The 43,586-nt window shown below is 72.1% G+C and carries 38 protein-coding genes (1 of these 38 cut by a window edge); 18 read left to right on the plus strand and 20 right to left on the minus strand.

The features are described from left to right. The 4 genes in view from tdh to AB0J69_RS14680 are tightly spaced (at most 13 nt apart) and all read left to right on the plus strand, a layout consistent with a single transcriptional unit that may run on beyond the window. On the plus strand, positions 1–803 hold the 3' portion of the coding sequence (gene tdh, locus AB0J69_RS14665) for an L-threonine 3-dehydrogenase (RefSeq protein ID WP_364116971.1). Its footprint begins 298 nt before the window's first position; 803 of the gene's 1,101 nt are visible here — the last part of the coding sequence; the start codon falls outside the window, past its left edge; its stop codon occupies positions 801–803. Next, the gene (locus tag AB0J69_RS14670) at positions 803–1,972 is read left to right on the plus strand and encodes a glycine C-acetyltransferase (protein ID WP_364116973.1); all 1,170 of its coding nucleotides are present in this window, start codon (positions 803–805) and stop codon (positions 1,970–1,972) included. Before tdh ends, AB0J69_RS14670 begins: the two co-directional genes overlap by 1 nt. 13 nt (positions 1,973–1,985) lie before the next feature. Further along, complete coding sequence (locus tag AB0J69_RS14675; protein ID WP_364116975.1) at positions 1,986–2,903, plus strand: LysR family transcriptional regulator; 918 nt, start codon at positions 1,986–1,988, stop codon at positions 2,901–2,903. Between the two features lie 9 nt (positions 2,904–2,912). Next, complete coding sequence (locus AB0J69_RS14680) at positions 2,913–4,094, plus strand: MFS transporter (protein WP_364116977.1); 1,182 nt, start codon at positions 2,913–2,915, stop codon at positions 4,092–4,094. A gap of 18 nt (positions 4,095–4,112) precedes the next feature. On the opposite strand, the gene AB0J69_RS14685 is transcribed toward AB0J69_RS14680, so the two are convergent. The 6 genes from AB0J69_RS14685 to lhgO all read right to left on the minus strand — a co-directional run bounded on the left by AB0J69_RS14685 (position 4,113) and on the right by lhgO (position 11,990). Beyond that, on the minus strand, positions 4,113–6,071 hold the full coding sequence (locus tag AB0J69_RS14685; RefSeq protein WP_364116979.1) for a YfjP family GTPase: 1,959 nt from the start codon (positions 6,069–6,071) through the stop codon (positions 4,113–4,115). Further along, positions 6,068–7,945 (minus strand): ABC transporter, encoded by a 1,878-nt coding sequence (locus AB0J69_RS14690; protein WP_364116981.1) that lies wholly within the window; start codon positions 7,943–7,945, stop codon positions 6,068–6,070. The genes AB0J69_RS14685 and AB0J69_RS14690 overlap by 4 nt, the downstream gene beginning before the upstream one ends. A 10-nt stretch (positions 7,946–7,955) precedes the next feature. Beyond that, a complete protein-coding gene (locus AB0J69_RS14695) occupies positions 7,956–8,612 on the minus strand; it encodes a response regulator transcription factor (RefSeq protein WP_364117044.1) in 657 nt (218 codons plus the stop codon). Positions 8,613–8,677: 65 nt separating this feature from the next. After that, positions 8,678–10,090 carry a HAMP domain-containing sensor histidine kinase gene (locus tag AB0J69_RS14700; RefSeq protein WP_364116983.1) on the minus strand — a complete coding sequence of 471 codons (1,413 nt, stop codon included), beginning with the start codon at positions 10,088–10,090 and terminating at the stop codon, positions 8,678–8,680. Next, positions 10,090–10,782 (minus strand): response regulator transcription factor, encoded by a 693-nt coding sequence (locus tag AB0J69_RS14705; RefSeq protein WP_364116985.1) that lies wholly within the window; start codon positions 10,780–10,782, stop codon positions 10,090–10,092. The genes AB0J69_RS14700 and AB0J69_RS14705 overlap by 1 nt, the downstream gene beginning before the upstream one ends. Before the next feature lie 17 nt (positions 10,783–10,799). Further along, positions 10,800–11,990 carry an L-2-hydroxyglutarate oxidase gene (lhgO, locus tag AB0J69_RS14710; protein WP_364116987.1) on the minus strand — a complete coding sequence of 397 codons (1,191 nt, stop codon included), beginning with the start codon at positions 11,988–11,990 and terminating at the stop codon, positions 10,800–10,802. 70 nt (positions 11,991–12,060) lie between these two features. On the opposite strand from lhgO, the gene AB0J69_RS14715 reads away from it, so the two are divergent. Continuing rightward, positions 12,061–12,435, plus strand: a complete 375-nt coding sequence (locus AB0J69_RS14715; RefSeq protein ID WP_364116989.1) for a hypothetical protein — start codon at positions 12,061–12,063, stop codon at positions 12,433–12,435. On the opposite strand, the gene AB0J69_RS14720 is transcribed toward AB0J69_RS14715, so the two are convergent. Beyond that, positions 12,436–13,449 carry a hypothetical protein gene (locus AB0J69_RS14720; protein ID WP_364116990.1) on the minus strand — a complete coding sequence of 338 codons (1,014 nt, stop codon included), beginning with the start codon at positions 13,447–13,449 and terminating at the stop codon, positions 12,436–12,438. A 162-nt stretch (positions 13,450–13,611) separates the two neighbouring features. Between AB0J69_RS14720 and AB0J69_RS14725 the strand changes: the two genes are divergently transcribed. Then, positions 13,612–14,580: an aldo/keto reductase gene (locus tag AB0J69_RS14725; protein ID WP_364116992.1), complete on the plus strand. Its 969-nt coding sequence runs from the start codon at positions 13,612–13,614 to the stop codon at positions 14,578–14,580. A 177-nt stretch (positions 14,581–14,757) separates the two neighbouring features. Here the strand turns inward: AB0J69_RS14725 and thpR are convergent, their stop codons facing one another. The 4 genes from thpR to AB0J69_RS14745 form a co-directional block, all read right to left on the minus strand. Beyond that, on the minus strand, positions 14,758–15,315 hold the full coding sequence (thpR, locus tag AB0J69_RS14730; protein WP_364116994.1) for an RNA 2',3'-cyclic phosphodiesterase: 558 nt from the start codon (positions 15,313–15,315) through the stop codon (positions 14,758–14,760). Between the two features lie 64 nt (positions 15,316–15,379). After that, entirely contained in the window at positions 15,380–16,603 is a 1,224-nt protein-coding gene (locus AB0J69_RS14735; RefSeq protein ID WP_364116996.1) for an MFS transporter, read from the minus strand. A 23-nt stretch (positions 16,604–16,626) separates the two neighbouring features. Then, on the minus strand, positions 16,627–17,079 hold the full coding sequence (locus AB0J69_RS14740) for a MarR family transcriptional regulator (protein ID WP_364116998.1): 453 nt from the start codon (positions 17,077–17,079) through the stop codon (positions 16,627–16,629). Positions 17,080–17,210: 131 nt separating this feature from the next. After that, positions 17,211–18,650: an NCS2 family permease gene (locus tag AB0J69_RS14745; RefSeq protein ID WP_364116999.1), complete on the minus strand. Its 1,440-nt coding sequence runs from the start codon at positions 18,648–18,650 to the stop codon at positions 17,211–17,213. An 82-nt stretch (positions 18,651–18,732) separates the two neighbouring features. Here AB0J69_RS14745 and AB0J69_RS14750 point away from each other — a divergent pair, with 82 nt between their 5' ends. Continuing rightward, positions 18,733–18,945 (plus strand): DUF2530 domain-containing protein, encoded by a 213-nt coding sequence (locus tag AB0J69_RS14750; RefSeq protein ID WP_364117001.1) that lies wholly within the window; start codon positions 18,733–18,735, stop codon positions 18,943–18,945. A 116-nt stretch (positions 18,946–19,061) separates the two neighbouring features. Beyond that, positions 19,062–20,525 (plus strand): alpha/beta hydrolase, encoded by a 1,464-nt coding sequence (locus tag AB0J69_RS14755; protein ID WP_364117003.1) that lies wholly within the window; start codon positions 19,062–19,064, stop codon positions 20,523–20,525. A gap of 50 nt (positions 20,526–20,575) precedes the next feature. Here the strand turns inward: AB0J69_RS14755 and AB0J69_RS14760 are convergent, their stop codons facing one another. Further along, a complete protein-coding gene (locus tag AB0J69_RS14760; protein WP_364117005.1) occupies positions 20,576–21,097 on the minus strand; it encodes a CGNR zinc finger domain-containing protein in 522 nt (173 codons plus the stop codon). A 128-nt stretch (positions 21,098–21,225) separates the two neighbouring features. Between AB0J69_RS14760 and AB0J69_RS14765 the strand changes: the two genes are divergently transcribed. After that, entirely contained in the window at positions 21,226–22,647 is a 1,422-nt protein-coding gene (locus AB0J69_RS14765) for an MFS transporter (protein ID WP_364117007.1), read from the plus strand. A gap of 11 nt (positions 22,648–22,658) precedes the next feature. Here AB0J69_RS14765 and AB0J69_RS14770 read toward each other — a convergent pair whose 3' ends face one another. Both AB0J69_RS14770 and AB0J69_RS14775 read right to left on the minus strand, forming a co-directional pair. Beyond that, positions 22,659–25,694 (minus strand): hypothetical protein, encoded by a 3,036-nt coding sequence (locus AB0J69_RS14770; RefSeq protein ID WP_364117009.1) that lies wholly within the window; start codon positions 25,692–25,694, stop codon positions 22,659–22,661. Between the two features lie 65 nt (positions 25,695–25,759). After that, positions 25,760–26,560 (minus strand): DUF3027 domain-containing protein, encoded by an 801-nt coding sequence (locus tag AB0J69_RS14775; RefSeq protein WP_364117011.1) that lies wholly within the window; start codon positions 26,558–26,560, stop codon positions 25,760–25,762. A gap of 126 nt (positions 26,561–26,686) precedes the next feature. On the opposite strand from AB0J69_RS14775, the gene AB0J69_RS14780 reads away from it, so the two are divergent. Beyond that, positions 26,687–28,282: an MFS transporter gene (locus AB0J69_RS14780; RefSeq protein WP_364117013.1), complete on the plus strand. Its 1,596-nt coding sequence runs from the start codon at positions 26,687–26,689 to the stop codon at positions 28,280–28,282. An 8-nt stretch (positions 28,283–28,290) separates the two neighbouring features. Here the strand turns inward: AB0J69_RS14780 and AB0J69_RS14785 are convergent, their stop codons facing one another. Together AB0J69_RS14785 and AB0J69_RS14790 are read right to left on the minus strand one after the other, a co-directional pair. Then, positions 28,291–28,686, minus strand: a complete 396-nt coding sequence (locus tag AB0J69_RS14785; RefSeq protein WP_364117015.1) for a cold-shock protein — start codon at positions 28,684–28,686, stop codon at positions 28,291–28,293. A gap of 93 nt (positions 28,687–28,779) precedes the next feature. Beyond that, positions 28,780–29,400, minus strand: coding sequence for an HAD family hydrolase (locus AB0J69_RS14790; RefSeq protein ID WP_364117017.1), 621 nt, complete (start codon positions 29,398–29,400; stop codon positions 28,780–28,782). A 100-nt stretch (positions 29,401–29,500) separates the two neighbouring features. On the opposite strand from AB0J69_RS14790, the gene AB0J69_RS14795 reads away from it, so the two are divergent. Together AB0J69_RS14795 and AB0J69_RS14800 are read left to right on the plus strand one after the other, a co-directional pair. Continuing rightward, a complete protein-coding gene (locus AB0J69_RS14795) occupies positions 29,501–29,896 on the plus strand; it encodes a hypothetical protein (protein ID WP_364117019.1) in 396 nt (131 codons plus the stop codon). A gap of 34 nt (positions 29,897–29,930) precedes the next feature. Further along, positions 29,931–30,548 (plus strand): helix-turn-helix domain-containing protein, encoded by a 618-nt coding sequence (locus tag AB0J69_RS14800; RefSeq protein ID WP_364117021.1) that lies wholly within the window; start codon positions 29,931–29,933, stop codon positions 30,546–30,548. On the opposite strand, the gene AB0J69_RS14805 is transcribed toward AB0J69_RS14800, so the two are convergent. Further along, a complete protein-coding gene (locus AB0J69_RS14805; protein ID WP_364117023.1) occupies positions 30,541–31,422 on the minus strand; it encodes a hypothetical protein in 882 nt (293 codons plus the stop codon). The genes AB0J69_RS14800 and AB0J69_RS14805 overlap by 8 nt on opposite strands. A 45-nt stretch (positions 31,423–31,467) precedes the next feature. Here AB0J69_RS14805 and AB0J69_RS14810 point away from each other — a divergent pair, with 45 nt between their 5' ends. Further along, complete coding sequence (locus AB0J69_RS14810) at positions 31,468–33,858, plus strand: helicase C-terminal domain-containing protein (RefSeq protein ID WP_364117025.1); 2,391 nt, start codon at positions 31,468–31,470, stop codon at positions 33,856–33,858. On the opposite strand, the gene AB0J69_RS14815 is transcribed toward AB0J69_RS14810, so the two are convergent. Beyond that, entirely contained in the window at positions 33,836–35,200 is a 1,365-nt protein-coding gene (locus AB0J69_RS14815; protein ID WP_364117027.1) for a hypothetical protein, read from the minus strand. The genes AB0J69_RS14810 and AB0J69_RS14815 overlap by 23 nt on opposite strands. A 348-nt stretch (positions 35,201–35,548) precedes the next feature. Between AB0J69_RS14815 and AB0J69_RS14820 the strand changes: the two genes are divergently transcribed. From AB0J69_RS14820 to AB0J69_RS14830, 3 genes are all read left to right on the plus strand, one after another. Continuing rightward, a complete protein-coding gene (locus AB0J69_RS14820) occupies positions 35,549–37,027 on the plus strand; it encodes an AMP-binding protein (RefSeq protein WP_364117028.1) in 1,479 nt (492 codons plus the stop codon). A gap of 86 nt (positions 37,028–37,113) precedes the next feature. Then, positions 37,114–37,470: a DUF4190 domain-containing protein gene (locus AB0J69_RS14825; RefSeq protein ID WP_364117029.1), complete on the plus strand. Its 357-nt coding sequence runs from the start codon at positions 37,114–37,116 to the stop codon at positions 37,468–37,470. Positions 37,471–37,589: 119 nt separating this feature from the next. Further along, positions 37,590–39,242 carry a DNA repair helicase XPB gene (locus AB0J69_RS14830; protein WP_364117030.1) on the plus strand — a complete coding sequence of 551 codons (1,653 nt, stop codon included), beginning with the start codon at positions 37,590–37,592 and terminating at the stop codon, positions 39,240–39,242. A gap of 203 nt (positions 39,243–39,445) precedes the next feature. Here the strand turns inward: AB0J69_RS14830 and AB0J69_RS14835 are convergent, their stop codons facing one another. Next, positions 39,446–39,781, minus strand: a complete 336-nt coding sequence (locus tag AB0J69_RS14835; RefSeq protein WP_364117031.1) for a hypothetical protein — start codon at positions 39,779–39,781, stop codon at positions 39,446–39,448. Positions 39,782–39,890: 109 nt separating this feature from the next. Here AB0J69_RS14835 and AB0J69_RS14840 point away from each other — a divergent pair, with 109 nt between their 5' ends. Together AB0J69_RS14840 and AB0J69_RS14845 are read left to right on the plus strand one after the other, a co-directional pair. Continuing rightward, positions 39,891–41,903 carry an AAA family ATPase gene (locus AB0J69_RS14840; protein WP_364117032.1) on the plus strand — a complete coding sequence of 671 codons (2,013 nt, stop codon included), beginning with the start codon at positions 39,891–39,893 and terminating at the stop codon, positions 41,901–41,903. A gap of 64 nt (positions 41,904–41,967) precedes the next feature. Beyond that, positions 41,968–42,498, plus strand: coding sequence for a YbhB/YbcL family Raf kinase inhibitor-like protein (locus AB0J69_RS14845; RefSeq protein ID WP_364117033.1), 531 nt, complete (start codon positions 41,968–41,970; stop codon positions 42,496–42,498). Positions 42,499–43,113: 615 nt separating this feature from the next. On the opposite strand, the gene AB0J69_RS14850 is transcribed toward AB0J69_RS14845, so the two are convergent. Beyond that, the gene (locus tag AB0J69_RS14850) at positions 43,114–43,344 is read right to left on the minus strand and encodes a hypothetical protein (protein ID WP_364117034.1); all 231 of its coding nucleotides are present in this window, start codon (positions 43,342–43,344) and stop codon (positions 43,114–43,116) included. Positions 43,345–43,586 lie beyond the last annotated feature (242 nt).

The raw sequence follows: 43,586 nt of genomic DNA on the forward strand, positions 1-43,586 counted from the left end.
TGGCGGGCCGCCGGCACCTGTGCCGCAACACGGTCGGGCTCGGGGTGAACAGGGACGGCGCGTTCGCCGAGTACGTGACCCTGCCCGCCTCGAACGTCTGGGTGCACCGCGTGCCCGTCCACCCCGACGTGGCGGCCATCTTCGACCCGTTCGGCAACGCCGTGCACACCGCGCTGTCCTTCCCCCTCGTCGGCGAGGACGTGCTGATCACCGGCGCGGGCCCGATCGGCCTGATGGCGGCGGCCGTGGCCACGCACGTCGGCGCGCGCAACGTGATGATCACCGACGTCAGCGACGAGCGGCTCGACCTGGCCGGCAAGCTCGGCGTCTCCCTCGCCCTCAACGTCTCCCGCTCCTCCATCGCCGAGGGCATGCGCCAGCTCCACCTGCGTGAGGGCTTCGACGTCGGGCTGGAGATGTCCGGCAACCCGACGGCCATGCGCGACATGATCGCGAGCATGACCCACGGCGGGAAGATCGCCATGCTGGGGCTGCCCGCCGAGGAGTTCGCCGTCGACTGGTCCACCGTCGTGACGTCCATGATCACCATCAAGGGCGTTTACGGCCGGGAGATGTACGAGACCTGGTACAACATGTCCGTCCTGCTGGAAAAGGGCCTCGACCTGTCCCCCGTCATCACCGACCGGTTCTCGTACCAGGACTTCGACGCCGCCTTCGACACGGCCGCGAGCGGCCGGACGGGCAAGGTCATCTTGGACTGGAGCGGAGGAGCTCGGCCGGAGAGAGCGAGGGACGAGCCGAAAGAGGCCGAAGCGGCCGCGACCACAGACAGGAGCGCTTGATGTTCACGAACGTGCGCCAGCAACTGCGTACGACGCTCGACGAGATCACCGAGGCCGGGCTGCACAAGCCCGAACGCGTGATCTCCACCCCGCAGAGCTCCCAGGTCAGCGTGGCCGGTCGCGAGGTGCTGAACTTCTGCGCCAACAACTACCTGGGCCTGGCCGACGAGCCCGCGGTGGTCGAGGCGGCCAAGCAGGCGCTGGACCGGTGGGGGTTCGGCATGGCCTCCGTACGGTTCATCTGCGGCACCCAGGAGGTGCACAAGGAGCTCGAAGCCCGCCTGTCGGACTTCCTGGGCATGGAGGACACCGTCCTCTACAGCTCCTGCTTCGACGCCAACGGCGGCGTGTTCGAGACCCTGCTCGACGCCCAGGACGCGGTGATCTCCGACGCGCTCAACCACGCCAGCATCATCGACGGCATCCGGCTCTCCAAGGCCCAGCGCTTCCGCTACGCCAATCGCGACATGTCGGAGCTGGAGGCCAGGCTGAAGGAGGCATCGGAGGCCCGGCGCCGGCTGATCGTCACCGACGGTGTGTTCTCCATGGACGGATATCTCGCGCCGTTGCGGGAGATCTGCGACCTGGCCGAGCAGTACGACGCCATGGTCATGGTCGACGACTCCCACGCCGTCGGCTTCGTCGGCCCCACCGGCCGCGGCACGCCGGAGCTGCACGGCGTCACCGACCGGATCGACATCATCACCGGCACGCTGGGCAAGGCGCTCGGCGGGGCCAGCGGCGGCTACGTCTCGGCCCGCAAGGAGATCTGCGAGCTGCTGCGCCAGCGCTCGCGCCCCTACCTGTTCTCCAACTCCCTCGCCCCCGTCATCGCCTCGGCGTCGCTGCGCATCCTCGACCTGCTGGAGACCTCCAGCGAGGCCCGCGAGCGGCTGCGCGCCAACACCGCGCGCTTCCGGAGCGAGATGACCCGGGCCGGGTTCGACATCCTGCCGGGCGACCACCCGATCGTGCCCGTGATGATCGGCGACGCCGCCGAGGCCGGCGCCATGGCCGAGCGCCTGCTCGACCTGGGCATCTACGTGATCGGCTTCTCCTACCCGGTGGTGCCGCACGGCCAGGCCAGGATCCGGGTGCAGCTCTCCGCCGCCCACTCGCAGGACGACGTGGACCGCGCGGTGCGGGCGTTCATCGAGGCCAGGGGCTGAGTATCCTGCACGCGTGATAGACACGCGGCGGCTGCGTACGTTGCGCGCGGTGGCCGACCACGGCACGGTCACCGCCGCGGCGGCCGCGCTGCACCTCACGCCCTCCGCCGTGTCCCAGCAGCTCGTCGCGCTGGAGCACGAGGTGGGCCACCGCCTGTTCAACCGTGACGGGCGCGGCGTCCACCTCACCGCGGTCGGCAAGATCATGCTCGGCCACGCCAACGAGGTGCTCGCCCAGCTCGAACGGGCCGAGGCCGACGTGGCCGCGTACACCACGGGCGAGGCCGGCGAGGTCACCGTCGCCTGCTTCGCCACCGCGATCAGCGCCGTGCTCTCCCCCGCCATCGCCGCCCTCCGCACCACCGCCCCCGGCCTGCGCGTACGCGTGCGCGACGCCGAGGGCGACCACAGCCTGGCCATGCTGCTGGACGCGGAGGCGGACCTGGCCGTCACGGTCGAATACCGCGGCGCGCCCGACGCCGCCGACCGCCGGATCTCCCGCCGCCCGCTGTACGCCGAGCCGTTCGACCTCGTGCTCCCCCACGACCACCCGCTGGCCGGATCGGCCACGCTGGTGTCGCTGGCCTCCGAGACCTGGATCGGGCCGTATCCCGGCAACCCGGTGCACGACGTGATCGCGTTCGCGTGCCAGCAGGCGGGCTTCACGCCGAACCTCGTGCACTGCTCCGACGACTTCCGCGCCGTGGTGGCCCTGGTCGGGGCGGGCGCGGGGGTGGCCCTGGTGCCGCGGCTGGCGCTGCGGGACATGGTGCTGCCCGGGGTCGCCGTACGCCATACGCCGGGTCCGGAACGCCGGGTCTTCGCCGCCGTACGCCGGGGCTCCGACGCCCATCCCCTCCTGCGCCCGCTGCTGTCCGCCCTGCGCGCGGCGGCGGAGTCCCTCGGAACGAGCGCTGATCTCCAGGGGTAGCGTGCGGCCATGGGAGACAGCGGGCCGGGTGGCGTACCGTATCGCCGGTTGTTCGGCCTGCCGGGGGTCGCGGCGCAGGGGGTGCTCGGTTTCCTGGCGCAGCTGACGCAGCAGGTGGCGCCCGTCGGGATGGTGCTCGTGGTGCAGAAGGCGACCGGCTCGCTGGCCCTGGCGGGGGTGACGGCGGCGGCGTTCTCCGTCGGGGCGGGCATGGGCCGGCCGGTGCAGGGGCGCATCATGGACCGGCGCGGGCCCCGAGTGGTGCTGGCGGTCACGGCGCTGATCCACGTGGCGGCGCTGCTGGGCCTGATCGGATGCGCCCTGGCCGGGTGGCCGTGGTGGCCCATGCTGGTGCTGGCCTGGGTGTCGGGCGCCGGGCTGCCGCCGATCTCCGTCAGCATGCGGATCGAGTGGGGCCGCAGGATGGCCGGCGAGGGCCGTACCGCCGCCTACAGCCTGGTGTACCTGGTCCAGGAGCTGGCCATGCTCGTCGGGCCGCTGGTGTTCGGGCTGCTGATCGCGGTGGCCTCGACCTCGCTGGCGCTGGGCGTGGTCGCCGCGGCGGCCGGGGCCGGGACGCTGGCCTTCTCCCGGGCGCTGCGGGTAGGCTCCGCGCCGCCCGGGCGGGAGCCGGGGCGGGTCTTCGCCGATCGCCGCATGTTCGTGCTGCTGGCCGTGGTGCTGCTGCTCGGCGGCGTCATCGGGACGCTGGAGGTGGGCCTGCCCGCGCTGGCCGTCGCCCGCGACGTGCCCGCCGCCACCGGGCTGCTCGTGGCGGCGCTGTCGCTGGGCGGGATCGCGGGGGCCGCCGCCTACGGCGCCCGTTCCTGGGGATCGGCCGTCCAGGTGCGGCTCGTGGGGCTGATGCTGGCGCTCGGGGTCGCGCTGGCGCCGCTCGTCCTGATCGGCGCGCTGCCGCTGTTCTGGGCGGCGCTGTTCGCCGGGGGGCTGGTGCTCAATCCGGCGCTGACCACCGGGTCGCTGCTGGTGGACGAGTACGCGCCGGCCGCGCAGGGAGAGGCGTTCGGGTGGGTCTCCACGGCCATCGGGATGGGCGGGGCGGCGGGAGCGGCGGGAGCCGGGGTCGTCGCGGAACGCTTCGGCCCCTCGGCCCCCTTCCTGTCGGCCGCCGCGCTGGCCCTGCTGGGCGCGCTGCTGGCCACCTCGCTGCTCCGCCGCGCCCCGGCCTGACCCGGCCTTGCCCGCGGGTCAGGTGCGGGCGCGGGCCAGGTCGAGGGCTTCGGCGAACCGGGCGTACGTGTCCAGCTCCGCCTCCACGGGCTCCAACACCATCTCCTTGCCGACCTGGCCGATGGCCGTACGCAGGGCCCTGGCCGTACGCCGGGCCCGGCGCCGCCCGCCCGCCCAGGCCGCCAGCCTCGACAACAACGCGATCAGCACCCCGGCCAGCGCGCCCCCCGCCAGCAACGTCGTCGGCCACGGCACCACGCCGACGGTCGGGAGCGGCGGCTGGGGCAGCCGCAGATAGTCCATCGCGAACAGCACCCCGAGCCACAGGACGCCGGCCAGCATGGCCGCGAACACCAGCCACTGCAGGACGTTCACCACCCGCCACCACCTGGGCCGCCTCGTGGCGCCGGCGGACGTCGTGGCCACCGTCCGGTCCACCGCGTCCGCCAGCTCACGGGCGCGCGACCTGGCCGCCTGCCGCACCGCCGCCGCCCACGGCCCGGGCAGCCCGCTCGCGGCCACCTCGCCGACGTCCCTGATCGCGGTCTCGACCTGCGCCCGCTGCACGGCCGACGCCGCCGGCACGGAAGTACGACCGACGATCTCCCCGCCGGACCGCCGGGACGCGCTCCCGATCTCCCCGCCGGACCGCCGAGCCGTGCCGGCGACCTCCCTGCCGGATCGGCGGGACGCGCCGTCGATGCGCAGCCTGCGCAGGGGATCGGGCCGGAACCGCCGGACCCACCTGGTGACCGGCCAGCCGGTGGCGACCACGGCCCGGTGCCGGTGCCCCTTGGCCACGGCCTCCACGACCAGCGGCACCCCGGCCGCCCCACAGAGCGCCCCGGTGAGCGCCCGCCCGGCCCCGGCCATCCGCTTGGCCCCATCCCGCCCGGCCGCCGCACCGACGTCGGGCACCTCCCCGGCCGAAGGACCGGACACCTCACGCCCGGCCGCGTCTTCGCGGGCGGACGTCTCGCGCCCGGCCGCCAGGACGCCTACTCCCGTCCGATCCGCCTCCCGGCCACCCACCGGGAGGCCGGGCTCCTCCGGCGACCCGGCCGGAAGCGCCGGCGCGGGACGAGCATCCTCCGGCGATCCTGCGGGCGGCAACGACGCGGAATCGCCCTCCACCGTCCCCCGAAGAGCGCTCGCCTCCAGCGTCGTGGCGGGACCGGCCGTGGCCAGGTGGTCGGCGGCGGAGGTGAGGTCGGCGGCGAGGCGGGCGGACCAGGACCGGCGTTCCGAGACGCGCTCCCCGAGCAGCGAGCGGAGCTCCCCCAGCCCCTGCCCCGTACGGGCCGACACCGCGAGGACGGGCACCCCGGCCAGGCCGTCGTCGTCCAGCAGGCGGCGCAGGTCGCGCAGGCAGCGGTCCACGGCCTGGGCGGGCAGGCGGTCCACCTGGTTGAGCACCACCACCATCACGTCCCGGTGCCCGGCCAGCGGGCGCAGGTAGCGCTCGTGCAGCGCCGCGTCGGCGTACTTCTGCGGATCCACCACCCACACCAGCAGATCGACCTGTTCCACCAGGCGATCCACCTCCAGGCGGTGAGACAGCCGGATGGAGTCGTGGTCGGGCAGGTCGAGAAGGACGAGCCCGGCCAGCTCCGGGGTCGCGGGGGCGGAGTGGCGGCGGGGGATGTCCAGCCAGTCCAGCAGCGCGCCCGCGCCCTCGCCGTCCCACAGGGCCGCCTGGGCGGTCGAGGTCGTGGGCCTGGTGACGCCGACGGCCGCCAGGTCCTCGCCGGCGAGCGCGTTGTAGAGGGAGGACTTGCCGCTGCCCGTGGCGCCGGCCAGCGCGGCCACGGTGTGGTCGATGGACAGGTCGCGGCGGGTCCCGGCGCGTTCGGCGACCGTACGGGCGCCGGCGACCGCCCGCTCCGACAGCCGTCCCTCGCCCAGGGTGGCCGCCTCCAGCAGGGCGGCCAGCCGGGAGTCGAGGGACGGGCCCTCCTTGCGGCGCAGCAGCTTCACGGCCTCTCCTCCGCGGCGTCGTCGCCGGTCCCGGGTGGCGGCTCCGCCGTCCGCGGCTCCGTCCCGGGCACAGGCGGCTCCGCTGTCCCGGGCACAGGCAGTTCCGCCGTCCGCGCCTCCGTCCCGGGCACAGGCAGCTCGGCCGTCCTCGCGCCGGGCGGCCCATCCGCCGTCGCAGGGGGCAGTTCGGCGCGGTGGTCGCGGATCTGCCGGGCCGCCGCGCGCAGGGCGTCCGCCGTGCCCCTGGGCGGCTCCACCGTCTCCAGCCGGGCCGTGAACCGCCCGGACTCCTCCGCCAGCAGCCCGCGCACCCGCTCGCGCAGGTCCTCCCTGGCCCGTACGGTCAGCGACCGTACCGCCTGGTCCCCGAACACCGCCTCCAGCAACTTCTGCGACAACACGCTCGTCCCGCCCGCGATCCCCACCTCGATCCCCGTCAGCCCGCCGGTCGAGGCGAAGACGGCCAGCATGAGCAGCAGCCCGGCCCCGTTCACCCCGAACGAGGCCACCCTGGCCGTCGTACGCCGCTCGGCCCCTTCCTCCCGCACCAGGTCCAGCACGTACTCCTGCCACCCCCGCACCGCCGCCTCGGCCCGCTTGCCGAGGTCGGGCGAGGCCCGGCCGAGACGGGCGGACTCGACGGCGCCGAGCCGTTCGAGCAGCCCGGGACCCCCTGGCGCGGCCGACCAGCCCTCCAGGGCCCGCTCGGCCGCCCCGTCGGCGGCGCCCCTGATCAGCGCCTCCACGCCGCTCTCCAGGGCGTCCCTGAGCTGCACCTCCGGCACCCGCCCGGTGAAGAAGCCGACGACGCGGTCGCGCAACCACCCCACCCGGCTCTCCAGGGAGCGCATGAGGTCACCGGTGCCGATGAAGTCCTGCCAGCGGGCCAGCACCTCACCGCGAAGCAGCGACCCGTCACGCATGCCCTCGTCGAAGTCGGCCATGCCGCCCGCGTACGCGCCCGACACGATGGAGCGCAGCCCGTCGAAGGCGGCCTGCTGGCGCTCGATGGCCGCGGCGAGCGACGGCACCCGGGTGGCCAGGCTGTCGAGGGCCCCGGACAGCGTCTGGCGGACGACCCGCGACCTCTCGGTGGCGTCGGCGGCCAGCCCCGTGAGCCAGGCGGAGATGGGCGCGACGTAGGAGGCGGGCAGCCGGGCCTTCTCGTCGGGGAGCGCGGCCTCGGGGACGGTGAACAGCCGGGTGCCGTCAAGACCGTTCTCGGTGAGCAGGCGGGCGAGGTCGCGCGAGACGGGCTCGACGGCCTCGGCGGGCGCGCGGTCGAGCACGACGGCCAGCGCGGTGCTGCGTTCGCGGGCGGAGCGCAGGAAGCTCCACGGCACCTCGTCGGCGTAGCGGGCGGCGGTCGTGACGAACAGCCACAGGTCGGCGGCGGCCAGGAGCTGCGCGGCGAGCTCCCGGTTGGCGGTCACCACGGAGTCGATGTCAGGAGCGTCGAGCAGCGCCAGCCCCGCGCCCAGCGCCGGCGAGGTCACCACGCGCAGCGCGCCGGGACCGCCGCCGGTGGCGCGGGACAGGCCGGGCAGCACGTTCTGGCCCATGAACCAGGGCCGGTCGGCCGGGCTGACCACGAGCGTGGGCACCAGCGTGGTGGGCCGCAGCACGCCCGGCTCGGCCACGTCGGCCCCGACCAGCGAGTTGACCAGCGTGGACTTGCCCGCCCCGGTCGAGCCGCCCACGACGGCGAGCAGCGGCGCGTCGATGGCGCGCAACCTGGGCAGCAGGTAGTCGTCGAGCTGCCCGGTCAGCTCGCGCAGCGCGCGCCGGTCGGCCGCCGCCTCGCCGACGGCCAGGGGGAAGAGCTCCCGATCCAGCGGCCGCCGAAGCGACTCCAGCGCGCCCAGCAGGTCCATAAGACCCAAACTAACCGGCCGGTGGCTCCCTCAGCACGTAACCGACGCTGCGCAGCGTGTGAATGAGCCGCGGCTCGACGTCGTCCACCTTGCGCCGGAGGTACGACACGTACGACTCCACCACCCCCGCGTCGCCGCCGAAGTCGTAGTTCCACACGTGGTCGAGGATCTGCGCCTTCGACACCACGCGCCCGGCGTTGACCATGAAGTAGTGCAGCAGCTTGAACTCGGTCGGCGACAGGCGTACCTGACGGCCGCCGCGCCACACCTCGCGCGCGTCCTCGTCCAGCTCCAGGTCGGCCACCTTCAGCTTGCTGGCGGGCGCGCTCTCCCCCCGCGTACGCCGCAGCACCGCCCTGATCCTGGCCTGTACCTCCTCCAGGCTGAACGGCTTGGTCACGTAGTCGTCCCCCACCCGCAACCCGGCGATCTTGTCCTCGGTGGCGTCGCGGGCGGTCAGGAACAGCACGGGCGCGTCGATCCGCCTGGCCACCTCGAACCCGTCCAGGTCGGGCAGCATCACGTCGAGCACCACCAGGTCGGGCGAGGTGCGCACGGCCACCTCGACGGCCTCCTCGCCGTCTTGGGCGGTCAGCACCTCGAACCCGGAGAAGCGCAGGCTGGCGGACAGCAGATCCCTGATGCTGGGCTCGTCGTCCACCACCATGATCAGCGCCTCGGGTTTCGTCACCTACTTAGAGTGACTCAGCCACCTGAGGGTTAGCTGAACACTCACTCCAAGGCGAGTGGGAGTTCCACGCGGAAGGTCGAGCCGCTCGCCGGCGAGCTGTCCACGGTGACCGAGCCGCCGTGGGCGTGCACGAGCGCCTGCACGATGGCCAGGCCGAGCCCGCTGCCCCGGTCCTCGGCCGAGCGGCGGCGCGACCGGGCGGAGTCGGCCCGGTAGAAGCGCTCGAAGACATGCTCGACCTGCTCGGGCGTCAGGCCGGGCCCGGCGTCGACGACCTCGACGAACAGCCGGTCCTTGCCCGCCCCGGCCCGGACGATGATCGGGGAGCCGGGCTCGGTGTGCACGATGGCGTTGGTGACGAGGTTGCTGATGACCTGGCGCAGGCGCACCTCGTCGCCGGAGACGATCAGGGCCGCGCCGCCGACCACGTCCAGCTTGATCACCCGGTCGGGGGCGAGGATCCGGGCATCCTGTACGGCGTCCGCGGCCAGCGCCAGCATGTCCACCGGCCGCATCTGCAACGGCCGCTGCTGGTCCACCCGGGCGAGCAGCAGCAGGTCGTCCACGAGGAGGCTCATCCGGCCCGCGGCCTTCTCCACGCGCTGCATCAGCTCGGCGGGGTCGGCGCCCGGGTTCTGCCTGGCGTACTCGGCGAAACCGCGGATCGAGGTCAGCGGGGTGCGCAGCTCGTGCGAGGCGTCGCCGACGAACTGGCGCATGCGGTCCTCGGAGCGGCGGGCCGCCGCCTCGGACGCCGACCTGGCGGCGAACGCGGCCTCGATCTGGGCCAGCATCCCGTTCAGCGACCTGGCCAGGCCGCCCACCTCGGTGCGCGGGTCGCCGTCCGGCACCCGGCGGCCCAGCTCGCCGGCGGCGATGGCCTCGGCCGTACGCTCGATCTGGCCCAGCGGCCGCATGCTGCGCCGGACGATGGTGATGCCCACGACGGCCAGGATGAGCAGGATGCCGCCACCGCCCAGCACCTCGATGAGCACGAGCCGCCGGGTGATCGCGTCCACCTCCTCCAGGTCGACCGCGACGACGAGCGTGCGCCGCTGGTAGACGCTCTCCAGCACCCGCCACTCGCCGCCGCCGCTGAGGGCCGGCGCGGTGTAGGGATCGGTGCCCGGCGACGGCGACAGCACGGGCTTCGGCTTGATGTCCACGTCGCGGTCGCTCAGCATCGGCACGAACTCGCCGCCCGGCTCCCTGACCAGGGCGATCGCGTCGGACTCGATGAGGATCGGCCGGTCGTCGGTCTCCCTGTCCTTCTTCCAGTCGCTCCTGACCTTGTTGTGCATGCGCGCGTTGAGCAGGTGGAGCTGGCTGTCCACGCGGTCCAGGAGGTAGCCGTGCAGCACCGAGACGCTCACCAGGCCGATGAAGGTCATGCCGAAGCCGAGCAGCGCCAGCATCGACGCGATCAGCTTGACCCTCAGCGGCAGGCCGCGCATCAGGGACTCGGCGGCAGGCGCAGGACGTATCCGACACCGCGCAGGGTGTGGATGAGCCGCGGGCTCCGGTTGTCGATCTTCCGGCGGAGCACGGACACGTACGACTCGACGATGCCCACCTCGCCCCGGAAGTCGTAGTCCCACACGTGGTCGAGGATCTGCGGCTTGGACAGGACGCGGCCGGCGTTCGTCATGAAGTACCGCAGGAGCTTGAACTCGGTCGGCGACAGCGCCACCGCGTTGCCCCCGCGCCACACCTCGTGGCTCTCCTCGTCCAGCTCGATGTCGGCGAACGTCAGCCGGGGCGGCGCCGCCTGCGGCTCCCCGCTCGTACGGCGCAACACCGCGTGGATCCTGGCGACCACCTCCTCCAGGCTGAACGGCTTGGTCACGTAGTCGTCGCCGCCGATCGTCAGCCCGCGGATCTTGTCCTCGGTCTCGTCACGAGCGGTCAGGAACACCACCGGCGTGTGCAGCCCGCCGCCCCGCAACCGCTTGACGATCTCGAAACCGTCCAGGTCGGGCAGCATGACGTCGAGCACGACGAGGTCCGGGCGGTGTCGTTGGACGGCGGCCACGGCGTCGAGACCGCTCTTCGCCGTGGTCACGTCGAAACCCGCGAACCTCAGGCTCGCGGCGAGGAGTTCGAGGATGTTCGGATCGTCCTCGACTATCAGCAGGCGTGATTCCATCACATCCAAGGATGCCCTCATTGGACGGGTGCTGGGACAATTCCGGCAATGTGCCGCGCAATGGCCAGGCTTGAGGTGGCCGCGGGCGAGGGCGCGTTCCTTACGAGGACGACCTTCCCGTGCACGTCCACCACGAAGTCGTCCACCAGCCGGCCGTCCCGCGCGACGGCCTGGGCGCGCACGCCGCTGGGGGCTCTTTCCAGGTCAGCGATGGCGAGCTCGGGCACGTAGCGGCGGGCCCCCTTGAGGAAGGCACTCTTGACGAGGGACGCGTACGTCTCCCTGACCCCTGTGCGCCAGTGCGCCCGGGCCATGCGCAGGGTCCCCGGCCAGCCAAGAATTTGCCGAAAATTACGGAAATTTCGCCACCGGTAGCCTTCATAGGCCAGGGCGAGCACCGCGTTCGGCCCCACCAGCACCCCGCCCCCGATCTGCCGCGTCAGGTGCACGCCCAGGAACGGATAGCGCGGGTCCGGCACGGGATAGATGAGCCCGCGCACCAGGTCCCTGGCGGCGCCCCTGAGCGCGTAGAACTCGCCCCTGAACGGTACGATCCGCACGTCACCCGGCGCCCGGGCCATCCCGGCCACCGCGTCGGTGCCCAGTCCGCCGCACACCACCAGGCGGTCGAAGGCGAGCCTGCGCTGCCCGGCCACCACCTCCACCTTCCCGGCCCGTTCCCTGATCGCCCGGACCGGGTGCGCCAGGCGTACGGACCCGCCCAGCTCGGCCACGTCCAGCGCGAGCCGGCGCGCGACGGCGGGGAAGTCGCAGATCGCGGTGTGCGGCGAGTGGATGGCGCCGACGCCGATAGCGTGCGGCTCGATCTCGCGCAGCGCGAGCCCGTCCAGCTCGGCGATGCCCGGCACGCCGTTGGCGCGCGCCCGCTCGGCCAGCGCGCTCAGCAGCGGCCGCTCGGCGTGGGTGCTCGCCACGACCAGCTTGCCCACCTCGTCGTACGGCAGCCCGTGCGCGGCGCAGTACTCCTTCAGCAGCGCCACGCCCTCGCGGCAGAGCCTGGCCTTGAGCGAGCCCGGCGGGTAGTAGATCCCCGCGTGCACGACGCCGCTGTTGTGCCCCGTCTGGTGGGCGCCGACGCGCCCCTCCTTCTCGAGCACGGTCACTTCGGCACCCCTGGCGGTGGCCAGCTCGCGCGCCACCGCGAGCCCGACGATGCCGGCACCCACGACCCCGATCTTCTCCGTCACATGACGATTTTCCGACTTACCGACCGTCCCCGCCATATCCGGGCGAATCGAACATGAGTACGATGTCCCCATGTACGTCCCGCCAGAGTGGCCGGCGGAGGTCCGGCCGCCCAGCGTGCCCGACTGGGAGACCTCCGCAGTGGCCTGGCTGCTCGACGCGGTGCCGCCGGACTACCGGGCGTACGAGGTGCTCAGGCGGCATCCGGTGGCGCTGGCCGCGATGGCCCGCCACCACGTCACCTCCGCCGTCGAGGCCGCCCGCGCCGGCTACCGCGCGGCGGCGGTCGACCTCAAGGGTCACCTGCCCCCGCACGCCATCGAGGCGGTGCTCGACACCTACCGGGAGGAGGGGCCGCGGCTGGTGCGGCTGTCGCGCTCGATCGAGGTGGTCGAGCGCGCCCTCAGGGGCGACCTCTTCACCGCCACCATGCGCCGCGGCCGCTGATCAGCGCGTGCGCCGGGCCAGGAAGGTGATCACCCCGATGGCGGCCGCCGCGGCGGCCAGCCAGATGAGGACGTCGGTGACGGTAAGCCCGGCTCCGGAGGAGTCCGCCGGCGCGGCGGCGGACGAGGCGCTCTCCTCGCGCTCCTCGGCCCTGACCGGGCTGGGCGTGGCGGTGACCTGGGCGGTCTCGGGCAGCGGCACCCGGTAGACCGGGCTGTTCGGCCCCTCCGTGCCGGTGAGCAGCGCCTTCCCGTCGGGCGTGTACGCGATCGACTCCGCCTGCTTCAGCTCCGGCATCTCCACCTTGGCGATCGTCTCGCCCGAGGGCTTGTAGAGGGTGGCGGAGAAGTAGGTGCGGACGACGTAGGACGAGCCGTCGGGAGCGTACGCGGCGTCCGTGGCCATGATGGGCGCGTTGCCCGTCTTGCGCAGCACGTTCGTCCGGTCGGCCCGCAGCTTCTTCGGCGCCGCGTAGATCGATCCGGCGAACTCCTTGGACACCACGTAGAGCCGCCCCGTCCGCGGGTTGATCATGATGCCTTCCGCGTTCCGGCCGCCGTCCGCGTAGCGGAAGCGGTAGCGGGTGGCGGGCAGCGTGGCGTCCTGGAGCGTCGCGGGCTCCAGGACCTTGTAGACGGAGACGTTCGGCCACGCACCGTCCAGGTTGTCGCCGATGTCGGCGAACCAGAGCACCCCCCGGCCCGTCGCCGGGTCCTTGGTCGCGGCCATGGCCTCCCAGTCCCGCGCCTCGGCCCCGCGTACCTGGAACGTGCCCAGCGTGCGCCCGCGGCCGTCGGCCGCGTAGAAGGTCGGGGTGGCGGAGCTGTCGTTGTGCGTGTAGTAGACGCCCTCGTGCGTCGGCGACACGGCCAGCCCGCTCGACTCCGTGATCTGCGGATCCTTGAAGGTGAACAACCGCTCCGCGCCGTCGTCGCCCGCCGCGCGGGCGGGAGCGGCAGGCAGCAGGAAAACGGCCGCCATGACGGCGAGCACCCTGGTCACGAAGTCCCCCACGCCGCCATCATGCCCCACACGCAGCCACGATGCTCCCGGACCTCCGACGCCACCGCCCTGGCCCACGTTGCCAGCGGGTGAAAGGAGAGGCATGTCCCTTCCGGGCTTCTGACGCCGCGTCGGTCTGGCCTGGAGTGCACTCCAGGTCTTTAGGGTTGAGTCATGGACTACGTCAATCTCGGACGCAGCGGGCTCCTCGTGAGCCCGCTCTGCCTCGGCACCATGAACTTCGGCCCGCGGACCACGGAGGAAGACTCTTTCGCGATCATGGACCGGGCCCATGAGCTGGGCCTGAACTTCTTCGACACCGCCAACGTCTACGGCGGGAAGAAGGGCGAGGGCGTCACGGAGAACATCCTCGGCCGGTGGTTCGCCCAGGGCGGCGGCCGCCGGGAGAGGACGGTCATCGCGACCAAGGTCTACGGCGACATGGGTGACTGGCCCAACGAGCGGCGGGTGTCCGCCCTCAACATCCGCAGGGCCTGCGACGCCTCGCTGAAGCGGATGCAGACCGACTACATCGACGTCTACCAGGCTCACCACATCGACCGGGGCACCCCGTTCGAGGAGTTCTGGGAGGCCATGGAGGTCCTGCGGCAGCAGGGCAAGATCATTTACGTGGGCTCGTCGAACTTCGCGGGCTGGCACATCGCCAAGGCCCAGGAGACCGCGGCCCGGCGCAACTTCACCGGCCTCGTCAGCGAGCAGACCCACTACAACCTGCTCACGCGCGCTCCCGAGCTCGAGGTGCTGCCCGCCTGCGAGGACTACGGCCTCGGCGTGATCCCGTGGAGCCCGCTGGCCGGCGGCCTGCTCGGCGGCGTGCTGCGCAAGATCGACAAGGGTCGCTCGGCCGCCGAGAACATGGTCAAGGAGCTCGACAGGCACCGCGACAAGATCGAGCAGTACGAGAAGTTCTGCGACGGCCTCGGCGAGGACCCGGCGAACGTGGCGCTGGCCTGGCTGCTCAAGCAGCGGGCGGTCGTCGCGCCGATCATCGGTCCGCGCACGATGGAACAGCTCGAAGGCAGCCTGCGCGCCCTGGAGATCGACCTGGACGCGGACGCGCTGGCCCGCCTCGACGAGATCTTCCCGGGCCACCGCACCGCCCCGGAGGACTACGCCTGGTGACCGACGGCCCCGGACGGAGGGGCCCATGGTGAGCAGGGCACTGGACGACGAGCTCGTGGTGAGCAGGGCGCCGGCGGGAAAGCTCAGGTGAGCAGCGCGCCGACGATCACGATCAGCAGGAGCAGGCCGAGCACGATGGGCAGCAGCCAGGGGCGAGGACGATCCACGACGTGGAGCCTAGCCCTGCTCGGCGGGTGCCAGCGCCCATTCGGCGAGTGACTCGTACCTCACCTGCGGGCCGGTGTGGCTGCGGACGAGACGGACGCTCTCCGCCCGCCACGGCGAGCCGCTGAATTCGGACAGCGACTCGACCAGCGGGCGGAGATCCGTCTCCACCTTGGCGCGGGCCAGGGTGAGGTGCGGATGGAAGCGCTTCTCGTCCGTCTGCGCGGCCCCCGCCCGGCGGGCGCCCGCTTTGACGGAGTCGGCGAGCCTGGTCATGGAGTCGCCGGTGACGCCCACCCAGAAGACGCGCGCCCGGCGTACGGAGGAGAACGCTCCGAAGCCGTCGAAGGCCAGGTCCAGGACCGGGTAGCGGTGTACGGCGCGGGCCACCCGCACCTCCAGCTCGGGCAGCACCTGCTCGGGCACCTCACCGAAGAAACCCAGCGTGATGTGCCAGGTGGCGCGATCGGGCCAGCGCAGGCCCGGCACCTGCCCGACGTGCGGTGCGATGGCACGCGAGATCTCGTCCAGCACCTCGTCGGGCGGCACCAGGGCCGCGAAGAGCCTCATGCCACCCGATTCTGCCCCCGGCCGTCGCCGGCCCGCACACCGGCTCGCCCCGCCGCGTGCCGACTCATGCCACGGCGAGCGTCGGCCTGGCCACCCGCGAGCTGATCAGCCGCGTCATGAGCACCGCCAGTCCCGTACCGGCCAGGACCAGCACGCCGGACAGGATCACGCCCGCCCGGGGCCCGCCCAGCTCGGACAGCCACCCGATCAGCGGCGCCCCGAGCGGCGCCCCGCCGGTGAACACCAGCATGTAGATCCCCATGACCCGCCCTCGCATCTCGGGGGACGTGGCGATCTGGACGCTGGCGTTGGCGGCCGTGTTGATCGTGATCAGCGCGATCCCGGTCGGGATCAGCAGCACCAGGTACACGGGGTAGAACGGCGCCACCCCGGTCGCGATCTGGAACAGCCCGAACCCGATCGCCCCCGCGAACAGCACCTTCCGCGACAGCCGCGCCCGGCGCGCGGCCAGCAGCGCGCCACCGAGCGCTCCCACCGCGAACATGCTGGAGGCCAGCCCGAACGAGGACGCTCCGGCCCCGAACTCCTCGCGGGCCATGAGCGCGATCGACATCGAGAACGACTGCGAGAACATCGACACGAACCCGATCAGCAGCACCGGCATGAGCAGTTCCTCGCGCTGGAGCACGTAGCGCAGGCCCTCGCGGAGCTGACCCTTGGCCCTGGGCACGGGCTCGGCGGGGTTCAGCTCGGACTTGCGCATGAAGATCAGGCTGGAGATCACGGCGCCGAAGGTCAGCGCGTTGATCAGGAAGATCGGTCCGGTGCCGCCCAGCACGTAGATCAGCACGCCGGCGAGCGCCGGGCCGACCACGCGGGCCAGGTTGAAGATGGAGCTGTTCAGCGCGATCGCGTTCGGCAGGTCCTGGCGGCCGACCATCTCGACCACGAACGCCTGCCGCGTCGGCACCTCGACGCACGAGATCATGCCGAGCAGGAACGCCATCACGTACACGTGCCACACCTGGGCGGAGCCCGTCATCGTGAGCACGCCGATGGTCAGGGCCAGCGTGGCCATGAGGATCTGGGCGCCGATGAGAATGGGGCGCTTGGGGTAACGGTCGGCGAGCACGCCGCCGAACATCCCGAACAGCAGCATCGGCAGGAACTGCAGGGCGGTCGCCGTTCCCAGCGCCGCCGCGCTGCCGTGGGTGAGGTCGAGCACCAGCCAGTCCTGGGCGGTGCGCTGCAGCCAGGTGCCGACGTTGGAGACGGTGCCACCGGCCGCGAACATGCGGTAGTTGTGAACCCTGAGAGACCGGAACATCCCGGTCTTGGGTTCTTCAGGCTCTATATCTTGCTGAGCTTCTCCAGGATCGGCGCCGCCTGCCTGAGGATCGACCTCTCCTCCGGCGACAGCTCCTTCAAGCGTTGCGCCAGCCACGCTTCCTTGCGGCGTCGTTCCTCCTTCAGCAACTTCTCGGCGGCCTCGGTCACCGAGACGGTCACCTGTCGCCGGTCGGTCGGATGCGGGGTGCGGGCGACCAGGCCGCGTTCCTCGAGCGCGGCGATCACGCGGGTCATCGAGGGTGGTTGCACCTTCTCGAGCTCGGCCAATTCGCCGGGGGTTATCCCGGAATGCCGTTCCACCGCGGTGAGCGTCGCGAACTGCGTGGCCGTCAGTTGATGCGCTGCCGCCTGTCGTCGTAGGCGTCGGTTCAGCCTTGCCAGGGACACGCGCAGGGCTGAAGCCAGACCTGCGTCGCTGCGCAGGTTCGTCTTGGGCTGGGTTTTGGTTAGCATGAGTCATTACCTTTGCTAACTATACGGCAAGACAAGATATTTCCCGACATGAGGGACATCTCACCTCTTGATACCCCGAAGCCGCCCCGCGTGCGCAGGACGGCTCCGACGTAGGGACGTAGATCTGACACTCAGCCCGCGAGCAGCGCCCTGATGGGGCCGATCGCGAAGTAGAGGGTGAACAGGGCGGCGACACCCCACAGCAGCGGGTGGATCTGCCGCCTCTTGCCGCACACCACCTTGATCAGCACGTAGCTGATGAAGCCGACGCCGATGCCGTTCGAGATCGAGTACGTGAACGGCATGATCACGACGGTGAGGAAGGCCGGGATGGCGATCTCGAAGTCGTTCCAGTCGATGTCGCGGATCGCGGTCATCATCAGGAAGCCCACCAGCACCAGCGCGGGAGCGGCGGCCTCGTAGGGCACGATCTGGACCAGCGGCGCGAAGAAGACGGCCACCAGGAACAGCAGGCCCGTGACCACGCTGGCGAGGCCAGTGCGAGCGCCCTCGCCGACGCCGGCCGCCGACTCGATGTAGGTGGTGTTCGAGGAGACCGAGCCCGCGCCGCCGGCCGCCGCGCCGATCGAGTCGACGAGCAGGATCTGCTTGGTACGCGGCAACATCCCGTCCTCACCCACCAGGTCCGCCTGGCGGCCGACGCCCACGATGGTGCCCATGGTGTCGAAGAAGTCAGTGATGAGCAGGGTGAACACGAGCAGCGCGGCCAGCAGCACGTCGACGCGGATGAACCCGCCGAAGGGGTCGAACTCGGTGAAGAGCAGGAGGGGGTTGTTGAAGCCGAAGATCTGCTCGGGGAGGCTGGGCAGGTTGAGCTGCCAGCCGCCCGGGTTCTCGGGCGAGAAGTTCCCCGCCTTGGCGAGCAGCTCGACGATGATCGCCAGGATCGTGGTGCCGACGATGCCGATGAGGATCGCGCCCCGGACCTTCCGCGCCACCATCGCGGCCGTGGCGAGCAAGCCGACGATGAAGACGAAGATCGGCCAGGAGGTGAGGTTGCCGCCGATGCCCAGCTCCAGCGGCGTGCCCACCGCCTTCCGCACGAAACCGGCGTCCACGAACCCGATCAGCGCGATGAACAGGCCGATGCCCACGCTGATCGCGGTCTTGAGCTGGGCCGGGATGGCGTGGAAGATCGCCGTCCTGAGCCCGGTCAGCACCAGGAGGGCGATGATGACGCCTTCGAGGAAGACCAGGCCCATGGCCTCCTCCCAGGTCATCACACTGGCGATGCTGAAGGTGACGAAGGCGTTCAGGCCCAGCCCGGCCGCCATCGCGAAGGGCACCTTGCCGATGACCCCCATGAGGATCGTCAGCACACCCGCCACGAAGGCCGTGCCCGCCGCCACCAGCGCGACGTTGGGCGTCGTGCCGTCGCCGATGACCTGCCCGTCCACGTCCTTGCCGTTGGCGATGATGATCGGGTTCAGCACCACGATGTAGGCCATGGTGAAGAACGTGGCCAAACCTCCCCGTACCTCACGGGAGATTGTCGATCCGCGTGCGGAGATTGCGAAGAAACGATCTATTGCGTTACGCGTGTCACTCACGACGCGAAGAGTGACAGTCGTGGTGAACTGCGAAAAGAGCCAGTGATGAGATCGAGACCCGATTGGAAGCTAGGCTGGACACGTGGACAAGCAGTGGCATCCCAACCCGGAGCCGATCGAGACCAACGACACCGCGGCCATCGCCGTCGGCACGGCCGCGTGGGCGGTCGCGCTGGTCGCCCTGCTGATCTTCCGTCCCGAGCCCGAGAACACGTGGTGGATCTGGACCTGCCTGACCGGGGTGTGCTTCGGCTTCTTCGGCATGTGGTTCGTCCGGCGGCCCCGGCACGACTGACAGGCGTCCCTCGCCGGAGCTGACATTCGTCATCTCCGGCCGCTCGTCGAAGTCACCCGGAAGTGGTGTTTTCGCCCACTACATCAGCACACACCCGCCAAATCATGCTTGTCAGCATGAAGAAGCCCATAGTGACACTCCTCCTGGGAGCGGCGTTCCTCACGGCTTGCGCCGCCGAGCCCTCCGCGCCCGCCGGTGAGAAGGCGGCGGGAGCGGGGGCGGTGGCCTGGGGCAAGTGCACCGATCTCGTCGGCCCCGACGGCAAGCAGCTCACCCCCGGCCCCGGCGTCGAATGCGGCACCCTCCAGGTCCCCCTCGACCACGCCAGGCCGGACGGCGACAAGATCGGCCTCGCGCTCATCCGCGTCAAGGCCAGTGGTGACCGCCTCGGCTCGCTCGTCTTCAACTTCGGCGGCCCCGGCGGCTCCGGCGTGGACACCCTGGCCGTGGCCGCCACGACGTTCGGCAAGCTGGGCAGCCGCTACGACCTGGTCAGCTTCGACCCGCGCGGCGTCGACCGCAGCTCCGGCGTCAAGTGCGGCGGCGAGATCGGCAAGCTCCTCTCCGCCGGAGCGGACGCCGACCAGGACAAGCTGGCCAAGGAGTTCGCGGCGGCCTGCCAGAAGGACTCGGGCAAGGTCCTGCCGCACGTCGGCACCGTGAACGCGGCCAAGGACCTCGACCTCCTCAGGAGCGCGCTCGGCGACCGGCAGCTCAACTACTTCGGCTTCTCGTACGGGACCCACCTCGGCGCCGTCTACGCCACCCACTTCCCCAAGAACGTCGGCCGCTTCGTCCTCGACGGCGGCTTCGACCCGACGGTGACGTTCGAGGAGCGGGTGCTCACCCAGGCCACGGGCTTCGACGGGGCGTTCGAGGCGTTCGCCGAGGACTGCGTGGCGCAGAGCTGCGAGCTGGGCGCCGACCCGGCCGCCGTGGAGAAGACGGTCGAGGACCTGCTCGACGGGCTCAAGACCAAGCCGATCAAGGTGGGGGACCGCGAGCTCACGTACGGGCTGGGGCAACTGGCCGTCATCACCCCGCTGTACGCCAAGCAGACCTGGCCGATGCTGGAGCAGGCGGTCGCCGCCGCGCGCAAGGGCAACGCCACCGTGCTGCTCGCCCTGGCCGACGCCTACACCGGGCGCCGGGCGAACGGGACATACACCACGATGATGACCAGCCTGGCGGCCATCAACTGCGCCGACACCACCGAACGCCCGACCGCCGCGCAGGCCGCCGCGATCGACGAGAAGGTACGGAAGATCTTCCCGATCCTGTCGGGCGAAGCCTCGATCGGCGCATGCGCGCACTGGCCGGCCCGGGGGGACAACGCGGCCAAGCGCATCGACGCCACGGGCTCGGGCCCCATCGTGGTGATCGGCGGCAAGGGTGACCCGGCGACGCCGTACCAGTGGTCCACGAGACTGACGGAGCAGCTCAAGACGGGCGTCCTGGTCACCTACGAGGGCGAGGGCCATGGCGCGTACCTGAGCGGCAACGAGTGCGTCACGACGACGGTGGAGTCGTACGTGCTGGAGGGCAAGCTCCCCGCCAAGGGCACCAGCTGCCCCGCCTGACGGGAGGCTCGGGGAGGCTCTGCGGGGGCGCCTCCCCGATCGGAGCCCGCTCAGGACGGGTGGCGGGCGGCCGAGCGGGCACGGAAGGCCGCCGCCTTCGTCCGGCTCTGGCAGGACCGGGAGCAGAACTGCCGCACCGCGTTGCGTGAGGCGTCCACGTACACGCGGTCGCACCGCCTGGCCTGACAGACGCCCAGACGCCCGCCGAGGTCGCTGCCGATGGCCAGCGTCAGCGCGGAGGCGATGCCCGCGCTCCACCCCACCGCGAGGGTGTCGTCGGCGCCGTGGAAGTGCACCTGCCACGGCTCCCCTGGAGCCCGGTTGAGCTGCGGCCGCGCACCGGTGCTGATGACGAGCGCGTTGACGACGGCGGCCGCCTCGTCGTCCTGCCCGGCCTCCATGGCCTCGAAGACCCGCCGGACCTTCAGCGTGGTCCCGGTCAGGTACAGGGCCTCCTCCATCGAGACCGTCGCCTCGCCCGGCAGCACACCGACGATCGCGGCCGGCAGCCCTTCACCCGTCGGCGCCACATAGGGCTTGCCACCCTCGTCGCCGTCGGTCAGCACGTTCACGAGCGATACCGCGGTGTCCAGCAGAATCGCTACGTGACTATCGAACATCACTTGACTGGTCACTCCTAAGGCCTTACGGTCCTCCATGACCGACGTTAGCAGTTTCATCAGTCACTTGGAGGGTGAACGTGCGGATCGCCGGCCGTGCGGAGCGGTTGCCACGCACCGTCTGGTGGCTCGTCCTGGCGCGGGGCGTCAACCGGCTGGGGGCCTTCTCCCTCGGGTTCCTCACCGTCCTGATCAGCACCGAGTTCGGGGCGGGCGCCGTCACCGCCGGCCTGGTCTCCGCCGCCTTCGGCCTGGCCACCATCCCCTCGCGCCTCCTGGGCGGTTTCCTGGCCGACCGGCTCGGCCGGCGCCGGACGATCGTCGCCGGGCTGGCCGGATGCGCTCTGGCGCAGGCGGGCATCGCGGCCTCCGGCTCCGTGGCGATGCTCGCGGTGTTCGCCGTCCTGCTCGGGCTGGTCTTCGAGATCTACGAGCCGCCGTCCCAGGCGATGATCGCGGACGCCGTACGTCCCGCGCAGCAGGCCCAGGCGTTCAGCCTGTTCAACACGGCCCTGGCGGTGGGCGGCATGGGCGCCGGCCTGATCGCCGCCGGGCTGGGACGCTGGGACCTGCGCTGGCTGTTCGTCGTGGACGCCGTCACCTGCGTGGCCTGCGCGATCGTGGTACGCCTCGTCCTGCCCGCCGACCACCCCACCAGACACCAACCCGCCAGCCTGCCCTCCCCCACACCCCGGACCACCCCTCCGCCCCACCCCGACGACCCGCCCGGCCCCAAGGCCCCGCCCCGCACCGACGCCGCGCCCCACAACGAGGGCCCACCCCACGCTGGCGGCCCGCCCCACCCGCAAGGGCAGCCCCACGTTGACGACCCGCCCCACACCGGCTCCGCGCCCCACACCGAGGGCCCGTTCCAGGTCGAGGGCCCGGCGGTCGCCGGCGGGTCGGCGTGGCGCGACCGCTCGCTCCTCGTGCTGCTCGTCTCCGGCACCCTCCTGGCCCTGATCTACATGCAGGTCATGATGGCGCTGCCGCTCGCGCTGGTGCGGCGCGGCCTGCCGGCCGCCGACGCCGGGCTCCTGTCCACCGTCTCCGCCGTCGTGATGGTGCTCTGCCAGCCGCTGCTGAGGTGGACGGCGCCGCTGTCCCACCACGCCGCCATGGTCGCCGGCTACCTGCTGCTCGCCACCGGCCTGGCCGGGTACGCCGTGGCGGGCGGGCTGCCGGGGCACCTCGCCGCCACGGTCGTGTGGAGCGCCGGCGACCTGCTGATGTTCGGACGCAGCTACGCCATGGTGGTCAGCATCGCCCCCGAGGACTCCCGGGGACGATACCTGTCGATCTTCGGCACCTCGTGGGGCTTCGCCACCGTCCTGGCGCCCCTCTCCAGCACGCAACTCCTCGAACACGCCGGCCCGGCCGGGCTGTGGGGCGGCCTGGCCCTCATGTGCCTGCTGCTGGCCGCCGCGCAGCTCACGGTGGTCAGGCCCCTGCTCCGGCGGCAGGCCGCCCGCTCAGGAGCGCCCGGTCTCGTGACCAGGTGATCCGGCGGGGCTCAGGACAGGTCGGCCTCCGCGAGCAGCAGCGGCACCGCTCCCGGGTCGCGCAGCAGGGCGGCCACCGCGAGCCGGTCGTTCCACTGCCCCGTCGCCCAGGCCAGCCCCCTGGCCAGCCCGTCGACCCCAGTGCAGTGCACGGCCCCCTCGAAGAACCGCCACGCGCACTCCACGCCGTCCACCAGCAGCTTCTCGTGCTCCACATACGTCTCGGGCGCGGTGGGCAGCAGCGACCGCACCTCGGCGGGCACCTCCCGCCGGACCCCTTCGGAGGTGACCTCCCCCGAGGTGAGCTCACCGGCGAGCGGCAGGTCGAGCAGCTCGGACAGCGACTCCGCCAGATCGTACGGCGCCAGCACCAGCGGCCGCTCCGTGACCAGCTGCAGCAGGTCGGGCGCCTCCACCACCACGGCGTCCTCGGCCGAGGCCACCACGATCGAGCCCTCCAGCACCGCCCGCACCCGGGACGGCGGCGCGACACGCGAGGGGTCGACGGCGGCCAGCGCGATCCACAGGGCACGCAGCTGGGCCCGGTCCACCTCGACGGACTCGTCGGCCATCAGGTCGAGGAGCTCCTCGGGCCCGCCGTGGGAGGCCAGCAGCTCGGCCAGCGTCGTGCGGACCCCGAGCATCGACAGCGCCGCCTCGTCGAGCCCGGCGGGGGCGTCGGCGTAGAGGCCCTGCAGCAGCGGGTCGGCCCCCGGGAGCCGCAGCTCCAGCGGCTTGCGCCCGCCCAGCACCGGATGGTTGGCCAGCCACCACGCCGTGTAGGAGGGCACCTCCACGCCCTCCACGCGCAGCGGGTGGAGGGCGGCCCGCAACGGCGGCCTGGTCAGCAGCTCGAGCGCGCCCGGCCAGTCGGCCACCAGCTCCAGGTCCCGCACCGCCAGGAACTCCGGCACCAGCGGCGGCACGTCCAGCTCGGGCAGCAGGTCGAGCACGTGGTCGAGCCACTCGCCCTCGCCGTCGAGGTCGTGGTCGCAGTCGTCGGGGTCGAGCAGCACGTCGGGCTCGTGCACCACCGCGAACCCGTCGAGCACCCCGGCGGCCGCCAGCACCCGCGAGCCGTAGGTCTCCTCCAGTTCCGGCGCGGCCACCCCGAGGTGGGTGTCCGGCTCCAGCAGGCTCGCCAGCGCGCCCTCGGCCAGCATGAGCTCGCCGGCCGGGTAGAGCTCGCCGTCGCTGCCGCGCAGGGCCAGCTCGGCCAGCCACGGCGCCTCGCCGGGCACCAGCCCGGACGCATCCACGAGGGACAGCACGGCCCGCGCCACCGGCTCCGGGTCGGGGTTGTCGAGCGACTGCGCGACGGCGGCCTTGGTCAGCGGGTCGTCGAGGACCGTCCTGGGCGTGGCCTCGGCGGCGCCCAGCCGCAGCAGCGCCGGGTGGGCCGCGTCCGGGTGCACGATGCGCAGCCCGAGCGGCGTCAGGTCGAGGTCGGCGCCCCCGTCGGACAGGATGAGCGTGCCGCGCGGCCCCCGGACCACCCGCCCGTCGGCCAGCGGCACCGGCAGCGCGCCCAGCGACTCGGGGTCGTCGCCCGGCAGCACCTCGTAGAGCGCGCGCCACCACGACGGCTCGCGCGCCTCGACGGCCTCGCCCGACAGCAGGTCGACGATGTCGGCCAGCTCGACCCGGCGCACCCCGAGGGCGGCCATGGCCGCGTGGCGGGCTGGCCAGCCGGCCGGCAGCAGCCCCGGCACGAAGTCGGCGACGATCGCGAGCAGCTCCGCCGAGGCCGATGCCACGACGGCGGCCTCGCGGCCGGTCACCACCCAGCCGTCGCCCTCGGGCTCGGGCGCGGGGTGCTCGACCCGCCACTCGGCGTCGGGCTCGTAGACCCGCGCCTCGGCGAACGACGGGGTCTGCACGGCGGGAGCCGGCGCCGACAGCGCGGGCAGCAGCGGCGTGCCGGGCAGGCGGTCGAGCACGGCCCGGCGGATGCGGGCGTCGAGCTCGCCCTTGCCCATGAGGGTGGGCACCAGGTCGAGCAGCTTGGAGGTGCGGGGCAGCTCCCGCAGCAGGCGTACGTAGGCGTCGGCGACCCGCTCGACCATGAAGTCGGCCAGCGGCCCCTTGGCCACGTGGCGCCGGTCGGTGGCCATCGGGAACGACGCGATCAGCAGCGCGGGCAGGCCGATGGGCTCGTCGCTGGGCGTCGGGGCGTGCGCCACGGGCGGCACGGTGGCGGGGAGCGCGCCCGGCTCGCCGGTGCCGGTGACGGGCACCGCCCAGCGCAGCGACCAGTAGGGGCGGGCACGCTCCTCGGTGGGCCGGTCGGCGAAGAGCCTCCCCACCTCCTCGGGGGTGAACTCGCCGGAGTCCGACACCACGTGCCAGCCGTCGGCCACGACCGTGCGCACGGACCCGTCGAGCTCGATCTCGATGCTCTCCAGCGCGGGCAGGCCGAGCAGCAGCGCCGGGCTGGTCTCGGTGAGCATGCGCCGGACCACGTCGACGGACGCCTGGTCGCGCAGCGGCAGGCGGACAAGGGTGTCGAAACCCTCGGGGATGTCGACGAGGGGCGGCTCGTCAAAGGGGAGCCTGAGCAGCGGCACGTGACCGCCGCGGTCGGCGAGCTCGCCCGCGAGCGCGGGGATCTCGGCGACGAGGGCCGCGGTCTCGGTGCGGGACCAGCGGACCGCGCCCGCACCGCGCGAGCCGATGGAGGGCGCGCCGCAGACGGACACGACCGCCGCGAACCCGACGCCGAACCTGCCCGCCGCGCCGGCCTCGTCGCGCTTGCCGGAGGCGCGCAGCGTGGACAGGCTCTCCACGCCGGTGGCGTCGAGCGGGGCGCCGGTGTTGGCGGCCGTCAGCACGTCGCCCCGCAGCGTCAGCCGCAGCAACCCTGGCACGCCCGCCCGCAGCGCCGCGTCGGCGGCGTTCTGGGCCAGCTCGACGATCAGCCGATCGCGGTAGCCGCCGAGCGCGAAGTCCTCCTCCGCGTTGGCGTCTTCGCGGAACCGGGCGGGCGAGGCCGTCCAAGCGGAGAGGACGGCTGCTCGCATCCGGTCAGTGCCGTAGGTGTCGCTCATCGATCACGATCCTGGTTGAGGGTAGGGGGCCACCGTAGGGTAGCGGCCGGAACCGACACTCTCGATCAGGAATGGCCGAGCTCCTCGGAGGCGGCTTCGTCGACCGATCCGGCCTCCTCCTCCATGAGGTCGTAGCCCATGTCGTCGAGGATCGGGATGGCCTGCTCCACGGGCGGCGGCAGCACCGCGGCCTCGGAATGAGCGCCGCAGCCGTGGTCGGCGGCCACGACCTTGCCGTCGTCCGGGGCGTACTCGTTGGCGCAGACCCCGAACGACAGCCGGAGCTCACCCGAGAGCAACCAGTAGAAGCCGCAGGTGGAGCACTGCGCGGGAGCGGCGTGTGCGATCGGAGTGTGCGGCCCGTGCTCGCCCGCGTGCCAGCGTCTGGCAGCCTGGTCTCTGCCGATGGCCGAGAGCACACGGGCTCGGCCCAGGCCGTACTCGAAAACCATCTGTCTGTCGGTGTCGTCGTCGGTCTCGGTGAAACCCGGCGCGAGCCTGTCGTCGTCGTCAGGGGTCGGCAGCAGGTCGCCCACACCGAGGTCGCCCGGACGCAGGCGCTCGCTCCACGGCAGCCACTCCGGCGCCAGCAGTGCCCCGGTGCCGGGCAGCAGGACGGCCTCGCTGACCGTGACCTTCTTCGCGCGCGAGGCGCGCGTGACGGTGACGGCCCAGCGCCAGCCGCGATAAGCCCGGTCGAGGCAGGCGAAGTAGTGGGTGACGATCCGGTCGCCCTCGCTCTCGTAACCGAGGTGCTCGCCGGGCTCGCCCGGCCGCGCAAGCTCCTCGGCCGCGGCGCGCGCCAGATCGACCGCGGCGACACAGGCCTGGTCGGGAGCGGAGACGCGGGCCCTGGTGCGGCTCATCGGGGCGCCTCCGCCGAAAGGTGCTGTTCGCTCACACTTCATTCTCACCCATCCCGGGACCTGCGGGGGCCCACAACCGCAGATCCCGCACTGAGATCGCACGCGGATCGGGTAAGACTGGTAGTCGTGGAGGGTGGCTGGGAGCGGGCTCGCGAGATCTCGCGGCGGATGGCGCGTGGCGCCGCCGACGCGGGACGCGCCACCGTGCGCGCGAGCAGGGCCACCGCGAGCGGCACCGCGCGGGCCGGCAAAGCCACCGCCAAGGGAGCCAGAAAAGTCGGCAGGGCCACGCGGCGGCTGACGTACGCCAACGGCGCCGGCCGCACCGGGCTCGGCCGGCTGATCGAGCTGTCGGCGGGCAACAGCGCCAGTGACGCGCTCGTCACGGTGGCGCTGGCGAGCACCGTGTTCTTCGGCGTGCCGGTGGGCGAGGCCCGCGGTTCCGTCGCCCTCTACCTGGTCATCACGATGTTGCCGTTCGCGCTGCTGGCGCCGTTCGTGGGGCCGATACTCGACCGGCTCCGGTCGGGCCGCCGCTACGTGATGGCGGGCACGCTGTTCGGCCGGGGCCTGCTGTGCTTCGCGATGGCCGCGGCCGTGGGGCCCGGCGACCTGCCGACGCTGTTCATCGGGGCGCTGGGCGTGCTGGTGCTGTCGAAGGCGTACAACGTGTCGCGGGCGGCGATCATGCCGAACGTGCTGCCCGCCGACATCACGCTGGTGTCGGCGAACGCGCGGGTGGCGCTGTTCACGCTGGTCTCGGCCGGGGTGGCGGTGCCGCTCGGCGCGGGCCTGACCGCGTGGCTGGGCCCGGCGGCGGTGCTGCGCATCGCGATGCTGGCCTTCCTGCTGCTCGGCGTCGTCGCGGTACGCCTGCCGCGCCACGTCGACTCCCCCGACCTGGAGGAGGAGGGCGCCGCGCCCCGCTGGCGGACCCTGCTCAAGGTGGGCCCGGCGGTGGCCGAGGCCGTCTGGGCGAACGTGGCCGTCCGCGTCTTCTCCGGGTTCCTGCTGTTCTTCCTGCTGTTCCTGGTGCAGGACCAGGCGGTGCCGTGGCTGGCGGTCAAGGAGCCGTGGGCGCAGGAGCCGTTCTTCGACATCCCCAAGACGATCGCGCTGCTCGCGGGCGCGGCCGGGCTGGGCGGCCTGGTCGGCGCCGCGGCCGCGAACTGGACGCGCAACCACGCCCCCCAGCTCATCGTGCTGGTGACGCTGGCCCTGGCCGCGGTGACCGCCATCGCCACCGCGATCTTCTTCGGTGTCTGGACGGCGCTGGCGATCTCCCTGGTCGCGGCCTTCGCCCAGGAGCTGGGCAAGCTGGCGCTCGACGCGATCGTGCAGCGGGAGATCGGCGAGGAGGTGCGCTCGTCCACGTTCGGCGTGGTCGAGGCGGTGCTGCAGCTCGCCTGGGTGTTCGGCGGCCTGGTCGGGCTGGTGCTCTCGCTCACCCAGAGCAGCATCGCCGGGCTGGTGACGGTGTCGGTCGTGCTGACCGCCGCGCTGGTCTGGCTGCTGATCGCCAGGAGGAAGCGCGTACGCGCCACCGCCGAGAAACTGCGCCGCGCACGCGCGGAGGCCGCCGACCAGCCCGGCCCCAACGATCAGGCCGGCCGGACCACCCAGCCCGACCAGCCGGACCACGGGGGCCGCGACGGCCATGCCGACCAGCAGCGGCCGGACAAGCTCGACCCCACCAAGCCGCTCACCAACCCGAACGGCTGACCGCCCGGCTACGCGTCGAGGTCGTCCGCGACGGCCCTGAGCACCTGCGCGATCTTCTTGGCGTGCACCGCGTCCGGGTGCTTGCCCCGCTGGTAGGAGGTCGAGACGTCATCGAGCAGCTTGATCAGGTCTTCGACGATGACGACCATCTCGTCCGGCTTCTTCCGCTTGCCCTTGGGCTTGGGCTTGGCCAGCGTCGGCGGCTGCTCCAGGATCCGGACGGAGAGCGCCTGCTGGCCCCTGCGGCCCTCGGCGACGCCGAACTCGACCTTCTGGCCGGGCTTGAGCGGGCCCGTACCGGGGGGCAGCGCGGATGAATGCACGAAGACCTCACCGCCGTCGTCGCGGGTGAGGAAGCCGAATCCCTTGTCGGCGTCGTACCACTTGACCTTGCCACTCGGCACAGGACGACCTCGTTCAAACAGTCGAAAAGAAGGACGGATGGATGTAGGTTATGCCCCGCGAAGCGCCAGGGCGACCGGGTAAATGCCGGACAATTACCGAAGTTCATCACGCGCACGCCAACCGGCGAACCAGGTGGTGAATTCGGTCAGGTCGCCCAGGGCCACGTCTGCTCCGTGATCACGCAGCTCTCCCACCGTGTAAGGGCCGGTCGCAACTGTCACGCTCACGGCGCCGCCAGCGCGTGCCGCCTCGATGTCCGCGACATGGTCACCAACATAAGCCGCCGCGCCGAAGCGCGCGAGTGCCGATCCCTTCGCGGCCCCGAAAACGGAGCCGACCACTTCGTCCACGGCGAGACCGAGCGCCTCGACGGTGCCGAGCGCGTCCCGGACGTTCTTGCCCGTCACCACGATGACCCGGCCACCGGCCTCGCGTACGGCCTCGATCGCCTCGTACGCACCGGCCATGGCCGTGTGCACCGGAACCCCCAATTCTGGATATATCTCCCGATAGAGGGCAGCGGCCGCCTCGACCTCCTCCGGCGGCAGCCAGTTGGCCAGCTCCAGCTCCAGCGGCGGCCCCAGCCGCCGGACGATAGCCGCGCTGTCAAATGGCACGCCCAATCGAACGGCCAGCTCGTCGTAAACGGCCGCGATGCCCGCCCGAGTGTCAGCCAATGTCATGTCAAGGTCGAATCCCACCGAAGTCACCACATGTGCAGGATGCCAAACCTGCCTCTACCCCGCGTAACCGCCCTTGTTCTGGAAGCATGGGAATGGGAAGAAAGGAATTACTTATCGGAGAGGAGCGGCCGTGACCGACACCCCCAAACCGCCACAGGCCGGAGACCGGCTCGTCGCCTCCTCCGCCCCCACCCGCCCGCACCGCCCGGCCCGTCCCGGCGGGCCTGTGGTGACGACGTGGCAGCGGGTCGTGGCGGCCGTCGCCTACGTGGTGAAGGTGGCAACCAGGGTGGCCGCGCTCTCCCTGGTGCTCTACGCGGTCTTCACGGTGTTCAGGGCCAACCCGGCCAACGTCTGGTACCAGTTCGTCGAATCGCTGGCCGCGTGGCTGTCGCTGGGCCTGGCCAACCTTTTCCAGCTCGCCGACCCGCGCTGGACGGCGCTGGTCAACTACGGTCTGGCCGCCGTCGTGTGGCTGATCATCGGCTCCGCGCTGGCGAGCCTGATCCGGCGCGCTGCTCCTTAGCGACTACTCTCCTTACGGAGGTATCAGCATAGACATGAGCAGATCGACCCGTGAGCGGATCGTCGATGAGGCCCTGAGGCTGTTCGCCGAACGGGGCTACTCCGCCACGTCCGTGGCCGAGATCGAGGCCGCCTCAGGGCTGTCTCCCGGCGCCGGAGGGCTCTACAGGCACTTCAAGTCCAAGTACGAGGTGCTCGCCGCGGCGATCAACGAGCACGCGGCGCGCACGCGGAGCCAGGTGGCCGGCAGCCTGGCCGAGCTGAGCACCATGGAAGCCTCGGTGGACCTGGAGGAGCGCCTGTCCCACGTGTGCCGCGCGGGGCTGGCGAAGGTGCGCGAGGAGTCCGAGCTGACCCGCGTGTTCTTCCGCGACCTGAGCCAGTTCCCCGAGCTCGTCGCGGTCGTCCGCGAGGGGCTGCTGCAGCCCATGTTCGACGCCATCGTGACCTGGTTCCAGGCCCAGCCGGAATACCGCGACGCCAAGCTCGACTGGACGGGCATCGCCGCCGTCCTCGGGGGCTCGGTCGTGCACTACCGGCTGTTCCAGGAGACCGTGGGCGAGCTGCCGGGACACGCGGAGAAGGACCAGTTCGTCACCGCCTGGGTACGCCTGGCGGTCGGCCTGCTCCCCAGCCCCGCGCCGGTCAGCTGACGTCGAGCAGCCGGTAGGCCAGCCAGACCACGCCCAGACCCGTACCGATCATGAACATCGTGCCGCTGACGTCGAAGAACTGCGTGACGAACGCCTGCAGCCCGGCCTCGATCCCCACCCGCAGGCCGCCGACGAGCACCCCGCCCACCGAATAGCCCAGCAGCGGCGCGCCGATCCCGAGGAGCTTGTCGCGCAGGCTCCAGCTCTCGCCGAACAGCACCAGCGCGCCGCCCGCCGCCCACACCACCAGCGGCACCTGGAAGATCGCCAGCGGCGGCAGCCGGAACGGCACCAGCAGCGCCGCCACGATCAGGATCACCATCGCCGCCGTCTCGCGCGGATGCTCCTTCACGATGGTCCTGGCGTCCCGGCCGCCGGTGGCCATCGGGTTGGCACTGGACATGGCCGCCCGGCGCAGCCCCGCGAACGGCAGCCCCCGGCCCTGCCCCTGCTTCTCCAGCCGCTCCTGGGCGATCCTGCGATAGGCGCGCACACCGGGCGGCTCGTCGTGGTCGTCCACGACGGAGGGGAAACGCAGCGTCGACCCCGTGCCCGGTGTCTGCGCCGGCCCTCCGTCCGCCCGCGACACGCCGCTGGTGGCGACACCGCCGAAATCGGCGGCGTCACGCTTCGTCGCGACGCCCGCCTCGGCCAGCCTGCGGACCTCGCGCTCGACGAGGGCGGCCGGATCGCCGAACCGCGCCAGCACCTTCGCCACGTCGCGCGCGTTCTGGCTGCCGCCCCGCTCGGCCTCGATCCTGGCCCGCAGCCGCTTGGCGAAATCCAGCCGCTGGTCGGCCCGGAGCACGCCGTGGGCGGCGTCGGCCGCCTTCGAGACGTAGTTCAGGACGAGCTGGTCCGCACGCTCTATCACGCCTAGCAATGCTGCCCCAATCAGGGGGGACATACCATGGCAACGATGGAGTTCACGGAGTGGATCAGGGGGCGCACCGACGAACAGCTGCGGGCGCTCGTCTCCGCGCGTCCCGAGTTGATCACTCCGGTGCCCGCGCATCTGGAGGGTCTCGCCTCGCGAGCCGGCAGCCCTTCGGCGATCGGCAGGGTGCTGGACAGGCTCGACCGGTTCACGCTGGCCGTCGTCGAGACGCTGGCGGTGCAGGACGGGCCGGTGTCCAAGGACGCCCTGCGCGACCTCGTCGGCGCGGCGCTGGCCGCCGCCGACCCGGAGAACGCGCTGGCGACCGGCGACCAGGACGACCCGCCGGCGACCGGTGGCGCCGATCCGGAGCCCGCGCTCTCCACCGCGCTCGACCGGCTGTGCGACCTGGCGCTGGTCTACGGGCCCGACGACGCGCTGGAGCTGGGCCCGGGTGTGCGCAAGGTGCTCGACGACCCGGCCGGGCTGGGGCCGCGGGCCGTGGACGCGTTCCGGCACCACGCGCCCGAGCAGCTCGACGAGATGGCCGACGACGTCGCCCCCGGCACGGCCGGCACGGGCAAGGAGCGGCTGGCGGCCGCGCTGGCCGCGCCGGCCGCGCTCGTCGAGTCCGTCTCGCCGGAGGCCAGGGGCGCGCTCGACCAGCTCGTCTGGGGCCCGCCGACGGGCCGCGTGCCCAACGCCAGGCGCGAAGTGAGCGTGGCCACGGCCCGCTCCCCCATCGAGGAGCTGCTCGCGCGCGGCCTCCTGGCGGCCACGGGCGAGGAGAGCGTGACGCTGCCCCGCGAGGTGGGCCTCTTCCTGCGCGGCGGCCGGGTGCATCGCGACCTGCTGGCGGTGCCGCCGCCGCTGCACGGGGCCGCGCGCGACCGGGCGCTGGCCGACCGGACGGCGGCCGGGCAGGCGTTCTCGTTCGTCAGGTCCGTCGAGGAGCTGTGCGAGCGGTGGAGCATCGAGCCGCCGGGCGTGCTGCGTACCGGCGGGCTGGGCGTGCGCGACCTGAAGCGGGCCGCGGGCGAGCTGGACCTGCCGGAGTGGGTGGCGGCGCTGGTGGTCGAGGTCGCGCACGCGGCCGGACTGGTCGCGGCCGGCGGCGGCGTCGACGGCGAGTGGCTGCCGACCTCCGGCTACGACCTGTGGCGGGTCAGGGGCACCGCCGACCGGTGGGTGACCCTGGCGGCCACGTGGCTGCACATGGACCGGGTGCCCGGCCTGGTCGGTGATCGCGACGAGCGCGACAGGCCGCTCAACGCCCTGCACACCGACCTGCGCCGCTCCTCCGCGCCCGGGGTCAGGGCGGCCACGCTGGGCGTGCTGGCCGCGGCTCCGGGGCTGGCCCCCGACCGCGACTCCGTGCTGGCGCGGCTGGCGTGGGAGCAGCCGCGCCGCCGGGGGCCGCTGCGCGAGCAGCTCACCGATTTCGCGCTGCGGGAGGCCGAGCAGGTCGGCGTGACGGGGCTGGGCGCGCTGTCGGTGCACGGGCGAGCGCTGATCGAGGGCGGTGACGCGGCAAAGGTGCTCGCGCCGCTGCTGCCGGAGCCGGTCGATCACGTGCTGCTCCAGGCCGACCTCACCGCCGTCGCGCCGGGTCCGCTCACGAGCGAGCTCAACCGCTGGATGACGCTCACCGCCGACGTCGAGTCGAAGGGCGGGGCCACGGTCTACCGGTTCAGCGAGGGCTCGATCAGGCGCGCGCTCGACGCCGGGCACGGTGGCGAGGAGCTGGTCGCGATGCTGGCCCGCCACTCCGCCACGCCGGTGCCGCAGGCGCTGTCCTACCTGGTGACCGACGTGGCCCGGCGGCACGGGCGCATCCGGGTGGGCACCGCCGGCGCGTACATCCGCTGCGACGACCCCGCGCTGCTCGACCAGATCACCGCCGACCGCCGCTCCGCCGCGCTGCGGCTGCGGCGGCTGGCGCCGACCGTGATCGCCTCCCGCTCGTCCAGGGCGGCGCTGGTCGACTCGCTGCGGGCCATGGGGTACGCCCCGGTCGCCGAGTCGCTCGACGGCGACGTGATCATCTCCCAGCTGGAGAGCCGCCGCACCGAGGGGCTGGCGCCGGCCCGCGCCGTGGCCTCGCCCAACGGCCTGGACCCCGAGGTGGCCGCGGCGGCCGTCCGCGCGCTGCGGGCCGGCGACGCGGCGCACCTGGCGCGGCGCGAGCCGGTGGACGCACCCGGCGGCCAGGTGCCGCGCGGGCCCGCCACGGCCACGATCTCGGCCCTGCAGGAGGCCATCAAGCAGGGGGTGCGGGTCTGGATCGGCTATCTCGACTCGCAGGGCAACGCGACCTCACGCATCCTGGAGCCGGCCCGGATGGAGGGCGGCTACCTGACCGCGTACGACGAGACCAGGGCCGCCGTGCACCGCTTCGCACTGCACCGCATCACCGGCGTGGCGGGTCTCTGAGCAGCAGCTCCAGCGACTGCCTGGCCACGGCCGCGGCGGGCCCGCCGGCGGTGGCCAGCCGCCGCAGCAGCCGGGCGGAGTCGGCGGGATAGCGGACCGCCAGCCCGCCGCCCAGCGCCACGGCCGCCGTCGTCGCCCTGACATCGCCGGTATCCGCCGCCCAGACCAGGGCGAGCCTGAGCGCCTCGGGGGCGAGGGTGTCGTCGGCGCACATGTACGACAGGACGTTGGCCGCCGCCACCCGCTCGGCCGCGCTGCCCTGTGCCCAGACCTCGATGAGCTCCTGCCGGGCCTCCTTCGGCGAGTGCCCGGCCAGCAGCGCCACACCCTGCGCGGCCCGCACCTGGACCGCCGGCCCCTGCCCGGGCAGCGACAGCACCCATTCGCGCAACGGCTGCCACAGCGAGAACCCGTAGCGGCCGGCCAGCTCGGCCAGCACCTGCCCGCGCTGGTGCGCCGCGCGGAAGCCGACCAGCCCGCTCTCGCCGCCGATCAGGGGGCCGGTGACCGGTCGGCGGCCGATCTCGTGGCAGAGCTGTTCGAGCCTGGCGAGCTGCCGGTCGAAGGCGGGCTCGGCCAGCCGGTGGGTGAACGCCAGCGCCGCCACGGCGAGCACCTCGCGCATGGGCGGCTTGGTGTCGAACCAGGCCGCCACCTCCTCGCCGTCCGGCTCACCGCCCCGCGCCAGGCGCGCGGCCAGGCGTACGACCTCGGCGGGCGTCGGGAGGGTCGGCGCCAGGTCCCTGGCCCGGGCCAGCACCTCGGGGGTCAGCCCCGCGCGCAGGTCGAACGTGCTCAGGCACAGGTCGAACAGCTCGCCCGGCTCGGGGGCGCTCCACGGGTGCTCCACCTCGACCGCCTGGGAGAGGGCGCCGCTCCTGGTGACGACCAGGTAGGAGCCGAACTCGGCCAGCTTGCGGGCCAGGTTGACCAGCTCGGTGCGGTCGGTGCTGGCCGCGATCCAGTCGTGCAGCAGGTACGCCCGGCCCGGCTCGTACTCGGTGCCCGACAGCAGCTCCCCCGCGGAGGCGGCCGGGGACAGCACGGTGATCGTGCCCTCGGCCAGCGACATGCGCGACAGCAGGGCGAGCGCGCCCGAGCGCCGGCCGCTCTCCTCCGCGCCCACGAGAACCAGCAGGTGCCGCATGGTCAGCCGGCGCACCGCCTCGGGGAAGCAGCCCGGCTCCAGGTACGAGCGCAGCAGCGCGTCGGCCTCCCGCCTGTTGAGCTCTCTGGTGACCGGACCGGCCACGGTCCGCAGATGGTCGCTGACAGCTATGAGGCTCCCTGTGAGCGTTATGTTGTCGAGGTCGATCTCGCCCGGTTCAGGCGTTTCGGTCACGAAGTCACCTCGGGATTTACTCGAAAGTTTTCTACAGAAAATATCGCCGGCCAACGAGTTTCTTCGTTTTACACGGAGGGATTACGGAGTGTCACGACATCGCGCTGACCTGGCTTGATGCCCGATAGCGACATATCGATCACGCCCTCCGCGGCTCTCTGCGGACCCTACGGCCCTTAGATCTCCCACCATTACACGATCTAGGGCAACAAGAAAACACGAATGGCGACAGAGGAAGATTTATGCCTATTTACGGGCTACTAGAACCCCGTCCACAATGACTAGTCAAGACCGGCCGCAGCGCGTCCGGTCTTGACTGCACAACCCCGCACGGATCAGGTTGGGCATGTGACGGAGCAAACGCTGGGCCGGCTGGCCGAAGAGTCATGGAGCCGTTTCGACGACTACGACTCGATGTTCTACGAAGGCGCCTGGCACCGCAGTCACGCGCTCGCCGAGCGGGCGCGCAGGATGTCCGGCGGGTTCGCGGAGGCGGGCATCCGGCCCGGCGACCGGGTGGCCGTCATGATGGCGAACTCGCCCGAGGTGCCGCTCATCTACCAGGCGTTGTGGGCCGCGGGCGCGGTGGTGACGCCGGTGGTGTTCCTGGTGGGGCCGGACGAGCTGCGGCACATCCTGCTCGACAGCGGCGCCGCCGCGATCGTCGCCTCGCCGGAGCTGGCGGACAACGTACGGGCCGCCGGCGTCGAGATCCCGATATATGTGGACACGGCGGAGCTCGAACGGGCGGCCGAACGCGGCCCCGTGACCAGGGACCCCGGCGACCTGGCCGCGCTCATGTACACCGGCGGCACCACCGGCAAGGCCAAGGGCGTCATGCTGAGCCACCGCGGCCTGTCGAAGGTGGCCAAGGACGCCTTCGAGCTGTCCCACCAGGAGGGGAAGAACCGCGCGCTGGTGCCCGTGCCGCTGTCGCACGCGTACGGGCTGATCATCTCGGTCGCCTCCATGCACGCGACCGAGCCCCAGCAGGCCGTCCTGATGCGCTGGTTCGACCCGAAGGCGTTCCTCCAGCTGGCCGCCGAGCAGCGCGTCCAGTACGGCACCGTGGTGCCCGCCATGCTCCAGCTCCTGCTCGCCGAGCCGCTGGAGGCGCACCCCCTGCCCGACCTGGCCTATCTCACCTGCGGCGCGGCGCCGCTCGGCCGGGACGTGCTGGCGGAGTTCGAGCGCCGGATGCCCGGCGTGCAGATCCTCGAGGGCTACGGCCTGACCGAGACCAGCGCGGTCACCACCTTCAACCCGCCGGGCAAGCGGCGGACCGGCAGCGTCGGCCTGCCGCTGGCCGGCTACTCGATCACCATCCGCGACGGCGACGGCGAGGCGATGGAGGTCGGGGACGTCGGTGAGATCTGCGTCTCGGGTGATTCGCTGATGCTCGGCTACTGGGGCGAGCACAGGGCCGACCCCGAGGGCACGGCGCTGGTCGACGGCGAGCTGCGTACCGGGGACATCGGGTGCGTGGACGACGACGGCTACCTCTACATCGTGGACCGGAAGAAGGACCTGATCATCCGCGGCGGCTTCAACGTGTTCCCGCGTGACGTCGAGGACGCGCTCAACCGGCATCCCGACGTCGTGATATCGGGCGTCGTGGGCCGCCCCGATCCCCGTCTCGGGGAGGAGGTCGTGGCGTTCGTGCAGCTCAGGGCCGGCGCGGAGGTGACGGCCGAGGAGCTGATCGAGTGGGCGCGCGATCGGGTGGGCCGGGTGAAATATCCGCGCGAGGTGCGCTTCGTCGACTCCGTGCCGGTGACGAGCGTGCTCAAGCTCGACCGCAAGGCGTTGCGGGAGCGGCTCGGCTGAGCCCTCCGGGGATCTAGGGTGATCTCGTGCACCGGGTCAGGCGCGTCTCAATTCCGTGATAAGTGTTGACGTGTCTGGAGGTGAACATGAGTCAGGAAGATCCGTCGGGGTATCCGTACCAGCCTTATGGCGCCCCCTACGGTGAGCAGCCACCCCCGCAATACGGCTATGGCTACGGCTATCCCCCGCCCCGTCGCGACGAGGGCCCCAACGCCAACGCCATCGTCTCGCTCGTGCTCAACCTCCTCGCGGTCGTCTCGTGCTGCAACGTCCTCGGCATCCCCGGCGCGATCCTGGCCGGCCTCGCGCTCGGCAGGGCGCGCACACAGCCGCAGACCGCCCGCACCATGGTCATCTGGAGCTGGGTCCTGTTCGGGCTGGGCTTCGTGCTGGGCATCGGCGGCTTCATCCTCCTGGGCATCAACGGCGCCTTCGACGACTGAGCAGACGGTCCTGAGGACTAATCCTGGCCCGCCCGTTGTTGGAGACTCGGAGCGGGGGAGCCGGGATCAGGAGACGATGGTCCTGTTGCGCCAGGCCCCCGTCTGAACCCCACGGAGATATGCCAGTGAGCGATGGACCGCTGATCGTCCAGTCGGACAAGACGCTGCTGCTCGAGGTCGACCACGAGCGGGCCGACGCCTGCCGTAAGGCGATCGCGCCGTTCGCCGAGCTCGAGCGCGCTCCAGAACACGTGCACACCTACCGCGTCACCCCGCTGGCGCTGTGGAACGCCCGCGCCGCCGGCCACGACGCCGAGCAGGTCATCGACGCGCTCATCGGCTACAGCCGCTACCCGGTGCCGCACGCGCTGCTGGTCGACGTCGCCGAGACCATGGCGCGATACGGCCGGCTGCGGCTGGAGAAGGACCCCGTCCACGGCCTGACGCTGACCTCCACCGACCGGGCCGTGCTCGAAGAGGTGCTGCGCTCCAAGAAGATCCAGCCGATGCTGGGCGATCGGATCGGCGCCGACTCGGTCGCCGTGCACCCGAGCGACCGGGGCAACGTCAAGCAGGCCCTGCTCAAGCTGGGCTGGCCGGCCGAAGACCTGGCGGGCTACGTCGACGGCGAGCAGCACCCGATCAAGCTGCTGCAGGACGGCTGGGAGCTGCGGCCCTACCAGCGCGAGGCGGCCGAGGCGTTCTGGAACGGCGGCTCCGGCGTGGTCGTGCTGCCCTGCGGCGCGGGCAAGACCATCGTCGGCGCGGCCGCCATGGCCCACGCCGAGGCCACCACGCTCATCATGGTCACGAACACGGTCTCGGCCCACCAGTGGAAGACCGAGCTGCTCAAGCGCACGTCGCTGACCGAGGACGAGATCGGCGAATACTCCGGCACGAAGAAGGAGATCCGCCCGGTCACCATCGCCACCTACCAGGTGATGACCACCCGGCGCAAAGGCGTCTACAGCCATCTGGAGCTCTTCGACGCCCGCGACTGGGGCCTCATCGTCTACGACGAGGTGCACCTGCTGCCCGCGCCGATCTTCCGGATGACCGCCGACCTGCAGGCCCGCAGGCGCGTCGGGCTGACCGCGACGCTGGTGCGCGAGGACGGCCGCGAGGGCGACGTGTTCTCGCTGATCGGTCCCAAGCGCTACGACGCGCCCTGGAAGGAGATGGAGAACCAGGGCTGGATCGCCCCGGCCGACTGCGTCGAAGTACGCGTGACGCTGACGGACGAGGAGCGGCTGGCGTACGCGATGGCCGAGGCCGAGGAGCGCTACCGCTTCTGCGCCACCACGCCGTCCAAGACCAAGGTCACCGAGGCGCTGGTCCGGCGCCACCTGGGCGAGCAGGTGCTGGTCATCGGCCAGTACATCGACCAGCTCGACGAGCTGGGCGAGCACCTCAACGCGCCGGTCATCAAGGGCGAGACGCGGGTCAAGGAGCGCGAGCGCCTCTACCAGGCGTTCCGCGACAAGGAGATCCAGGTGCTGGTGGTGTCGAAGGTGGCCAACTTCTCCATCGACCTGCCGGAGGCGGCCATCGCGATCCAGGTGTCGGGCACGTTCGGCTCGCGTCAGGAGGAGGCCCAGCGGCTCGGGCGGGTGCTGCGGCCCAAGGCCGACGGCGGGGGCGCGCGGTTCTACACGGTGGTCAGCAGGGACACGGTGGACCAGGAGTTCGCGGCGCACCGGCAGCGGTTCCTGGCCGAGCAGGGATACGCGTACCAGATCATCGACGCCGACGACGTGATGGGCGGGGTGTGAGGTTGTGATGCCCGGCCGCTCGCCCGAGCGGCCAGGCATTCAGCGTGGTGTCACGTCCACGAGACTCCGCGGGCCGACGACATTCGAACCACCCCCCTCACCTGCGTACTATCACGCCGCCTGCGACATACCCCCATGATCCGGCAAACGCACCTGATATGCCCGATTTTTTCGGTATTCACAGGTTCATTGAAGCTTGCGGCCTATCGCACCAGTAGCCCTCCGAGGAACAGCACGCCCTCGGCCGCGACCCAGGCCAGCACCCCGGCACCCATCAGGCGTGTGAACGCCCGCGAATCGTTCCTTGACCACGGGAGCAGCCAGGCGGCCGCCGTGCAGCTGGCGGCGAGCGCGGCGAACAACCCCGACACGGTGGAGACCGTGCCCAGGCGCCGGGAGCACGCCGAGGTGGCCTCGCCACCGGCGCAGAACGCCTCCAGCCCCCACCCGGCGAACACCGACAACCCCCACAGCGCAGCAAGCAGAAAGCTCGCGATCGTGGGGATGATCGGCGAGAAATGGAGTTGGACCCGCACCACCTCCTGACCGTACCCCGGTAAATGCTTTGGAAGCTCGCGCGAGGCGCGATTAGACTGGCCGATTCGCTGCCTTGACCACCTCCGTAACGAACCAGGGAGGCGCTTCCGCATGCCCGCACACCAGCTGGCGCCCGACATACCCCCCGAGATGCCCACGGACGTACTCGCCGCCGAGCAGGCACACCTGGCCGAGTCCAGGGCCGCGCTCAAGGCCATGCGCGCGCACGCCCAATCCCTGTCCGCGGACGCGGCGGGCGACTGGGTGTCGCAGCAGGTCCTCCAGTCCCTGCTCGACCAGCGCGTGGCCGCGCTGGCCGACCATCCGGACACGCCGCTGTTCTTCGGCCGCCTCGACCGCGCCGCCGGGGACGACCTGCCCGGCACGATCTACGTCGGCCGCCGCCATGTCCACGACGGCGGCAGCAAGCCGCTGGTCATCGACTGGCGCGCGCCCGTGTCCCAGGCGTTCTACCAGGCCAGCCCGGCCGACCCGATGGGCGTCGTACGCCGGCGCCGCTTCGGCTACCACGGCGGCCACCTCACCGCGTTCGAGGACGAGCCGCTCGGCGAGGGCGTCGAGATCGGCCCCTCGAAGATCCTCACCGACGAGATCGAGCGCCCGCGCACCGGCCCAATGCGCGACATCGTGGCCACCATCCAGCCCGACCAGGACGAGATCGTCCGCGCCACGCTGGCCCAGACCGTGTGCGTGCAGGGCGCCCCGGGCACCGGGAAGACCGCCGTCGGCCTGCACCGGGCCGCCTACCTCCTCTACACCCACCGCGAGCGGCTGGCCAGGTCCGGCGTCATGATCGTCGGGCCCAACCGGGCCTTCCTGTCCTACATCTCCTCGGTGCTGCCCGCGCTCGGCGAGGTCAAGGTCGACCAGACCACCGTGGCCGGGCTGCTCGGCGAGCACACCGCGCCGGAGGACCCGCTCGTGGCGGCGGTGAAGGGCGACGCCAGGATGGCGGCGGTGCTCGAACGCGCGCTCTGGCTGCACATCGTGAAGCCGGAAGAGGGCCTGGTGTTCACGAAGGGCGCCTACCGCCACCGGGTGGCCGACTACGAGGTGCGCGAGATCGTCGCCTCCTTGCGCGGCACCACGCGGTACAACCCCGGGCGGGCGGCGCTGGCGCAACGGCTGGCCCACATGGTGCTGGTCAGGATGGAGCAGCGCGGCGAGTCGCCCGACGACCGGGTGCAGGACGCGGTCGCCAGGTCGAAGCCGGTCAAGCAGCTCGTGGACGCGGTGTGGCCCAAGCTGGCGCCCGAACAGGTCCTGCACCGGCTCCTGTCCGACCCGGAGTTCCTGGCCCGCGCCGCCAAATCCGATTTGTCGCCTGACGAGCAGGAAATGCTGATTTGGCGGAAGCCGTACCGGAGCTGGAAGTCCGCGAAGTGGTCCGCCGCGGACGCCGCGCTCCTCGACGAGCTCCGCGACCACATGGAACGCACGCCGTCCCTGGGCCACCTCGTGGTGGACGAGGCCCAGGACCTCTCCGAGATGCAGCTCAGGGCGCTCGGCCGGCGCTGCCGCAACGGCTCGGCCACCGTGCTGGGCGACCTGGCCCAGGGCACGACGCCGTGGTCGACCAGCTCGTGGGAGTCGGTGCTCGAACACCTGGGTCAGCGCGAGGGCGAGGTGACGGAGCTGACGCTCGGCTTCCGCGTGCCACGTGAGGTCCTCGACTACGCGGCCCGGCTGCTCCCCTCCATCGCGCCCGACCTGGCCGCGCCACGCTCGCTGCGTCCCGGCCTCGGCTCGCTCACGGTCCGCCCGGGCGGCTCGATCGCGCAGGCCGCCCAGGAGGCGCTGGCCAAGGACGGCTCGATCGGCGTCATCGTCCCGGACGCGCTGGTCACCGAGGCCTCCCGTTCGCTGGCGAGCCTCCCCCACGCCGTGCTCGACCCCGACTCCGCCGAGGAACACCGCCTCCTGATCGTCCCCGCCACCCTGGCCAAGGGTCTGGAGTACGACCACGTCATCGTGGTCGAGCCCGCCGACATCGTCGAGGCCGAGCCCCGGGGCCTGGCCCGGCTGTACGTCGTACTGACCCGGGCGGTCACGTCCCTGACGGTGCTGCACGACAAGGCGCTCCCGGCACAGCTGGCGGCCTGAGGGGCGACGGGCACGGCCGCTTCTAGGATGGCTGGGCAAGCAGCTCTCAACCTAGGAGGATGCCGTGCCCGCACCCCTTCCCCATGAACACCTGCCGTCGGCCCCCGCGCTCGTGGTCGAGAGCGACGACCTCCAGGACGGTGCAAGGCTCAACGACCTCCACGTCTTCAACGACTGGGGCATGACGGGGGGCAACCTGTCCCCCCACCTGCGCTGGTCCGGCGCTCCGGAGGGCACCCGCGGCTACGCCGTCACCTGCTACGACCCCGACGCGCCCACGGGCAGCGGCTTCTGGCACTGGGTCCTGTTCGACCTGCCGGCCTCGGTGACGGAGCTCCCCACGGGCGCCGGCACGGCCCCTGACTTCAAGGGCCTGCCGGAGGGGGCGGCGCACGCCCGCAACGACTACGGCCTCAAGGCGTACGGCGGCGCGGCCCCGCCTCCCGGGGACCCGCACCGGTACGTGTTCACGGTGCACGCTCTGGGGGTGGACTCGCTCGGGGTGGACAGCGACGCCAGCCCGGCGGTGGTGGGCTTCAACATCACCGCCAACACCCTGGCCCGCGGCCACGTCATCGCCCACTACGGCGTCTGACCCTACCCGCCGCCGACCGCCCTCAAGCCGGTCGGCGGCCCACCCCTCCCAACGGGGCGGGCGGCCCCGCGCCGCGCTCGACGCAGACCGCACCCACGCCGGCGCCGCGCCGAGCGCGGGCCAGGTGGACGGCCCCGCGCTGCGGACGGCGCCGACCAGGCGTGTGACCTCGCGCTACGGACGGCGCCGGGGAGTGCGTGCGACCTCGCACTGCGAACGGCGCGGGGCGGGCGTGCGACCTCGCACTGCGTAAGACACCAGCCCCGGCGCGGCGACTCCGCGCTGCGGAGGGCCAATCTCCGCAGCCCCGCACTGAGCAAGGCGCCGGCCCCGGCGCGCAGCCCCGCCTTGCGCGAGGCACCGGCCCGGCGTGCGGCCCCGCGCTGCGGACAGCCGCCCCGGCGTGCAGCCCCCGCACCGGGCAAGGCGTGTGCGGGGGTGCAGGCCGCCGAGCGGGCACCCGGGCATCGAAGCGCCCCGCCGCGATGGGCGGGGCGCTTCACCGTGGGGCCGCGGCCGCGTGGCGATCAAGGTGGCCGCGGCACCACAGGCACGGGACCGGACGACCGCCGGTGGGTCAGGGACCGCCGGCAGTCCGCGCTCGGGCCCCCGCTGTCACTCGACCACCACGGCGCCCGACGTGCACGCCATGAGCTGCGGCAGCAGCGTGTCGAGAAGCCCGATCCCCGTGGTCATGTTCGGCAGGCACAGCGGCCCCTGAAGCTGGCGCAGGAGGCTGAAGTCGGCCTCATAAACCTCGTCGGCATGCGCCGGGGCCACCGTGGCGGTGGCGGCGGCCAGGGTCAGGACGGCGATGCCGAAAATACGCTTGCTGCGGGAAAGCATCCTCTACTCCTTCGTTGAGGCGAGTGTGGCCACCACCTTTCCTCACTCCAAGTAGTCGATCAATTGTGAAACGTAATGGCAGATAAACAAAAACAAGAGCGGCCCGGAAAAATCCGGGCCGCCCTTCGTACCAGCGACGAGAAAAGACCTAGAAGTCCATGTCGCCGCCACCCGGCATGGCCGGAGCAGCGGGGGTCTTCTCGGGCTTCTCGGCGATGACGGCCTCGGTGGTGAGGAAGAGC

Origin of the sequence: Nonomuraea sp. NPDC049709 (assembly GCF_040674815.1) — a bacterium.
Taxonomy (GTDB): domain Bacteria; phylum Actinomycetota; class Actinomycetes; order Streptosporangiales; family Streptosporangiaceae; genus Nonomuraea.

Excerpts from the sequence above, each read along its gene's own strand:
- AB0J69_RS14670 (WP_364116973.1), top strand. The coding sequence starts at position 803 with ATGTTCACGAACGTGCGCCAGCAACTGCGTACGACGCTCGACGAGATC.
- AB0J69_RS14680 (WP_364116977.1), top strand. The coding sequence starts at position 2,913 with ATGGGAGACAGCGGGCCGGGTGGCGTACCGTATCGCCGGTTGTTCGGC.
- AB0J69_RS14690 (WP_364116981.1), bottom strand. The coding sequence starts at position 7,945 with ATGGACCTGCTGGGCGCGCTGGAGTCGCTTCGGCGGCCGCTGGATCGG.
- AB0J69_RS14695 (WP_364117044.1), bottom strand. The coding sequence starts at position 8,612 with ATGGTGGTGGACGACGAGCCCAGCATCAGGGATCTGCTGTCCGCCAGC.
- AB0J69_RS14700 (WP_364116983.1), bottom strand. The coding sequence starts at position 10,090 with ATGCGCGGCCTGCCGCTGAGGGTCAAGCTGATCGCGTCGATGCTGGCG.
- AB0J69_RS14705 (WP_364116985.1), bottom strand. The coding sequence starts at position 10,782 with ATGGAATCACGCCTGCTGATAGTCGAGGACGATCCGAACATCCTCGAA.
- AB0J69_RS14715 (WP_364116989.1), top strand. The coding sequence starts at position 12,061 with ATGTACGTCCCGCCAGAGTGGCCGGCGGAGGTCCGGCCGCCCAGCGTG.
- AB0J69_RS14725 (WP_364116992.1), top strand. The coding sequence starts at position 13,612 with ATGGACTACGTCAATCTCGGACGCAGCGGGCTCCTCGTGAGCCCGCTC.
- thpR (WP_364116994.1), bottom strand. The coding sequence starts at position 15,315 with ATGAGGCTCTTCGCGGCCCTGGTGCCGCCCGACGAGGTGCTGGACGAG.
- AB0J69_RS14735 (WP_364116996.1), bottom strand. The coding sequence starts at position 16,603 with ATGTTCCGGTCTCTCAGGGTTCACAACTACCGCATGTTCGCGGCCGGT.
- AB0J69_RS14740 (WP_364116998.1), bottom strand. The coding sequence starts at position 17,079 with ATGCTAACCAAAACCCAGCCCAAGACGAACCTGCGCAGCGACGCAGGT.
- AB0J69_RS14755 (WP_364117003.1), top strand. The coding sequence starts at position 19,062 with ATGAAGAAGCCCATAGTGACACTCCTCCTGGGAGCGGCGTTCCTCACG.
- AB0J69_RS14770 (WP_364117009.1), bottom strand. The coding sequence starts at position 25,694 with ATGAGCGACACCTACGGCACTGACCGGATGCGAGCAGCCGTCCTCTCC.
- AB0J69_RS14775 (WP_364117011.1), bottom strand. The coding sequence starts at position 26,560 with ATGAGCCGCACCAGGGCCCGCGTCTCCGCTCCCGACCAGGCCTGTGTC.
- AB0J69_RS14800 (WP_364117021.1), top strand. The coding sequence starts at position 29,931 with ATGAGCAGATCGACCCGTGAGCGGATCGTCGATGAGGCCCTGAGGCTG.
- AB0J69_RS14810 (WP_364117025.1), top strand. The coding sequence starts at position 31,468 with ATGGAGTTCACGGAGTGGATCAGGGGGCGCACCGACGAACAGCTGCGG.
- AB0J69_RS14825 (WP_364117029.1), top strand. The coding sequence starts at position 37,114 with ATGAGTCAGGAAGATCCGTCGGGGTATCCGTACCAGCCTTATGGCGCC.
- AB0J69_RS14830 (WP_364117030.1), top strand. The coding sequence starts at position 37,590 with ATGCCAGTGAGCGATGGACCGCTGATCGTCCAGTCGGACAAGACGCTG.
- AB0J69_RS14840 (WP_364117032.1), top strand. The coding sequence starts at position 39,891 with ATGCCCGCACACCAGCTGGCGCCCGACATACCCCCCGAGATGCCCACG.
- AB0J69_RS14850 (WP_364117034.1), bottom strand. The coding sequence starts at position 43,344 with ATGCTTTCCCGCAGCAAGCGTATTTTCGGCATCGCCGTCCTGACCCTG.